This is a genomic window from Roseobacter sp. TSBP12, assembly GCF_009129705.1.
Lineage (GTDB): Bacteria > Pseudomonadota > Alphaproteobacteria > Rhodobacterales > Rhodobacteraceae > Celeribacter > Celeribacter baekdonensis_A.
The window spans coordinates 1-57,671 of record NZ_PYIB01000026.1 but is presented as its reverse complement, the minus strand read 5'-3'; the positions used below and the strand labels follow the sequence as shown (position 1 = coordinate 57,671).

Genomic DNA, 57,671 nt, shown 5'->3' with positions numbered 1-57,671 from the left:
TGTCATCTGCGCGAAAGCCGGGGCTGCGAGCAAAGTCAGTGCGCCAAAAGTCAAAGCGATACGTGTCATGTCATGTGTCCTTTCAGTGTATGGCACCCGCGTCACTTTTGCGGGCAAATTGAAACGGTTTTGAACCGCTGCCCTGAGAGATACGTCTGTGTGGAAAGGACGCAAGAGCTTCAAAATATTGAAATATTTTGCGCACAAGCTCGCCATAACCGCGCAACATCTTGCGCATTTTTCGGCAGCTTTTAGCGAATAGGCGGCGTTTGAAGCCGAAAATCGGCGAGATGACGCCAGCATGAGGACGGGGGCAAAAGCCCCCCTTGATAAAATCAATCGATCCTCCAGTCGGCCTTCAACAGCCTACATGCATTTCCGGCACATCTGCGGCGTGAATGAGTCTGGCCTCTGTCATCGCAAGGATCATCTCAAGCGTCACGTTTGGCGCGCGTTCAATCAAATGCAGGCCGTCGTCTTCGGGTTTGAACACGCCAAGCTCGGTGACGATCAAATCGACCCGACGTTGCGAGGTCAGCGGCAGGGTGCATTCACGCAGGATTTTGGCCTCGCCTTTGGCCCGGTGCTGCATCGCAATAATCACCTTTTTCGCGCCCGTCACCAAATCCATCGCCCCGCCCATTCCGGGCGTGTACTGGCCGGGAATGGTCCAGTTGGCGAGATGCCCGGCCTCATCGACCTGAAGCGCGCCAAGCACGGTCAGATCAAGATGCCCACCCCGGATCAAACCAAAGGAAAAAGCGGAATCAATCGTCGATGCGCCCGGCACGAACGACACAAACCTGCCACCCGCATCGGTCAAGTGGCGGTCGCTCATGCCTTCGGGCGGGCGATGGCCCATCCCGACCGCGCCATTTTCGGCCTGAAAGAACACCCCCATGTCTTCGTCAAGATAATCAGACACAAGCGTGGGAATGCCGATGCCGAGGTTCACCAATGTGTTGGGCTCAATCTCCTGCGCCACGCGGCGGGCGATAAGGGCTTTGGGGTCCATGATGTGCCTCCTTACGTCGTGGATCGGATGACATGATCGACGAGAACGCCGGGGGTTTTGACCGCATCGGGCGGGATCACCCCGACGGGCACGATTTCTTCGGGTTCGCAAATCACGGTACGACCTGCGAGCGCCATGATCGGGTTAAAATTGGTGGCGGTGAGCATATAGGACAGGTTACCAACATAGTCGCAGGAGCGCGCAGCGATCAGGGCAAAATCGGCGGAGAGCGGCAGTTCGAGCAAATACTCTTTGCCATCAACCTCGATGATCTGCTTGCCCTCGGCCACCAATGTACCCACACCCGTCGGTGTCAAAATACCGCCAAGCCCCACACCCGCCGCGCGAATGCGTTCGACCAATGTGCCCTGCGGCACCAATTCCACCTCCAACTCACCCGAAGCATATTGCGCCTGAACGATGGTGTTCAGCCCCATATGGCTACAGATCAGTTTCTTGACGCAATGCGCGGCAAACAGCGGCCCCGGCCCGGAGGTGTCCCGCGCCGTGTCATTTGAAATCAGGGTCAGGTCTTTTTTGCCAGCCTCTGCCAGCGCATGAACGATCCCGTCGGGGACGCCCACGCCCATAAATCCAGACAGCATCACAGAGGCCCCATCCGGGATCAGATCGACCGCGTCATGGAGCGATATGGCAAGATGCATGGTTTCCTCCCTCTCTTTCCATTTTCAACGTGATCAAATCACGGATCGGTGATCATTTCCATGCGCTCGGTCAACATGGTGCAAAAGGCCAAGGGCGGTGAAACGATGACTGAGCAGGCACACAGCATATTGTGGAGGCTTCGCTTACCCCCCATAGGCTCGCGAAAAATGATGTAAAATCGCACCGCTTTGTTCACGAAACGGCCCCAATTGCCCCATTAACCTTAACCATTCCTTGCTGGAGCAGATGAAAGAAGGCAAAAGTTGGGCAAGATTGAGGCAGTTGGCCATATTTGGCGGGATCAAAATGGGAAAAGAGAGCGGCATCGTATCGCACTCGACCAGTTTGAAGGGAAATGGGCAGTGATATATCGCATCCTGGGAGCGATTGTGCGTGCGGTGTTGGTGGTCATGCTGATCACAACGCCGTCGATCTTGCTGCCGAATGTATCCGCTGATGGCGCGCAGATCGTTGCCCTCGTGGCGCTGTTCGGCGCGGCTCTGACCTTTTTCGAATATGTCTCCGCCTATCCGGGTCTTGTCGAATTTCGCGATGCACCGCCGTTCAATCGTGTGCGGTTTGGGGCGCTGTTTCTCACCGTCCTGTTGCTCACATTGATTTTTCGTGGAACCGCCGAACCCACGATCGCCACCGATTTCGTGACCTCAGTGGGGGCTTTGATCGGCTATGTGCTCGATTTCCCCTACTCTCCGGTGCGGCTCATGTTGCTTGCCCTGCCTGAAGGCGCGTCTTTGAGCGAGGTTGAGATGATGCGCGAAGCCGCTGGCCTCAGCTATCTCATCTCCTTGGTCGCCTTGTCAGTCTTTGTGATCATTTTGCGGCTTGGCCATTGGCCCTCCAAATCCGGCTCGTTTAATGTCTGGATCAACCTGCCCACCTTCGATCCCACCGCCGGTGGCGACGTGATTGCACGTCTCAAACGCGATGCGCGGATCAACATTGTGATTGGCTTCCTGTTGCCTTTCCTGATCCCAGCCGTGATACAATCGGCCTCGAACCTGTTCGGTGGTTTGAGTGTCACCAACGACCAATCCTTGATCTGGACCGTGGCCGCATGGGCGTTTTTGCCATCCTCTTTGTTCATGCGCGGCATCGCCATGGAGCGTGTGGCCTCGATGATCGCCGAAAAGCGGCGTCAGACCTACGCGCGGGCCGATTTCGACCACCAACTGGTGTGAGCTGCCGCCTTTTCCTTGCCCTCTGCCTTGTCGTGTGGCCCTTTGTGGGACAGGCACAAGATCGGCTGCGCGTGGCAACATGGACCGTTGAACTGACGCGCAAGGGGCCGGGGGTTTTGCTGCGTGATATTCTCAAAGGCGACGACGCTCAAATCCTCGCCGCTCAATCCCATATCAAAACGCTGTCCCCCGATATTCTGCTGCTCGTCGGATTTGACACCGACCTTGATGGTCACGCCTTGGCGCAATTTGCCCGCGAACTCGACTATCCGCATCTTTTCACCCGTTCGGGCAATTCCGGTCGATCAACGGGCATCGACATGGACAAAGACGGGCGATTTGGTGAGCCGGAGGATGCGCAGTCTTACGGTGAATTCACCGGGCAAGGCGGTATCGCGTTTTTGTCGCGCTTGCCGATTGATGTCGATGGCATCCGCGATTTTTCTGAAATGCTGTGGCGGGATTTACCGCGCGCGCGCCTCCCTGAGGGCTATTTTGAGTCCAAAGATTTGGACGTTTTGCGGCTCTCCTCTCATGCTCATTGGGACATTCCCGTGGTTTGGAATGACACGCCGTTGCATCTGTTTACTTATGCCGCCACCTCGCCGGTGTTTGATGGCGACGAGGATCGCAATGGCCGGCGCAATGCCGACGAAACCCGATTTTGGCAATTGTACCTCGATGGCGCGCTGGCTCTGCCGCCACCCGATGCGCCTTTTGTGATCCTTGGCGACAGCAACCTTGATCCCTCAGATGGCGATGGGTTGCGGGTGGATATGGTGGCGCTGCTGTCCGATCCGCGCCTGCAAGACCCAAAACCGCGCTCTGATTTTGGCGCTACGATCGCCACCCCCGATCATCTGGGTGATCCGACCTTGGACACCGCCGATTGGAGTGACCCTGTGCCCGGCAATTTGCGGGTCGATTATGTGCTGCCGTCCAAGGCGCTTCATGTCATCGACGCAGGGGTGGCTTGGGCTCCTGCGGACGGTTTGGAAACCCCGTTTCGGCATGGGCTTGTCTGGGTCGATCTCGCGCGGATTCCTTGACGTCCGCGCAGCGGTCCGTTACGCCGGGTCGACCCTAAAAATAAGGACTCGATGCGATATGAGCACGCCCTCTCTCCTCATTCTGCCCGGCGATGGTATTGGCCCCGAAGTGATGGCCGAAGTCATCAAAATCATTGACTGGTACGGCGACAAGCGCGGCCTGAACTTTGATGTCTCAACGGACCTCGTGGGGGGCGCGGCCTATGACAAACATGGCGTGCCTTTGGCCGATGAAACCATGGCAAAGGCGCATGAGGTCGATGCCGTTTTGTTGGGTGCCGTGGGGGGACCGAAATACGATGTGCTTGATTTCTCGGTGAAACCCGAGCGCGGGCTGTTGCGCCTGCGCAAGGAATTGGACCTGTTTGCCAACCTGCGCCCGGCACAATGTTTTGATGCGCTGGCCGATTTCTCTTCGCTGAAAAAAGACATTGTTGCTGGTCTCGACATCATGATCGTGCGCGAATTGACCTCGGGCATCTATTTCGGTGAGCCGCGTGGTATCATCACAGAGGGCAACGAGCGTGTTGGCATCAACACCCAGCGCTACACCGAATCCGAAATCCGCCGCGTGGCGATTGCGGCTTTTGAATTGGCGATGAAGCGGAGCAAGAAATTGTGCTCGATGGAAAAAGCCAATGTGATGGAATCTGGCATTCTGTGGCGTGAAGTCGTCGAAGAGGTGGCCAAAGATTACCCTGAGGTTGCTGTCAGCCACATGTACGCTGACAATGGTGCCATGCAATTGGTGCGTGCGCCGAAACAGTTTGACGTCATCGTGACGGATAACCTGTTTGGTGACATCCTGTCCGATTGTGCGGCGATGCTCACCGGCTCGCTTGGCATGTTGCCCTCCGCCTCCTTGGGGGCTCCGATGGCCAATGGCCGCCCGCGCGCCATGTACGAACCGGTACACGGCTCCGCACCCGACATCGCCGGTCAAGGCAAAGCCAACCCGATCGCTTGTATCCTCTCCTTCGCCATGGCGCTGCGCTATTCCTTTGACGAGGGCGCTGAGGCCACGCGTTTGGAAACCGCGATTGAAAAAGTACTGGCCGATGGTGTGCGCACCGCGGATCTTTTGGGGGAAGAGGGCGCAACGCCTGTGACCACCTCCGAGATGGGCGACAAGATCATCGAGGCGCTGAACGCGTCGCTTTGAACATTCGGCACGGCAATTGACCTACACGAAAGGGCATCCTCACGGGTGCCCTTTAAAGTCTTTTGCATCTGATCTTAATCAGATGCAAAACGCTTTAATCAAACAGATCAAACACATCCTCAGCCGCATCAAACAGCCGATGGGCGATGGATTTTTGTTTTTTCTTTCCCTTCTTTTTGCGCGCCTGCTCAGGAGAGGGCCGTTTTTTCCCACTGACAATAAACGGGTCTTTGACATGATCTGTGTGCAGCGCCTTGAGCCGCGACAAAGGCGCGCCGCAGGCTTTACATTGTAATTCATGCCGGGCACCCTGTCCGAAAGACAGCACGGTTTTAGAGCCGCAGTAACAACAGGTTGCCGATTTATGTGTGCGATACATCTGCCTCATGTGGGGCTGATGTATGCGCGTGACAAGGGTTGCGCCCTTGTGTGTTTTGAAATCTGGCCTATTGATAGCGCAAACAGCAAGTGGGATGATCTTATGAATATCACAGGCGCAATTTACGCCCTTGCGGCTTTTGCCATTTTTTCAACCCATGACGTGGTGATCAAATTCCTAGGCGGTGTTTATGCGCCGTTTCAGATCATCTTTTTCTCAACACTGTTCTCTTTCCCGCTGGTGATGTTCATGCTGATCCGCGACCGCACGGAGGGGCATTTGCGCCCGGTGTACCCGTTGTGGACCCTACTTCGGACCATGGCGGCCATGATCAACACCGTCGCTGCCTTTTATGCCTTTTCCGTTTTGCCCCTGGCGCAGGTTTACGCCCTGATCTTTGCCACCCCCCTCGTCATCACCATCCTGTCCATTCCGATCTTGGGTGAAAAAGTGGGATTTCACCGTTGGGCCGCTGTCGTTGCCGGGCTGATCGGGGTGCTGGTCGTGTTGCGCCCCGGAGGAACAGCGTTCACGCTAGGCCATATGGCGGCGCTGTCCTGTGCCTTTTTTGGCGCGTTTGCCTCCATCGTGGTGCGCAAAGTCGGCCGCGAAGAACGTACCGCTGTCTTGATGCTCTACCCCCTGATTGCCAATTTCGTCGTCATGGGGGCGATGATGATCTTTTTCTACAAACCCCTACCGCTTTTGGACCTCGGCGGTGTCGGCATGGTGTCGCTATTGGGCTTCACCGGCGGGGTGATTTTGATCTTGGCGTACCGCGCCTCAGAGGCTGCGGTCGTGGCACCGATGCAGTACTCCCAGATCATCTGGGCAACGATTTTTGGCTATTTTATCTTCGGCGAAACCGTCGATATGCCCACGGTGATCGGCGCCGGGATCATCATCCTGTCTGGTCTTTACATCGTGTTCCGGGAATCGCGGGGCGGGCATTCGGAAAATACGCCCGTGCTCAGAACCCGCTCGCGGGCCTCCTCCGCCGCCTCCTTTCGAATCTCGCCCTTTATTCGCCGTGTAAAACAGCGCTAATTGGCCCTTGCAAATCCGCGCAAGTCGCTATATCCCGCCCGTCACGGTCGGGCTGTAGCGCAGCCTGGTAGCGCACCTGCTTCGGGAGCAGGGGGTCGGAGGTTCGAATCCTCTCAGCCCGACCAATGTAACCTTGGGGTACGCCCCATAGTTTTGCCACTTTGCACCCCATAGTTCTGCCTCTGGCTCATAAAATAGGCACCTTTCCTCGTCAGATGATTTCGGGGTTCAAGCATCTTATAAGCTTAATCCCTTGTGAAGCTTTTTTGTAAGTCTGCGCGAAGAGCGGTCGTGCGCTGCATGTACGTGGGCATTCTTGGTCTTGGCAACCTCCTGTCTGACGATTGAGAAGGCCCCAAACAGGTCAGAAAGATCGCAAACGTACTCCGTTTGCGGAGTTGCACACCGCTCACCAAGAGCGCCAATGCCCCGAAGCGGTTTAGGCCATCCCTATGCGGACATAAACGATCGGCAGAGTTCGCGTTCTTTGATCTCTATTTTTCCCTTCATAACATACCAACTGTATGGTATGTAACGGGTCATGACGAGACCAACCAAAACCTCCCCCGAGCGCGGCGATGCGCGCACCCGCCTTTTGGAGGCTGCCCGCGACGTGATCCGCCAAAAGGGGTTCGCCGCAACTTCCGTTGATGACCTGTGCCAATCGGCTGAGGTCACAAAGGGCGCGTTTTTCCATCATTTCAAGACCAAGGATGCGCTTGGCGTGGCGGCGGCAAACTATTGGGCCGAGACGACCAGTGCCATGTTCGCTGAAGCGCCCTATCACGAGCTGGACGATCCGCTGGACCGCGTGCTGGCCTACCTTGATTTCCGCCGTTCTATCATTGGCGGAGAGACTTTCGAATATACCTGCCTTGTCGGCACCATGACGCAGGAGGTCCACGACTCCGCCCCTACGATCCGGGATGCCTGCGCGAAAAGCATCTTTGGTCACGCCGCCACATTGGAGGCAGATATCAAGGCGGCCAGAGAACAGCGCGGGATCGACGCGGACTGGACCGTCGAAAGCCTCGCCCGACACACTCAGGCTGTTCTTCAGGGTGGCTTTATTCTCGCCAAGGCGACGGGAAACCCGGACCTCGCCCGCGAGAGCGTCGATCACCTGATCCGCTATGTCCGCACGCTTTTTCACCTCGACCCCGACCCTCCAGTCACGACAGAAAGGGAGAATTGAAAATGGAACATGCAGCCAAGGTTCGGACCTGCCTTTGGTTCGACAAGGGGGGCGTTGAAGCAGCCCGTGAATACGTGTCTCTTGTCCCGAACAGCCGGATTGAAACGGTGCGCGAGAATGGCCAGCCTGATGATCCGATGGTTGTCGAGTTTACTTTGGCTGGTGCGCCGATGATGATCCTGACGGCTGGGCCGCACTACAAATTGACCCCTGCCGCATCGATCAGCATCCTGACCGAGGATCAGGACGAAACGGACCGGCTTTGGGATGCGTTGACCAAGAACGGAGGGGAGCCGGGGCATTGCGGTTGGGTGGTGGATCGCTTTGGCGTCTCTTGGCAAATCGTGCCGAAGCGGTTGCCGGACCTCTTGGCCAGTGACGATCCCGCGGTTGTGGGGCGTGTGAGCGCGGCCATGATGCAGATGGGCAAGATCGACATCGCGGCGCTGGACGCAGCGGCCGCGCAGGAGGTCCGCATGGGTGAGACAACCGAGATCGCCTGTTCCTGCGGGCGGACCCGACTTGAGGTGCGCGGCGATCCCATCGACAGCGTCGAATGCTGCTGCGCATCATGCCGCGAGGCGGCAAAGCGAATGCAGCGGCTGGACCGCGCGCCGCAGGTCCTGACGGAACATGGCACCACGCCGTTCGTCATCTGTCGCAAGGACCGCGTGCGCTTTCTCGCCGGCGCTGACGGGCTGAAGACCTTCCGCCTGTCCCCCCAACACGCGACCAAGCGCGCCATCGCCACCTGCTGCAACACGCCGGTCTATCTGGAGTTCAAGGGCGGGCACTGGCTGAGCCTTTATGGTGGGCTATGGCCTGACGGCACGATGCCAGCGCCGACGATGCGCACGATGGCCTCCGACCTGCCTGAGGGGGCTGTGCTGCCCGACGACATCCCGAATGCGAAGACACAGAACTTGCGCTTTTTCGCGAAGCTCTTCGGCGCCTGGGTCGCCATGGGGTTCCGCAATCCGAAGACGCCAGCTACAGGAGAGATCAATGTCTGACGCCGATGAGAAGATCGAGATCGAGAGCATCACCTCGCCGGGGCGAGTTGTGCGGGTGAACCGGGCGAAATACCTGGCCATGCGTGAAGCGCTCCTGCCGGTGCTACCGATGGAGGCCCCCGGGCTAACGGTCGCCGAGGCAAAGGCCGCTCTGTTGCCGGCCCTGTCGCAGGACCTGTTTCCGAAGGGTGAAAAAGCGGGTTGGTGGCTGAAGGCCGTGCAGCTTGATCTGGAAGCCAAAGGCGTGATCACGCGTGGTAGCCCGGGGCCGGTTCGGCTGTTTAAGACAGGGAAATCGGCGTAGCACCTCTGGAGTAGTGAAGCAGGGGCGATTGGGATTGGCAGCTATACCAGCTCCCCATGAAATTCGGACACTGACATAGGCTACCATTTGCAGCCTGCCGACCTTCTACACGAAAAAGAGGGGGATACCGATACACATCAGTTTGACCGGATATTTTTATGTCGACTTGCGCGTGTTTGCCCTTTTCGAGAGAAAGCATTGGACAAACGACCCGGCCGAGGTCACCAAATGAACCCCAAGCTCTGCTCGCCCGCGGGCGGCCTTTGGGTTTTGCCACCTTCGCCTCTCACACGGACCCCGCCATGCCCCTGTTTGTCACCGATAAAATCGAAATTGCCGATTGGGAGATCACCGAGCAATTCGTGCGCGCCTCGGGTCCCGGCGGGCAAAATGTGAACAAGGTCTCAACAGCCGTGGAACTACGGTTCGAAGCGGCGCGCTCGCCGTCCTTGCCGGAGCCAGTGAAAAACCGATTGCGGCGCTTGGCGGGGCGGCGCTGGACCAAAGACGGCGCTCTGGTGATGTTCTGCGACGAAACCCGCCACCAAGCCCGCAACCGCGAGATCGTGCGGGAGCGATTGGTGGAGCTGATCAAACAGGCGGCGGAAAAACCGAAGTTCCGGGTCAAGACCAAGCCCACCCGCGGCAGTGTCGAACGACGAATTAAGGCGAAGAAGGTCCGGGGGGAAGTTAAGGCGCTTAGGGGGCGGGTGGAGTGACAATCAACCGAAAAATATTTTTAAAACCAAACCACCCTAAGTGAGTACTTTAATTATTTAATAAAATTATGAACTTACAATGACATTTCAAATTTACGCCAGTTGAAATGTTGCAAAATTGACTCTACCATTTGTTAGGATTTTTCCTATATACTCAGATGAGGAGCAGAATTGTTCCTGAATAGAAAAATAGACTCCGTATCATTCGCCGATTATCAAAGTTTACAGGATACTGTAACGCGAATGGACGGAGTCGAATTTTTATGAATCATCGTTTTGCGATTTTGATCGACGGCGGATTTTTTACTAGAAAATTATATTCAAAATTAAAAAGAAACCCCTCCGTTGACGATGTCATGACGGAGATTGAGCTTTTGCGTAGCAACACGATGTTTGACGCATATGAGTTGCTTAGAATTTACTATTATGATGCACTTCCTGCGACTGGAAAAGTGAGGCATCCGATCACAGGCCAATCTCTTAACCTTGCGGAAACGCCTGTTTTTACTCGAAATAAGGCATTTTTTCAAAGTTTGGAACTTCAACCGAATGTCTCGCTGCGCGCGGGCGAACTATCGCCCCGGGGCTATAAGTTGAAAAAATCCACCATGGACGATAAGGCGCTCCCAACTCGCGCTCTAGTGGAAAATGACTTTGTCCTCGACATTGAACAAAAGGGTGTTGATTTGAGGATCGGATTGGACATTGCGAGGCTTTCATTGACTCGGATGGTTCAGACAATTGTTGTGGTAACAGGCGACAGTGATTTTATCCCCGCATTTAAGTTCGCCAGAAGGGAAGGAGTCCGAGTGGTTTTGGCGCATATGGGACACGGAGTAAAATCTGAGCTCAAAGCACATACAGACGGAATTGTTTAGCTTTATCCTAAGAAAACAAATTCCTAAACCACAACCTCCACCGCGTCCTGCTCCCCAACCCCAAACACCCGTTTATACCGCTCAACCTCGGCCTTCGGCCCCATCGCCTTGTTCGGATTGTCGGACAGTTTCACCGTTGGCTGGCCGTTGGCACTGATGGCTTTGCAGACCAAGCTGAACGGCGCGAGTGCATCGCCTGTGGTCAGGCCTCGGAAGTCGTTGGTCAGCAAAGTGCCCCAACCAAAAGACGTGCGCACGCGGCCCGCGAACTGGGTGTGGAGTTCGATGATTTTATCGGTGTCCAAGCCATCAGAAAAGATCACCAGTTTCTTGGTCGGGTCTTCGCCGCGTGCGCGCCACCAGTCAATCGCCACCTCCGCCGCCGTCGCGGGGTCGCCGCTGTCGATGCGGATGCCGGTCCAGCCCGCAAGCCAATCGGGCGCGCCATTCAAGAAGCCGCGTGTGCCGTAGGTGTCGGGCAGAATGATGCGCAGGTTGCCATCGTGTTCTTCATGCCAATCGGCCAGCACCTCATAGGGGGCCTGGCGCAGCTCGGCGTCGGATTGGGCCAGCGCGGAATAGACCATGGGAAGCTCATGGGCATTGGTGCCAACCGCTTCGAGGTCGCGTTTCATCGCGATGTGGCAATTCGAGGTGCCGGTGAATTTGGAGCCGAGACCTTCGAGCATGGCTTGGACGCACCAATCCTGCCAGAGGTAGGAATGACGGCGACGGGTGCCGAAATCGGCGATTTTGAGCCCCTCAAGTGGTTTCAGCCGTTCGATTTTTTCCCACAGTTTGGTCATGCCACGAGCGTAGAGCACCAGAAGTTCAAATTTTTTCATCGGCCCAAGCACAGCCCGCGACCGCAGCTCCATCAGGATTGAGAGCGCCGGAATTTCCCAAAGCATGACCTCGGGCCAGGAGCCTTCAAAGGTCAGCTCATATTGGCCGTCCTTTTTCTCAAGCTGATAAGGCGGAAGGCGCAGGTTCTCGAACCATTCCATGAAATCCGGGCGGAACATCTGGCGTTTGCCATAAAACGTATTGCCGCGCATCCATGTGCTTTCCCCGCGGGACAGGGAGAGGGAGCGAACATGATCCAACTGTTCGCGCAGTTCGCCCTCATCGACCATCTCCGCCAAGCGGATGGATTTGGAACGGTTGATCAGCGAAAACGTGACCTGGGTGTCGGGTTTGTTGCGAAACACCGACTGACACATCAGGAGTTTGTAAAAATCGGTGTCGATCAGGGAGCGGACAATCGGGTCGATTTTCCATTTGTGATTGTAGACGCGGGTGGCGATATCGACCATGAGCAGGCCCCTTCTTATGACAAAACGGTTAAAGCAGGGCAGAGAGGGGTTTGGCAAGCAGACCCATGGTTTTGTTCGTCATTTGAAAAGATTTGCGTGTTAGGCAGGATTTGAATTGTGACAAAGAGGCAGATGATGAAAGCGATTTTAGCTGGGGTATTTTGGATCTTGGCGGCGGGGTCGGCCATGGCGCAGGGCGATTGGGACTATGGGTCGTGGCGGGTGTCTACATTCGCCGAAAACGTGGGAACGGCAGGGATCGTCGAGGATGTCTACCACTATTGTATCGCCAGCAGTGGCGGCGATGGCGACGCGCGCATTTCGATTGAGTTCATGAGCCATGATGCCGGCCCGCCGACGGTGTATCCTTCCGTGGTGATCGAAGAATACGCCCCACGCGGCTATGACACGCAAATGCAGGACGGCATGACCGGCTACATCATCTTCGACAGCTATGAAACCGCCGCCGCGACGCCTGTTACAAGCTATGATCCTGATGGCTATAAACGCGCGCGGGTGAGCTATGATCAACCCTACAGCCAGTGGATGCTACAAAAGATGCAGGCCAACGGGCGGCTGGATTTGGTGGTTCAGGGGCGACCTGTTGCGGCGTTTCAACTCAACGGGTTTTCGGCAGCCTACCTGAAGGCGGCAGATGTTTGCGGGTTCTCCGGCGTCGGCGTGATCCCGTGATTATCGGTCGCGCGGCGTCCAATCTTCGTCCGTATCGGCCTGTTTGTCACCACGGCGCCTGAGTTTCATCGCCAGCCCAAGCGCGATACCCACACCAATAGCAAGGGTGAGATCGGTGAGCACCGTGAGCAAAAGTGTGATCACCAAAAGCACCTGATCCGAACGAGCCGCGCGCAGATAACTGCCCCAACGATGCGGCTCAGACATGTTCCACGCGGTCAAAAGCAGCAAACCGGACAGGGCGGGCATGGCAAGAAAGCCTGCCAGCGGGGCCGCCAGCATCAAAATCGCGAGAATGGTCAGCGCATGAATGATCCCGGCTACCGGCGTTTTACCCCCCGCGCGCACATTGGTCGCGGTGCGGGCAATGGCCCCTGTCGCAGGTAAACCGCCAAACAGGGAGGAGCCCAGATTGGCCACGCCCTGCGCGAGAAGCTCCGCATTGGACCGGTGTTTGCCAGAAATCATGCGATCCGCAACCATGGCGGACAAAAGCGATTCAACACCTGCCAAAAAGGCGATGATCACCGCCGAGGACAAAAGTTCGCGGATGCGATCAAAGCTGAGATCCGGCAACTGAGGCATCGGCAGACTGCGTGGCAAATCGCCAAACCGCGTTTGAATCGTCGCGACAGGCAGATCGAAGATCGCAACAACGGCAGAGGTGATCGCCACCGCCACGATCAACCCCGGCAATCGCGGCGCAGCGCGGCGGAACAAAACGATCAACACCATCGTGGCCAATCCGATGGCAAAGGCCGCCGGGGTCATGGCGGGCAAAGCGCGCCAGATCGCGGGGATTTTTTCGATAAAATCGGCAGGCATCGCGCCGCTGAGACCCAAAAGATCGGGGATTTGGCTCGTGGCGATGATCACGGCGATGCCGATGGTAAAGCCGTTGATCACCGCTTCGGGCACGTGGCGCACCAGACCGCCCGCATGGAACGCCCCCGCAACCAAAAGGATAATTCCGGCCATGAAGGTCGCGGTGACCAATCCATCATACCCATACGTCGCCACCACCCCGGCAACCACCACGATAAACGCCCCGGTCGGCCCGCCGATCTGAACACGACTACCGCCCAGCGCGGAAATCAAAAAACCCGCGACGATGGCGGTGACGATACCCTCCGCAGGCCCCGCACCTGAGGCGATAGCAATGGCGATGGACAGAGGCAGTGCCACCAAAGCCACGGTGATGCCAGCAAAGACATCGGCTCTAAACTGATCTTTTGTATAGGTTTTGAGAGTGGTGAAAAGTTTCGGGGTCATGGCTCAAACAACCTCAACCCCGGCGGTTTTCATCCCGTCGATTGCGGTTTTCTTTGATCCCTCCATGTCAATCGCGCGACATAAATCCGCACGAACAGCGACTTTAAACCCAAGGCGCGCGGCATCGACGGCGGAGAAATTCACACAGAAATCAAACGCCAGACCGACCAGCGTGAGCGTATCTATTCCACGGGTTTTGAGATAGCCCTCAAGCCCGGTCGGGGTCACATGATCGTTTTCGAAAAAGGCGGAATAGCTGTCAATCGCGGGATTGTACCCCTTGCGAATGATCAGGTCGCCATCAAGTCGCAGCCCCGGATGAAAGGCGGCACCGCCCGTGCCCTGAATACAGTGATCCGGCCAGAGCACTTGGGTGCCATAAGGCATCTCAGTGGTGCTAAAGGGCGCTGCCGCATGGGTGCTGGCAAAGGACGAATGCCCGGCGGGATGCCAGTCTTGCGTCAGGACCACGGCAGCGAACTCATCCATCAAAGCATTGACGCCGGGTACGATCTCGTCGCCGCCGGTCACAGCCAGCGCACCACCGGGGCAAAAGTCGTTTTGGATGTCGATGACGATCAAGGCTTCGTTGGCTGGACGCATGGGAGGTCTCCTTTGGCATAGGCCTAGCGCGCGCTGACCGGGCTTGGCAAGCGTCATGGCGAGGTGAATGGGGGTCGGTTTTGCCCAAGTGACCGAGGGATTCGTAAATTAGGATCTTTTGGGCTGGATGAGAGACTGATTTCTAGGTGGCAGACGCAATTCTTGCCCCGCGCGCTCAAATGTAATCCGCGACATCCCCGGCTTGGTTTACGCCACGGCGGATAAGGTATCTTTGTCAGAGAGTACCACGTCGGCGAACACCACAGTGCCTTTATAGTCGCGCCGATCGCACCGGAGCCGAGAAACCTTTGGACGCGCTGGCGGACGGGGCCGTAGCGGGATATGTATAAATGATGCGCGCTTTTACCGCTGTGCAAGGTCTTGCCTGCGCCCACAGGCGGGAGTATCGAGCATATTATGTTTACAGTTTGCGCTCTCTATCACTTCGCCCGCTTCGATGACCCCTCCGCTTTGCGGGGGCCGCTTTTGGAGCTATGCCTCTCGGACGGCATCACCGGGTCGCTTTTGCTGGCCCGCGAAGGCATCAATGGCACAGTGGCCGGGCCCACGCCCGCCGCGATTGACCGTTTGGTGGCGCATATCCGCGCCCTGCCCGGCTGTGCCGATTTTGAGTACAAACTCTCGACAGCGGCGGCGCAGCCATTTGGCCGGATGAAGGTCCGGTTGAAAAAAGAGATCGTGACCATGGGGCAACCGGATGTCGATCCGCGCGCGCGGGTTGGGCACTATTGCAACCCGAAAGAGTGGAACGAACTGATCTCAGCCGATGATGTGGCAGTGATCGACACGCGCAATGATTACGAATTTGGGATTGGCACGTTCAAGAACGCGATTGATCCGCAGACCAAGAGCTTTCGCGACTTTCCGCAATGGTGGGAAGAGAACAAAGACCGGTTTCACAACAAACGCATCGCGATGTTTTGCACCGGTGGCATTCGCTGTGAGAAATCGACCAATTTCCTGTTAGGTCAGGGGATTGAGGAGGTCTATCACCTCAAGGGCGGGATTTTGAAATATCTCGAAGAGATGCCCAAAGAGGAAAGCCTTTGGGAGGGCGAATGTTTCGTCTTCGATGGTCGCGTGTCGATTGGACATGGGTTGACCGAGGGACCACATGAGCTTTGCCACGCCTGTCGCCGTCCGATTTTACCCGAAGACAAAGCGCGGCCAGAGTATGAAGAGGGTGTGTCCTGTCATCAATGTGTCGATGAAACGGATGAGGCGCGCAAAGAACGGTTCCGCGAAAGGCAGCACCAAATTGCTTTGGCGAAAGCGCGCGGCGAGCGGCATTTTTCGCGTCAAGCGTAAGTGGCCCAGTACGCGTTTATCTGAGCATCATCCGATGAACGCGGATGGCGCGGTCGACATCCTCATACCATGTCAGCTTGCCATCTTCTATAATTGCCGCGGCATTGCAAAGCGATGCGATGAGACCCAGAGAATGGGACACCATGACGGCACCGGAATTTTTCAAACGATCCCGGATCACCGCCTCACTTTTTCGGCGAAAAGAGGCATCCCCAACAGAGGTCACTTCGTCGATCAAATAGTGATCGAAATGGATACCCATAGAGGCGCCAAAGGCCAAACGCGCCCGCATACCGGAAGAGTAGCTACGGATCGGTTGATAAAAATGGGCACCGAGTTCGGAGAAGTCTTCTACAAAATCAATAAGTTGCTTTGTATCGACTCCATAAACCCGTGCAATGAACCGCACATTTTGCGCGCCCGTCAGATCGGCATGAAAAGACCCCGCAAAACCGACAGGCCAAGATACCGTTCCGTCAATGTCAATCTGACCGCTGTGAGGCAGGATCGCACCGGCGATCATCCGCAAAAGGGTCGATTTCCCCGCCCCATTGCGCCCTAAAAGCGCGACACAGCGATCTTGGGGGAATTCGACCGTCAGATTGTCGGCCACGACTTTTCTGGCATGCCCCAAGGGAAAAGACATCGAGACGTTTTTCAAACGGATCATGTTTAGCGTCGATCTTTTATGGAATAAAAAATCATCGCCCCAAGCGACCAAACCCCGACAAGCAAAAGCGTGGTGAGTGCAAAGATCAGGATGCGCCTTGGATGGGTTGGAGTTTCGGCCAGTGTCGGCGGACTATAGACCACAAGGTATCGACTTTTCCGATCCGCTTCCGTCACAGCCGCATCGTAATTGGCACGGGCCGCAAGGTATCGTGCTTCGGCAAATTCCCGGTCCACCACAAGACCTTCATATTCCGAAACAATCTCCGAATAGGGCGGTCCGCTGCCTTCTACTCCCGCGCCAAGAGAGCTGCGCTCATCCTCAATGCGATTGCGGATGATGCTGATACGCCGATCCGACTGTTCAATCCGAGGGTCCGTGTCGCGCGTTGTCGATTGGCGGATGAGGTCATTGGTGATGATTTCCTCGGCCAATTGCGCATTCAGCGAGTTCAAAAGCCCCATTTGGCCCTGGATTGCCGCTTGCGGATCAATCATCTGATTTTCGACACGAAAGGCCGTCAGCCGGGTGCGTGCACTTCGCAGCTGTTCCGTGGTCACATCAAGGGTTTCGCGGGCAAAACGAATGCTGTCTTCACGGGCGATATTGGACAATTCGTTGATTTTCTGAGAGGACAATTCGAGCACGGCGCGGGCGATATTGAGGCTATCCTCGGCACGGAAACTGCGGATTTCGGCCTCAATCAAACCGGCATTGCCATCAAAGGACACGAGCGTCATCTTGGACCAATAGTCCGCGAGATCCTCGATGGTTGCACCATCATGAAGGCTGAAAACAGGGTCGCGATTGGGCAGAGAATAGATTTCCTTGAGATCCAGTCTCTGATCAATCAAAGAGACAATTTCATGACCTCGCATATATTCATACAGGATATCGCTGTCGCGCGCCCCATTGGAGGACGATCCAATAAGCGAGCCAACAAGGTCAGACACCGGAAGCGACGTCTCCGCGCGCACCGAAAAGCCGACAGTTGTGGAATATTGATCAGACGCGAACACTGCAAGGTAGATGGCGGTCAGAACGGACGGCACAATAACAAAGGCCCCAAAGGTGGCGGCGAGGATATAGTGGCGCGGTCGTAAAAAAGCAGGCTCCGCTTTTGGTAAAGTCTCTACAAGAACGATGGATTCCTTGATATTTGGCTCAGGCGCCGTGTTAGCCTCCGCTGCGGCATTCGCCTGATTTGCTCGCCGTCTGCGCCTTGCTCGTGCCGCCAAATTCACGTGTATTCTCCTTTGAAAGGCTTGCTATACTGCTGTCCCGAAGATAGCTGTGAAGCATGCTTAACCTAGCCAATGCATGGCTTTAAGACCAGCCTGTAAACTTAGTTCGCTACAAAGTAGAGTAAGAATGAGCCAGCTCCCTCCCGAAAGGCTTGCCAGTGGCATCGTGCCACCACAGCGACCCAAAGGGCGAAAGTACAAATTTGGGCGGAGCGTCATCGCCCTTATTCTCAGGGAGGTTGAGACCCGCTATTCGCGTGCGCTGGGTGGGTATCTTTGGGCGTTCTTCGAACCTGTCGCCGGGATTACATTCCTCAGTTTTATCTTTTCGCTGATTGCACACAAACCTGCCTTGGGGTCGAGTTTTCCTCTGTATTATGCATCAGGTTTTTTACCATTTGGCATGTTCATGGCAATTTCAAATGATCTGTCACGCGCGGTACGATTTTCCAAACCGCTGCTGCAATACCCCGCGATTGCGTTTATCGACGCCCTGATCGCGCGGTTGGTGTTGAACCTTGTCACGCAGGGCTTGGTGATGACCTTGGTGTTCATTCTGATCGTGAACATGTTCGATCTTTCGCTGATCGTGAACTGGTCACGGATTTTCTTAGGGGTCGCGATGCTGATCGCCTTAAGCGTGGCGATTGGCGTATTGAATTGCTACATTATCTTGGTCGTGCCTTTGTGGGAACAGATTTGGTCCATCTTGACACGACCTTTGCTGATCATTTCAGGCGTTTTGTTCTTACCGGAAAGTTTTTCTCAACCCACACTTGGCGTTTTGATGCTCAATCCCATTTGTCACTTCGTCGGCGTTTTGAGGTCAGGAATTTATTCAACATATGATGCTTCGGCGTCGTCCCCGTTATACGTTTTTGCCTTGGCTCTTTTTATCGGAACCATCGGCATGATATTGCTCAGCCGCAATTACAAAGCCTTGTTGCTCAAGTGACGAGAGAGCAAACAGAGCGCAGCCAAGTGAGCGGGCAGACAAAAAAAGACCTAGGAGCGAACCGAGTATGAGTGCCACAAGTAGGGCAAAAAATGCCCTAAGATTTTTATTGGCGACCCCAAAAGAACGCCGCTACGCCCGTAAAATCAAAGCCAGCGGGCAGTTTGACAGGGATTTTTACCGCGGCATGGTACCTGGGCTACATTGGCTCTATAAACAAAACCCGGAACGTCACTATGTGATCTTTGGCGAAGCTTTGGATATCCAGCCAAGCGGATCTTTTTCTCCAAGAGCCTATCTCAGACATAACCCCGACGTTGCCGCAGCCGGAATGCGACCGCTGGAACATTATGTCACCCTTGGCATACAAGAAGGGCGCGTGACGCGCGACCTTCCGGGGTTTGATCTTGTAGACGGCGTGGCATTTCCAATTCTACGCGCAGATCCAACACGCAAAAAGGCTCGGTTCGCCATCGTGGTGCATGTCTTTTACGCCGAGCTTTGGGGGGAAATCGCCGCACGGATCAAAGCGCAATCCTTCGAATACGACCTGTATGTCTCTTATATAAAATCCAAGTCCCACAAAACGGACATCAAAGACTTGGTTCTCGGGGATTTCCCGGAGGCCAAAGTCTATGCGATGCCAAACCACGGGCGCGACATCTATCCGTTTTTGCATTTTGTGGCGGCTGGTTTTCTGGATGGTTATGAGGCCGTGTGCAAACTGCACACCAAGAAAAGCCCCCATCGCACAGATGGCGACGTCTGGCGCCAAGCCTTGATCCAAGGCATTTTGGGAGATCCCGACGCCACGATGACACGGCTTGAAACCTTTTTGACCGCTTGGGACGCCGGGTTTTGGGTGGCCGATGGGCAGCATTACAGCGGCACCGAATGGTGGGGCTCGAATGTGGACACGACCCGCCAACTCCTTGATCGGATCGAAGTGCCTTTGGATGTCTCCTCCCTCGATTTCCCGGCCGGTCGATCTATTGGCTCAAACCAACGATCCTTGCGATGCTGAAATCCATGCAGCTCACGCAGGATCATTTCCAAATTGAAGATCAACAGCTTGACGGAACGACGGCGCATGCAGTGGAGCGCGCTCTTGGCTATATCTGCAAGGCCGCAGGATTGAAAACCTATCAGACGACCGAGATCGACAGCCTGACGCCGAAAGCCAAACCCAAGGCTCCTCAATACGTTACAGCATTTTACCTGCCACAGTTTCACCCGATTGCGGAAAATGACAGATGGTGGGGCAAAGGCTATACCGAATGGACCAGTGTCGTGGCCGCCGAGCCGAATTTTTCCGGCCATGCCCATCCGGTTCTTCCTGCCGATCTTGGGTTTTATGACCTGCGTGTGCCTGAGACGCTAGCGGAACAGGCCAAGATGGCCAAAGCCGCAGGCATCGACGCCTTTTGCGCCTATTATTACTGGTTTGACGGGCAACGGCTTTTGGAAAAGCCGATTGATTTAGTGTTAGATCGGCCTGACGTCGAGTTCCCATTTTACCTGTGTTGGGCGAACGAAAGTTGGCGGCGCAATTGGGATGGGTTGAGCGGTGAAATCCTCATGCCACAGACCTATTTTCCGGGGTTTGCCGGTGATTTGGCCCGCGACATTGCGCGTTACATGCGCGATCCGCGCTACCAGCGCCCTGACGGCATACGCCCGCGATTTGTGATTTACCGACCCGAAGACATGCCCGATCCAGCCGCAGCCGTAGAGCAGATGCGGCAGGTTTGGCGTGACGAAGGCATTGGCGAAGTCGAACTTGGGGCGGTGCTGTTTCACGTAGATGGCGACAGCCCGGTCAAAGACAATCTGTTCGATTTCTGGGTCGAAATGCCACCGCATGGTCTGGTCAAAAGCAATGCCTATCTGTTTGGCGGCCCCGATGGCAACAAGATGCAAACCTCTGTCATGCAGGGATTTAGCGGGCTGATCTACGACTACGCAAAGGCCGCAGCCTATGCGACCTCATCGGCTTACACCAAGCGCCTCCCGAAAACGACGATTGCCGGCATTATGCCGTCCTGGGACAACACCGCCCGGCGTGGAGATAAGGCGCATATCGCCTATGGTGCCAATGTGGGCACGTTCAGGCGTTGGTTGCACAGCCTGCTCGAAAAGCGGATTGCGGGGTCGTACCGCGAGGAGCTTTGGATCAATGCGTGGAATGAATGGGCGGAGAAAGCGGTGCTTGAACCCACAAAACAAAATGGCGACGCCTATTTGAAGGTTCTGGCCGAATTTTGCGGCGATAAAACCCAAAAAGAGACGTAAGCCATGCCCAAACTCGTGATCCATATGGGCACACATAAGACGGCCACAACCCACATTCAGGATACACTTTACAAAAACCGCAGGCTGCTTCGCGCACACGGTTTGGTCTATCCAACGCTGGGTCATGAACGCGGGCATCACGGCCTGGCCTCGGGCTGGATTCCGTTGGGTCCGCGTTATTCTTACAAAAACCCCGAACGTCGGCTGCAAACGCTGAACCGGGGGATTTTGCGGCGGATGAAAGCCAGCGACACTGTTTTTATCAGCTCCGAAGAGTTTTCGCGTTGGAACCCGCGCCATGTCGAGATGGCGCAATTGCGCGGCTTGGTTTCGGATTTTGATGAGATCAAAGTGATCTGTGCATTGCGCACGCAAAGCGGATTTATTCAATCGGTGTATCAACAGGTTTCCGACGACCGCAATCCCGGCAACATTGATGCCTATGTTGACACCGTGGTCGAGCGCGATTTGGTCGAAGGCTTGTTTACAAATTACCATCGGCTTGTGCGCCATATTTCCAACGGCTTTGACCTCAACGAAATCCGTTTGATCAACTATGAACGCGCCTCTGCGCAGGAGGGAGGGATTGTCGGCGCCGTGCTGCAAGAAGCCGGCATCCAAATCGACCCCAAGGCTCTACAACCCTTTGACGCACAGCGGCATTCAAATGTATCGCCTGAACCTTTGGCGACATTTGCGGCCAATTTCGTTGCCCAGACCCACAAAGCTCCGCAATGGCTTGTGCGGGCTGCGGGAAAAACGGTCATTGAGACATTCGGGGCAGAGACACGCACCACGTTGTTTTCCAAGGCTCAGATTGACACTTTGATTGTGACATATGAACCGAAGAACCGCGCGCTCGAACGATTGATTGCCGCAACCCAACCCAAGTTTCGCATGACCCCGATTGACGCGCCTTTGCAAGGGCGCGCGACGCGCAACCAGATCGGCGCAGCGTTTTTTCAGGCCCTGTCCCGCAAGATGATTAAGATAAAACAAGAGGCGCGCGGATAATGGCCAAGGTCGTTTTGCATATCGGCCCGCATAAAACCGGCACGAGCTATATTCAGCGTCGGTTGTTTGCCAACCGGGCTCGTCTCGAACAGGCGGGCCTGTATTACCCCGACATCGGCCCCAATCCGGCCCATCACATTTTGACCGCAAAATGGATTCCGAATCCGGATTTTGACCGCTCTTTGAAAAGCCACGGCGGCATAGACGCGCTTTGGACGAAAATCATCGATACATATGCGCCGAAGGACGGGACGCTTATCCTGTCTGGCGAACCTTTCACGCGGCTTGAACCCGCGCGGGTCGATTTCAAAGAATTGGCGGGGCTTTTGAGTCCGTTCGATGAGGTCCGCATCGTGTACTACGCGCGCGACCCGATCGCATTGACCCAGTCGATTTGGCAGGAAGTGGCCAAAAGCGGACGTTTGCCGGCGATACAGGGCTTTGTTCAGCGGGCCATTGCGACGGGCTTGGCCTCTGGCGTCCCTGTCGATCACAATCTGGTTTTGGACACTCTGGAAGAGGGTTTTTGCCCCGATCAGATCACCATTTTTGACTATGAGACGGTCAAAACCCTGCCCGGCGGCATTTTGCAGGCCTTGTTGAATGTGACTGGGTCAAATTTGGTGGCAGAGGGCACTTTGAAAGAGACCAAACAGGCCAACACCTCACCTGATCCTTTGGCACAGTTGCTTGCGACAGAATTAACCACCCCTGCCCGGCCGCCACATGCCATCTATGACGCTGCGCGCCAGGCTTTGCTCGATCGGTTTGACAAAGCCCCGACGACGATTTTCACACCCGCGCAGATTGCCACATTGAAGGCAAGTTTTGTCGAAAAAAATCAAAGGTTTGAAAAAAGGGTACAGCAACATAGCCCGGCGTTTTCAATGTCACCAAATCGCATTGATCCGCAAACCCATGTGACCCCAAGACAGGTCGGCCCCGGCGTGACCGCCGCCATCGCGCGTCAGATTTACCAACTTGAACGGATCTTATAACCGCTTTGGTGAACAGGGTATATGCGAGTTGATTCAATTCTGAAACTCTTGCCGTTTTTACGCCCGATTTAAAAAAGGCCGCCTTAAGCACTTCGCCCGCATTCTGCCCTTGGTGGTAGACGGAGGTGGGCATGGGGTCCCTGTCAATTTTAGAAACGCTCTGGGCTGACGACGCATTTTTCCTTTCACAGGTGACAACGGGCCTGTTGAACGCCAATGGCACGTTCGTATTTTACGACACAGCCTCGGGCACAAAAGCCTCGACACAGATCATTGGCGGAACCGATCTTAGTTTCTCAACAGAGTCCATAAATTCGGAAGGCTTTGCCTCGATTTCGATTGAAGGCACCGATTTCATCATCCCAAAGGCGGAGCTTTTGGCACTTGCTCAACTCGGTGAGGGCGGTTCACATTGTGTCCAGCTGAACCAATCCACCAGCCACTCAAATCGTGCGGAGATTGCCACGATCGAGATCAACGGCGTGACCCATGTGCTCGCAGCGCTCTCCGAAGGCACTGGCCTCTCTGTCTTTTCAATCAACGCCTCTGCTGTCGCAGGCGACGCACAAACCCTTTACGATGACGACACGACCCATCTGAGTGACATCAGCGCGCTCTGCACCATGACGGTCAATGGCACGGCCTATGTTTTGGCAGCCTCTGCCACCGAACATGGTCTGACTTTGCTTGAGATCGGCGCAGGCGGGGGGCTGACAGAGGTGGACAGCTACAGTGCGAATGAAGGCCTGCCGGTGACAACGCCCACGGATCTTCAGAGCCTGGACTATGGCGGGAAAACGCTGGTGTTTATGACCGCTGCTGACAGCGGATCTATCACCGTCCTGGAAGTGACAGATACGGGGCAATTGGCGGCCATTGACCAGGTCATCGACACACTGGGCACGCGCTTTGACGGGGCGTCCGCGCTTGATGTCATAGACTATAATGGCACCGCCTATTTGGCTGTTGCTGGCAATGACGGCGGTCTGTCGCTCTTTAAGGTTTTGCCAGACGGGACCCTGGTCCTTTGGAGCAGCATCATTGACACCTTTGACACGGCCCTTTTGAACGTGTCTTCACTGACTTTTGTCACCACGAACAACGGCTTGGAATTGATCGCCACATCCACCGGCGACACCGGCCTGACCCGGATCGCGGTCGATGTTTCCAATCAAGGCGCGGTTTTGTCGGCGAGCACAGGCACCGCAGATGACGACATCATCATCGCCACAGACACCGGCAGTACCCTATCGGGAAACGGCGGCGCAGATATTCTTGTCGATGGCGCGGGAAGCGATACGATGACCGGGGGAAACGGCGCCGATATTTTTCAGTTTCGGCCCGATGGGGTTACGGATTACGTCACCGATTTCAATTACGCATCCGATACCATTGATCTGTCCCATTTCCCTTTGTCAGGCTCGGCAAACAGTGTCGAAATTGAAATGACAACGACCGGCTTTGTGCTGACATTCGGTGGTGAGCGTATTGTCGTGACCACCTATGACGGGATGCCTGTCCCACTCGCCGCATTTGTGGATACGATTTTGTTTAACGCCGATCACGTCATCATCGGAGAACGGATCGACAATTCTGCCGCGGCGACAATCGAGGGGACAGACGGCAACGACATCATTTCGGGCACCTCCTCCAACGACATTTTGCTTGGCCTTGGGGGCGCGGATGTTTTTGTGGCCTCCAGCGGCGGAGACACCATCAACGGTGGCGATGGCATCGACACGGTTGACTACAGCTTGTCCGCAATCGCGGCCAATATTGATTTGCAATTCAGCGCGCTCAACTCAGGAGCTGCGGCGTCTGACACTCTGGTGTCGATCGAAAATGTGATCGGGACACAGTATGATGACGTGATCAAGGGGGACACCGAGAACAACACACTCTCAGGCTTCGATGGCAATGACAGGCTTGTGGGCCAGGATGGTGATGACATTTTGGTCGGCGGACTGGGCACGGATATTCTGGATGGCGGCGGTGGCTTTGATACGGCCAGCTACAGCGAGTTCGTCACCGACCTGACGCTGAGCCTTTTGAATCCAGACGACAATGTCGGATTGGGCGCTGAAGGGGACAGCTATATTGGCATTGAGAACCTGATCAGCGGGGATGGCAACGACATTGTTTATGGCGATGATGGCGACAATCACCTCTATACACGGCTTGGTCATGACTATGTCGAAGCAGGGGGTGGGGATGACATCGTTATCGCGAGCCATGGCAATGACACTGTCTATGGTGGGGCCGGGAATGACATTATAAACGGCGGCAACGGGAAGGACCGATTGGTCGGCGACAGCGGCAATGATCGTCTTGTTGGTGAGGACGGGGATGACACGCTCCTGAATTTAGAAGGTGTGGGGTGGTTGATTGCCGGGAATGGCGATGACTTTTTGCTGGATGGGTCAGGGAACAGTGTTTTGGCCGGGAACGCAGGACATGACCGCATGAATGGAGGCGGGGGCAATGATCGTATGCTCGGCGATGCGGGCGATGACATCATGTCTGGCGGCAACGGTATTGATCGGATGACGGGCGGCTCAGGGAACGACAGTCTCACCGGGGGAAACGGCGCGGATATTTTTGTGTTCCGTGACGGCAGTGAAATGGACACGATTACGGACTTCGAGATCGGAATTGACCGTCTCTTCATCGACGCCGTTCTGACCGATGGAAATTACGATGCCAACCATACCATCGCGACCTATTGTACGCTCAGCGGCACCGATGCGATTTTCGACTTTGGCGGGGGAGATATCATTGTTTTGAACAATATCAACGATTTGTCATCTTTGGCGGACTCCATTCTCATCACATAAAATCGCGTTAAAATTCATAAATAATGTCTTAATTCAGTTCGTTTTTTATGAAATAACCAAGTGAGCTTGTCTTATTATGAGTAGGGGACCAGATGGTACCGACAGACCCGAAATACAACCTGCAATGGCACTTTGACCTTATTGGCGACATCGAAAAGATTTGGAGCGAATTCAATGGCTCCGGCGTCAACGTGGCCGTGTATGACGATGGCATGGACGTCGATCACCCCGATCTGGTGGGCAATTACGACGCGACACTCGAGTCAAACGTCGCTGGTGTCGATGGCGACTACAACACCAACACGGACTCACATGGCACCGCCGTTGGCGGGATTATTGCCGGTGCAGAAAACGGTTCCTACGGTGTTGGCGTGGCCTTTGGGAGCGAACTGACAAGCGTCGATTTTCTCAATGATGGCCAGGACCTGTTGCTCAATGGGATGTCCGGGATCACTGCGTTCAAAAACCTGATGAACGAAATGGCGAAGTTCGACATCATCAACAACTCATGGGGGTCTACCCCCATGTATGATTCAGTTTATAATTCCATTTCCAGCACCTCAAGCGGCAACGCCTCCATCTATCAAGACGGGGTGGTCTATGCGACGACAAACGGGCGTGACGGGCTTGGCTCGATCATCGTCAAAGCTGCCGGGAACGAGGCAAACAACTCTTATTATCAGGACTACGGTGTCTACGGCAACGCACAGGGTGACGAACTCAATTCCGCGTTTGAGATCATTTTGGTCGCGGCAACGGATAAAAATGGCGATGCCGCATCTTATTCAAACTTTGGCGCGAACGTTTTGGTGACGGCACCCGCTGCATCCGAGACCACGGACATCGTCGGCACGGGCGGCTATTCCGACACAGCATGGGCCACCAATTTTGGCGGAACCTCCGCGGCAACTCCTGTGGTAAGCGGCGTGACCGCGCTGATGTTGGATGCCAATGAAAACCTCGGCTGGCGCGATGTCCGCATGATCCTTGCCATGTCCGCCTCCTTGACTGGCAGCAATATTGGCTCAAGCGCGACCGGGTATGAGGTTGCGCAGTGGGGCATCAATGACGCGACCAATTGGAACGGCGGCGGCAACAGCTTTCACCTGAATTATGGCTACGGGATGGTGGACGCTTACGCCGCCGTGCGTATGGCCGAAGTTTGGCTCGACCTCTACGACACAGCCAAGACAACGGCCAATATCGACTCTGTCACCCTGACCAACAACACCAACCAGCGGATTAGTAACTCAACTGGTGCCATATCCACGGTGACCTGCAACACCGATATCGCGCTGGAACATGTCAATGTGACGATCAGCACGGATCACTATTACATGGAGGATCTCACCATCTATCTGGTGGGACCGGATGGCACCTATATTCCCCTTTTGGACCAAGAGGGCGGGTCGGCAGATTTGGGCACTTGGACCTTTGGCGTGGCTGCCGTCATGGGCATGTCGTCGGTTGGAACATGGTCCGTCGTGGTGGCAGACAATTTCTCCGGTGACAGTGATTATTACTACATCGACTATATCACGATTGAATTCCAGGGCGCTGAGGCCACGGCAAATTCTGTCTACACCTACACAGACGACTTTTTAACGATGCTGGCGCTGGAAAGCACCCGCGGCACCTTGGCCGACACGGACGGGGGCACAGACTGGATCAACATGGCGGCAATCACCGGCGATGTTCTGGCCAATCTCACCTCCTCTGTGCAAGTCGACAATGCCACTTGGGTGACACTCAACGGCTCGGTCGAGAACATCGTGACTGGCGATGGCGATGATGTTTTGTACGGCAACAGCGGCGCAAATATTCTTCAGGGGATGCGCGGAAACGACGTTTTGGTTGGTGGCGACGGGGCCGACACTTTGCGGGGCGGGGCTGGCACCGATTCAGCCTCATATTCCAACGCGTCCGGGATCGTGATCGCTGACCTCATCAATGGCGGTTCCGGCACCGGCGATTCCGCGGGGGATACCTATTCTTCCATCGAAAACCTCACCGGCTCCGGATACAACGATGACCTGCGTGGCACCCATGGCAACAACATCCTCTCTGGCGGGGCTGGCAATGACTTTATGATGGGCCGAAACGGCGACGATATTTTGATCGGCGGCGGTGGCAATGACACCCTGACCGGGGGTGACAATTTTGACGTGCTCAACGGCGGCATTGGCAATGATCGCCTCAATGGCGAGGCTGGTGGTGACCGGATGTTGGGAGACGCTGGTGACGACGTGCTCTATGACATTTATGGCAACAACCAAATGTTTGGTGGCTCCGGCAATGACACCTTGCTTGATGGCAGCGGCAGCGGCGTCCTCTTTGGCAACACGGGTGCTGACCGGTTGATTGGCAACAGCGGCAATGATCGTATGTATGGCGATCAGGGCAATGACACTCTGAGCGCCGGGAACGGCAATGATACCGTTGTTGGTGGCGCTGGGAACGACTACATGCTCGGCGGCAATGGCGCGGATAAGTTCGTGTTTTATGAAAACGACGGCGCTGACCGCATTGCGGATTACGAAATCGGCGTGGACCGCCTTTTCATCGACGGCACCATTGCAGGCACCGACATCAACGCTCTTGTGAGCAATTATGCTGATGTGGTGGATGGCAATATCGTCTTTGACTTCGGTGGCGGCAATACGATCTCTCTGTTGGGCGTCACAGATATTGGCAGCATCGCCAACGACATCCTGATCATCACCTAAGCGGGCGATTTAGAATATCACGCACCATTTGGCGGGCCTGTTGGGTCCACAACTCCGGGCTAAAGCTGGACCGCCAAGTGGTGTGCGATGTCACACGGTAGTCCGGCGCTCGAATGAGGCGGGTATAAAGCTGATCCAGTCTGAGAGCCGCCTCTGACGGCTGACCCAAAGGCAAAGCTGCGGCAAAGGGATGTGCCTTGAGAAACACTTGGTTTGCGGGAATGTCGCTCAGGGCCAGAGCAAGACCGCATTCAAACGCCTCATGTACGCCGATCGACATGCCCTCATAGCGCGATGTCAAAAGATACAGATCCGCATCACTCAAAGCGGACGCGACATCGTGGGTCGGGCCATGAAAGCGAACTCGATCTATCAGTGGGCCCAGAACGGCACGAAATTTTTTGATCAGAGCTTCGGATTGTGTGCCTGCGCCCCAAAGATCAAGCCGCCAAGGGATTGTGACACGCGCAAGAATATGCGCGGCTTCGATCAGATTTTTTTGATAGCTCGCGCGCGTGGTCATCACGATGCGCAGCGGCCCGGTGAGTGCCTGGCTGGGCGCTGTGTGAACCAACCCCGTATGCGACCCCATATGCGACACTGTGCCAAGGGTCTGAAAATCATGGCGCCCAACCATGGATGGCGGCAAAGCGGCGCAGTAGAACTGTACGTCTTCTTGGGTCAGCAGGTGAATATGATGCGGGCGCGTATGGCGCAGGTGGCGCATCTCGATGAATTTTGACATGGCTTTCAGGGGCGGTCGGTGACCGGGGCCAAAGGGCAGCCCATGCAAACTGACGGCGAGGCGTGAAAAACTTGGCGTGGTTTCCGAAAAAAGATCACGGCACAGATGAACGGCCATGCGCGCATGAGCCCAGACCAAGGATGGCTTTTCGCTCAAAATAACCTGTTCAAGACGACTGCGGGCACGACGTTGATGAAAAGGATTGAGGGTGGTCGCCAAACCATCCACAGCGATGTGACGCACCCCCGTCGCCAACCGACCATAGCCCCCCTGATCCGGTTCGGACACAATAACACTCTCGATGTCATCGCCTGCGGCTTCGGTTACCGCCTTGATAAAGGTTGGAACACCGGAGGGCACACCAGAGCCACCGACGAACAGGATTTTCGGACGATCACGCATAGTCACAGACCACAGCCGTGAGGAATGTCAGATGCGACAGCGTACCTTGGCGCCGCACGGGCAGACGCCGCATCGCACGCAGGCGCGAAAGCGGCCCTTTCGCCCGGCGCGCCGCACAAAAGCGATCCAAGAGGGTTTGGTTTTCTGGCGTCAGCCGATCATAAACCGCGCGCAATGCCACCACATGGCAATCAATACGCGCCCGATAAAGCCCTTTGGTTACGGCCAGTTTGTTGGTCAGCCACGTCAGACCATGTTCCCCCGCACCAAGAATGTTTTGGCTGTGCTGGCGATACTGCACAACGGGTTCGGGATCATAAATCACGATGCCGCCAACCCCGCTGATCAATTGATACAGCCACCAATCATGCGCAAAAACGCCCGATGCAAGCGGCGCTGTGCGGCGGGCGAGATCAAGGGCGGCTCGGTTCAAAACGATGGTATTCCCCGGCGCGATGTTTTCGATCAGGGCATTGGCGAAAGACGGCGGGCGCGTATAGAGCAATGTGTCGCCCACAATGCCCCTTTCCGTCAAAACATGCCGCCGCGCGCAATACAGCGCGGGCTGGTCGCCAAAGTCACGCAGCGCATCAACGGCGCGGGCCAATTTGTCACGGTTCCAGATGTCATCTTGATCTGAAAACGCCCCGGCCTCGCAGTCAGCCGGGAGCTCGCGCAGGCCCATTAGAAAATTAGCCACAAACCCCGCAGGCTCGGCACAGCGATAGGAGATGCGCGGATCGCGCTGAGTTGACGATTGCGCCAACGCACTCGTTGCGGTTTGCGGGCCATCGTCGCGGATCACCATCACCCAATCTGTGTGGCTTTGATCCTGAATCGAGCGGATTTGATCCGTGATCCAAAGGGGGCTGTCATGCAGTCCAAGAACGATCCCGACTTTCACCCCAGCCTCCCTCCTCTCGCATGCCGCGTAGAATGTTTGGGCCACGCAATCGCTTGCGGGGCCCAAAGGTTACGCGTCGAGGTTTTCGACGTTGAGCGCATTGTCTTGAATGAACTCGCGACGCGGCTCGACAACATCGCCCATCAGCTTGGTAAAGATGTCATCGGCTTCGGCGAGGTCTTCGATTTTGACCTGCAACAAGGTGCGAGCCTCAGGATCAAGCGTGGTTTCCCAAAGCTGATCCGGGTTCATCTCACCCAGACCTTTGTAGCGCTGAAGCGACAGGCCCTTTTCGCCTTCTTCAAGGATGGCGTTCAACAACTCGATCGGACCGTGAATCAACGTTTCGCGATCCTTGCGCGCGAGGCGCGAGGGGTCTTTGAACACGCCGTTGGTCGCCGCGACCTCTTGGTTGATCCGGCGGGCTTCGCCCCCGCGCAGGATCGCGCCATCCAGGGTGCGCACCTCTTCGACACCACGCAAAACGCGGGTCAAACGGATGCCGACATCCTGAGTCGGGCGACCGGTCCAGCCGCGTTCAAACTCACGCGCGATCATATCCAAACGCCGTGCCACCATATCGGCGGTGCCCGACAGATCGGCGTCTACACGCCCCGGCTCAAACGCCCCGGCAAGGGCGGCTTGTTCGATGATGTGGCGTGGGTAATGCGTTGGGAAGGCTTCCAAAATCCGCTTGAACGTACGCGCGCCTTCGACCACGCGGGCCAAATCCGCCCCGGCAATCTCTTCGCCGGACTTGAGCCGCAACACCGCCCCATCGACACCTTGCTGGATCAGATATTCTTCCATCGCCGCTTGGTCTTTGAGGTACACCTCGGACTTGCCGCGCGCGACCTTGTAGAGCGGTGGCTGGGCGATAAACAGGTGCCCGGCCTCGATCAGCTGCGGCATTTGGCGGAAGAAGAAGGTCAACAACAGCGTCCGAATGTGGGCGCCATCAACGTCCGCATCGGTCATGATGACGATTTTGTGGTAACGCAGTTTTTCGAGTTTGAACTCATCGCGCCCGATGCCCGTCCCCAGCGCCATAACAAGGTTACCAATCTCTTGGCTGCCCAGCATCCGGTCAAACCGCGCACGCTCGACGTTGAGGATTTTACCTTTGAGCGGCAGGATCGCCTGTGTCCGACGGTCCCGGCCCGTTTGGGCGGACCCCCCAGCGGAATCCCCCTCGACGAGGAAGACTTCGGTCTGGGACGGGTCCTTTTCCGAGCAATCCTTGAGTTTGCCGGCCAAAAAGTTCACATCAAGCGCCGATTTGCGCCGGGTGAGATCACGCGCCTTACGCGCCGCCTCGCGGGCCTGTGCGGCCTCGACGATCTTGCTGACGATGACCTTGGCCTCGCGCGGGTTTTCATCCAGCCACTCGGTGAGTTTTTCGCTTACAAGGTTTTCAACCGCAGGACGGACTTCGGAAGACACCAACTTGTCTTTGGTCTGCGACGAGAATTTCGGATCCGGCACTTTCACCGACAAAACACAGGTTAAGCCTTCGCGCGCGTCATCGCCGGTAAAAGTGATCTTTTCGCGTTTGGCGATGCCGGAATCAGCGGCGTATTTGGTCAACGTCCGGGTCAGTGCGCCGCGAAAGCCCGCCAAATGGGTGCCGCCGTCGCGTTGCGGGATGTTGTTGGTAAAGGGTAGCACGTTTTCATGGTAGCTGTCGTTCCACCACATCGCGACCTCAACGCCAATGTCATCCCGTTCGCCGGTGACGAAAATCGGTTCCGGCATCATCCCGGTTTTGTGACGGTCAAGATATTTGACGAACTCTTTGACGCCGCCCTCATAGAACAGCTCGGTTTTGAGCGGATCGGCGGGACGGTGATCTTCGAGAATGATCCGCACACCGGAGTTCAAAAACGCCAATTCGCGCAGACGTTTTTCCAGCGTCTCAAAGGAGTAATCGAGGTTGGAGAATGTGCCAACCTCGGGATCGAGCGTTTTGGCCGAGGCCATGAACCGCACTTCGGTGCCGGTTTCATCGCCCGCATCGCCGATCACCTTGAGGTGCTCAACGGTATCGCCACGCTCAAACCGCGCTTGGTGGATTTTACCATTGCGCCAGACTTTGAGTTCAAGCCAGTCGGACAATGCGTTTACAACCGACACGCCCACGCCGTGCAGACCGCCGGAGACCTTGTAGGAGTTGCTGTCGAATTTGCCGCCCGCGTGCAGTTGGGTCATGATGACCTCGGCGGCCGAGACGCCCTCTTCGTGGTGCATGTCGGTGGGAATGCCACGACCGTTGTCACGCACCGAAACCGAGCTGTCTTTGTGGATGATGACGGTCACATAATCGGCATGACCGGCCAGAGCCTCGTCAATCCCGTTGTCCACCACCTCATAGACCATGTGATGCAGACCGGAGCCATCGTCTGTGTCGCCGATATACATACCGGGACGTTTGCGAACGGCTTCTAAGCCCCTGAGAACCTTGATGGAATCTGCACCATATTCGGAGGGATCGTGTGGCGTATCGGACATGCGGAGTACCTTGTTATTTCTTGCGCTTTTTATACGCGACCGCAGGCGGGATGTCACGCAAATGACACGAGAAAAGGACGGTTTGCGGATCAGACGAAAGGGATCACCAATGCGACGAAAATCAACAGGCTTCCAGCGCCGATATTCATCCGCCTAAGCGCGCGCGGAGAGGTCATAATCCTGCGCACAGCACCGACAGAAGCCCCCAAAATCAGGTTGCCAACCAGCGGGATCAGTGCCGAGACCGCACAGATCGCCACGATGTCGGGCATTGTCAAAGTGGACAGGTCAAAAAAGCCCGGCAGAAAGCCCATGTAGAACAAGATCGCTTTGGGGTTGCCGATAATGCAAATCAGCCCCGCGACAAATCCGGCCCACATGCCGGGGCGCGTGAGGCGGCTGTCGGCGGCGATTTTTTTGTCGGCATGGCGGATCAACATCGCCCCCATGAACAGGAACATCGCCACCGCGACCCATCTGAGCACGGTCAAAAAGTCGCTAAATTCAGATACGATCCAGGACACACCAAGGATCGCCAAAAGCGACCACAACACATCGCCAATCACCACGCCCAACGCCAAGGGCCATGCCGCGTTAAACCCGCCCGACAGCGCGCGCGCCAACATCGCCAACCACACCGGGCCGGGGGTCAAAAACAACACCAAAAGGGCAAAGGCATAGAGGCCAAGATCGCCAAATGCGATGGTCATAGGATTTCTTTCAAAAGGGACGATCCGCCCTCCTCAGAGACCTCATAGCGGGCGGCACGCCCGTCGAGTCTGCGAAAAGTTCGGGACCGGTTCCGGTCATAAATGCCTGAGCGCCCAGCGCGCAGATTTCATGATAGAGCGCGGCGCGGCGGTTGGCGTCAAGATGGGCGGCGACCTCGTCGAGCAGAAAGATCGGCGCGGCGCCAAAGTCCTCGGCCAAGGCACGGCCATTGGCGAGGATCAGTGAGATCAACAGCGCCTTTTGCTCCCCGGTCGAACATTGATCGGCGGCCACATCTTTGGCCGTATAGACCGCCGCCAAATCGGCGCGGTGCGGCCCGATCAGCGTGCGCCCGACGTGCATGTCACGGGGGCGAGCGTCGGCATAAGCGGCGAGCAAATCATCCCGTTCCACCGGCAAAGGCAGATCATCGGAGGCCTTCAGCGTCAAATGCGCTGCAGGAAAGGCGGTTTCGGCCCCGTCTTGCGCCCGCGCCAAACGTTCAAGCGCGTTCAGGCGATTGGTCATGATCACCGCGCCTGATCGGCCATTTGCGCCTCAAGCGCGTCATACCAATGGGCATCGCGCACCATGTCTTTGAGCAGACGATTGCGATCCCGCATCGCCTTTTCATAGGCCAAAACCGCCTCTGCATGGCGTGGTTCAAACGACATCACCATCCGGTCCAAAAACCGCCGCCGCCCCTCAGGCGCTTCGATCCAAAGCCGGTCCATCGCTGGGATCAGCCAGACCACACGGGCGATCCGGCCCAACGCCACCTGTGGTGCTGATTTGCCGTCGACCCGCACGGTGCGCGCAGAGCCCGGTTCGGCCCATGTTTCCAGCTCATGCATTTGATGCAGAGAGACAAGATCGGCGCGGATTTTCCAACCCACCCCGACCGATTTGTGCCCGATCTCATCAGGCGCGGCGCGGCGCAGGCCCCGTCCCGGCGAAAGCAAAGACACCGCCTCAAGAATGTTGGTTTTGCCTGCGCCATTGGCACCGTAAATCGCAACAGGCCGCCCGTCCAATTCAAGACGTGCGGCCCGGTGGGAGCGAAAATGCGACAGGCTCAGCTCTTCGATGTAGAGACGGCCCATTGCTGCTCACTTGTCTTTCAGGTGGTTGAACGGCTCAAACCCGCATCGGCATGACGACATAGACGGCGGAGGTATCATTGCCTTCGCGCATCAGGGTCGGGTCGCCCGAGGAGTTGAACAAAAACACGGCATTCTCGCGGTCCACTTGCGAGGCGATTTCGAGCAAGTATTTGGCATTAAATCCAATTTCCAGACGCTCATCATTGTAGGCCACGGCCAATTCTTCCTCGGCGGCACCCGAATCTGGGGCGTTCACAGAAAGGATCAGCTTGTCTTCTTCGAGGGTCAATTTGACCGCGCGCGAGCGCTCAGAGGACACGGTGGCCACACGGTCGACCGCCTTGGCAAAATCCGCTGCATCGACTTCGAGTTTGCGAGTGTTTCCAACCGGGATCACACGGGTGTAATCCGGGAAGGTGCCGTCGATCACCTTGGAGGTCAGGGTGATTTCCGGGGTGGCAAAACGTACTTTCGCCTCGGACACGGAGACCGCGATGGTCATATCGTCGTCATCCAACAGCTTGCGCAATTCGCCGACGGTTTTGCGCGGCACAATCACGCCGGGCATCTCGGCGGCCCCATCAGGGAGCACCGCGTCGATGCGCGCCAAACGGTGACCGTCCGTCGCCACACAGCGCAGCGATTTGCCATTTTCACTATCCGCAATATGCATGAACACGCCGTTCAGGTAATAGCGGGTTTCTTCGGTCGAGATGGCGAATTTCGATTTATCAAACAGGCGGCGCAACACCGGGGCCGGGATCGCGAAATTGCTGTCATATTCCGAAGAGGCCATCATCGGGAAATCTTCTTTGGGCAAGGTGGCCAAAGAGAAATTCGACCGACCCGCTTCAACCGTCAAACGGCCATTTGTGCCATCATCGGTGAGCTGAACCATTGCACCATCGGGCAATTTGCGCACGATCTCGTGGAGCATGACGGCGGAGACCGTCGTGGCCCCGGCGCGTTCAACCATGGCGGTGCATTTGTCCACCACCTCGATGTCAAGATCGGTGGCACGGAAGGACACCATGTCGCCCTCAGCCTCAATCAATACGTTGGCGAGGATCGGAATGGTGTTCCGACGCTCAACGACGGATTGCGCTTGGCCGACGGCTTTCAAAAGTGTGCCGCGTTCGATGCTGATTTTCATGCCACCCTCGTAGAATTCATAAGCCGGGGAGTTGAGCCTAAACCATTCATCCCCGGGCGCAAGATATTGTTTAACGGGACTGTGTTGTTTTGGGACCAGAGCGTCAAGGGCCGCACGCATCGCCAGAGACATTTGTCACGGCGATGCAGCGGATTGGGCTCAGTTTTTGTCCAATTATGCCTTCAAGCGCCCCCGCACTTAGGCTTCAAGAGCGCGGCGCAGCATTTCGACGTCATCGGCGATTTGGCTGTCGGTGCCTTTGAGTTCCTCAATCCGACGCACGCCATGCATTACCGTGGTGTGATCTCGCCCGCCAAAACGACGACCAATTTCCGGCAAGGACCGCGAGGTCAGTTGTTTGGCCAGATACATCGCCACCTGACGTGGACGCGCGATGGAGCGGACCCGTTTGGGGCCGATCATGTCAGACAGGCGAATGGCGTAATGCTCGGAGACTTTGCGCTGAATTTCCTCAACCGTGACCTTGCGATCCGATTGTTTGAGAATGTCGGCGAGGCATTCTTGGGTCAAATCAAGGGTGATCTCGCGGCCCACCAAGGAAGCGAAAGCAAAGAGGCGCATCAAAGCCCCCTCCAACACGCGCACGTTGGTCGAAATGCGATGGGCCAAAAATTCCAACACACCATCAGAGAACTGAAGCCCCGGATATTGGGCGCGGTAGGCTTCGGCTTTGGTTTGAAGAATGCCGAGACGCAGTTCGTAATCGGTCGGGTGCAGATCGACCACAAGGCCGCATTGCAGACGCGATTTGATCCGGTCTTCGAGGTTCTTGATCTCCCCCGGTGCGCGGTCGGCGGAGATGATGATTTGCTTGCCCTGATCTACCAACGCATTGAAGGTATGGAAGAATTCTTCTTGGGTGCTGTCTTTTCCGGCGATGAATTGAACATCATCGACCATCAACACATCCACCGAGCGAAAGATTTGTTTGAAGTCGATCATCTGACGATCACGCAGGGCCTGAACGAACCGATACATGAATTGTTCGGCAGAGAGATACAGAACGCGCAGCTCCGGGTTGCGGGTGCGGGTCTCGTGAGCGATGGCGTGCATCAAGTGGGTCTTGCCGAGGCCAACACCGCCGTAAAGGAACAATGGGTTAAAGGTCACGGGGCCACCTTCGGCGACACGCTTTGCGGCGGCATGGGCCAATTCGTTGGGTTTACCCACGACGAAATTGTCAAAAGTGAACCGTGCATCAAGCGGCGCACCGGGCAATTCGGCGGGCTCGACCGGGGCCACAACGGGTGCGGCGGCGGGCTTTGGCTCTGATGTTGCAGGCTGCGGCTGATGCGCCGCAACTTTAAATTCAACACGGGACGCGGGGGCATTTGCGGCCTTGAGATGTGTCAGAATGGTATCGGCAAAATTGCGGGACACCCAGTTGGCCATAAAGCTGGTCGGCACGGAAAAGACCGCAACACCGTTGTCCACTTTTGTCAGTTCGAGCGGCTCGATCCAGTTTGCAAAATTGTTCCGCCCTACGGACTCGAGCAATTGTTGTTTAACACGTCCCCACGTATCGTTTTTCATTTTTATGTTCGACCCATTATCGTTGTTTATGCAATGCCGGATTTTCCGACATCGGGCGCAGGCAGCAGACTGCCTGAACCGTGGCTCTTGCGCCTCGGATCGTCTCGATATTCATGGGACCAGCATACAAAGGCCGTTCATACGACTCCCTCACAAAGTCGCATGTTTCCGGCACCAGTGCCCATGTTTGTCGCGCCTAACCTGTACAAACCCATAGAAAACAGGGGCCTCACACCCTGCTAAACAGAATTTGCACACGACAGGCGCGGGTTGTTTGGACACATCAAAACCGACAAACGCCAAAGCGTTATCGGCCTAGATAGCCTTTGGCCTGAGTACCCCTACCCAGACGAAAAGCCTCAACGGCGTGCAAGCGGATCAAATTCTAATCCCGGACGGGCAAATGTAGCTGTCCGTTTGCCTTGCACGATTCCTGAATGTCCCCCAAGACGACGTGAATCGCAGGGGCAAGCTAGCAACCTGTGGAGCACCCGCGCAATCGAACTTCGCGCTTGACTCTGTCTTTCCTCAAACCGAATCCAAAAAGGCCTTTTGTCACCACAGCCTGCGTGATGAAATTGTCTCAGGTTTGCGTATTTGACGACCGGATACAGTTTGTCCCGTTGCGCCCTGTAAGCGAGATTTGGCAGACGCTGCGGCTGCGAAAGATTCGCTGCACGGCAAAAATGTTTCGGCAAAAAATATGCTGTTAAAATACGCAGATCACGCGACCGTGGCGATGGTCGAATACAATATGGCCGCACCTGAAGGCCGGAGTCAAAATGTCCGGACGCGCGGTATGCGCATCCGGTCTTTTGCAGAAACGATCTGGGGCACCAAGGTGGCCCGAACCGTTACAAATCCGGCGAAACCTTCCAGTCACGCAAGCGATAGACGGTGCCCGGACGCGGGAACGGCGTATCCGATTTCTCACGCAGGCGGCGTTTGAACGAATGGATCGGGGTTGCCCGATCATCAATGCGCACCTCGACCACCGAAGGTCCGTCATGGGCAAAAGCACGATCCAAAGCCGGGCCGATCTCGTCAGGTTTTTCAACATAGATGCCCAAAAGCCCAAGCGCCGCCGCTGCGCCCGCATAGCCCGGAACCGAGCTTTGACTTTCCAGATCAACCGACTGGACGTTGTTGAAATACAGCTCCTGCCAGAGTTGAATCCAGCCCAATTTACCGTTGTTGATCACCACGTTGACAACCTTTTGGTCATATTGGCACATGGTCGCCAATTCGCCGATCGTGTAGGAAAACGCGCCATCGCCCGCGACGGTCACGATCCGCGCATTTGGCCGCACGGCTGCCGCGCCAATCGCCCCCGGCACGGCATAGCCCAAGCCCCCCTGTCCGCGCGCAAACAGGAACTGACGCCCCGGTTTTTTCGCCGGAATATAGCCGGAAATCCAACCCGCCGAAAACGAGGCGTCGGAGACCACGATGTCATCTTCCTCAAGCCGTTTGGCGATCTCATTCATAATACGCGGCGGTTGGATCGGCAGCATATCGGAGGCAATTTCGACGGCTTTGTCAGCGTCACAGGCCGCTTTGACCTCGGAAATGCGGGCGAGCCACTCGTTGTGCTCTGGCACATCGCCCAAAGCGGTGCCAAGCGCCAAAACGGTCTCGCGCACATCGCCCATCAGCGCCACGGTCGGTCGGAACGTCCGGCCATGTTCGAGCGGATCGAAATCAATGGTGATGGTCGCTTGTTCCGGCAGCGGCAAAGACCAGTTCATGCCCGTGTTTTGGCTGACTTTCGAACCACACCAAACCACCAGATCGGCCTCTTTGATCAGATCAATGGCCGCTTTTGACCCCAGAGGATTGAGCACCCCCGCCGCATAATCGCGCGTTTCCGGCACCGATCCTTTGCCCGAGAGGCTTGTCACCACAAGGCCATTAAACGTGTCGGCAAACTCGGTGACAATCTCGGCGGCATCCGAACCATGCACACCGCCGCCACAGACCAGAGCCGGACGTTTGGCTCGTTTGATCAGCGCGGCTGCGGCGGCAATCTCGCCTGCGGGCGCACAGCTGCGCATGTAAGGCATCTGAACCGAACGATCATCGACCTTGATTTTCAACAGGTCTTCGTCCCAGTCCGCATCGAAAATATCATGCGGAATAATCAACGCCACGGGACCGGGGCGCGGCGAGGTGGCCACCCGAAATGCGGTACGGATCAATTCCGGCAGGGCCGCAACCGAGGGCACCAAATAAGCCTCTTTCGAGCAGCTTTTGAAAAAGCTGAGCTGATCAAAGCCTTGGCTGGCAATGCCTTTTTCTTTCAGCGGCAACCAATCGAGCGGCAGCTCGCCAATGATCCCGATCATCGGGATCGAGGCATTGAGCGCCTCCAAGAAACCTGCGGGAAGCAGGTTCGCCCCCGGCCCCACCGTCACGTCACAAATGCCGGGCTTGCCGGTCAGACGCGCATAGGCGTCAGCGGCATAGGCGGCATTGCGTTCGTCGCGCATCAGGATATGGCGGATACGATCGGTGCGGCGCGAAATGCCATCATGGAGCGCAGTGGTCTGTCCGCCGGGCATCCCGTAGACATATTCGACCCCGTATTGTGCAAGCATTTCAGCGATGAGGTCTCCGATATGAGCCATGATTTTTCCTTTCATTGGCAGTAGGATTCCGGGCCACAGCCGAGGGCTGCAACCGAAAGTCGATAAAAATGAGATGTTTAGGCGTTAATGCGCGGGTGGGCTGGCCCGGCTTCGCGCGGCTTGGCGATGCATCAAGGGACGCAGTGCCGCATGGGTTTCAAGATAGATCTCCATCTGTGAACTGAGCTGCGCATGGCGCGTGGGCTCAGGATGAATTTCGGATCGAATGCGCACCATCGCATCGGCGGCCTGTTCCAGCGACGGATACAGCCCCGCGCCGACCGCCGCCGTGATCGCGGCGCCAAAAGCGGTGGCTTCGCCCACTTCGGGAATGCGCAGAGTGACGCCCGTGGCATCGGCGTGCATCTGCGCCCAAAACGGCGAGCGCAACACCCCCCCGGCCAACGTCATGGTTTTGACCTCCAGCCCTCGTGCCTGCAAACGACCCAAAATATTGGCGGTGCCAAGCGCCACAGATTCCATCAGCGCACGGGTGATGTCGGCGCGGCCATGTTTGAGCGTCAGCCCCCAGATCGCGCCTTGCAGATCGTAATCGGTGAAAGGGTTGCGATTGCCTTGCCAGAAATCGAGCACGACCAAACCATTGGCGCCGGGCGGGGCGGCTTCGGCTTGGGCCAACATCTCCTCATAGCCATTGTCGCCCTCATGCAGCAGATCATGCCACCACCGCAGAATCCCGCCCGAGGACACTTGCCCGCCCTCCATGACGAACGTACCTTGGCTGACGCAATCGGGATGCGGGCCAAACAGGCCTTCGATCTCGACATCCTCGGCCACCACGGGCAGCACCAGATGCGAAGTGCCGGTGATCAGCGCGGTTTCGCCGGGGCGCAGGGTGTTCAGCCCGACCATGGCGACATAGGCATCGGTGCCCCCGGCCACGACCAGTGTTTTGGGTGACAGTCCCATCTGCTCGGCCGCCTGCGCTGTGATCGGACCGATCGGATCGCCCAAGGCGGGCATGTCTTTGGGAAAGCGTTCAGTGATGCCCGCAAGCCCAATCGCGTCGAGAAAATCAACCGGCCAGCCCCCCGCGCGCGGATTGTAAAACCAGCGATTGATGGTGTGGTTCTGACCCAGGGTCAGCGTCCCCGACAGGCAAAGCGCCATGTAATCCGTCATTTCGACGAACCAGCGGGTGGCGGTATAGGCCTCTGGCTCATTGTCTTTGAGCCACATGATTTTCGGCAAAGCGGTTTCGGCGGAAACGCCTGCGCGTGACCGACGCAGGGCCGGGTGTCCGGTGTGCTCGATCCGGCGGGCTTGCGGCGAGGCGCGGTTGTCCATCCACAAGATCGCATCGGACACAGGCGTCAAATCGGCATCCAAAGACACCAAAGTGCTTGAGGTGCCATCAGCACAGATCGCCGCAATGCGCGCGGGATCAATGCTGGCCTCAACGATCACGCCACGAACCGCCTCACAGGCCGCGCGCCACCACGCATCCGGGCTTTGCGTCGCCCAGCCCGCATGGGGATAGTGAGTGGGATAGGGGCTGTCGACGATGGCAAGCACATCCCCCGCCACCGTTGAGATCAGCGCCCGCGCCCCGCCAGTGCCACAGTCGAGTCCGAGGATCAGATCTTGGGTCACATTGGTCATATCAGTGGTCATATCACTGCCCTGCCGTCCGCGCGCCGTGATGGCTTACGGCAATTGTGGCCACGATCAACCCGATCAAAAGCAGGACACCTTGGATGATCTGACGTTGGAAATCCGGCAATCCCAGCAAGGTCGCACCACTGAACAACACGCCGATAAACAGCGTGGCGGTGAGCGTGCCAAGGATATTGGGCTTGCCCACCCGCACCATCATGCCACCCAACAGAACCACGGTCAGCCCGTTGATCAGGAAAGGTCCGCCAATCATCGGTTGGCCCGAAGACAGGCTTGAGGCGAGCAAAACACCCGCGAGGGCAGAGCTTACACCAGAGAGCGCAAAGAGGATGATGGTGAGTTTCACCACTGGCACACCAACGGCGCGCACGGCCGCTTCGTTTTGCCCCAAAGCGTAAATATAGCGACCAAAGCTCAGCCGTTCTTGCACGAACCACGCCACGGCGGCGATCAAAAGCACCGGCACCACGATCATCGGCACAGCCCCGCCCAATGCAGGTTGCAACAGCGGTTCAAGCGGACCCGGATCGGCGATGCGGATCACCGTGCCCTTGCCCAGAGCCGCCGCGATGGAGGCGCATATTCCGGCGGTTGAAATGGTCACGATCAGTGCGGGCAAACGCATCGAGGCCACCAACCAGCCATTGATCAGCCCGACCAAAGCCCCCGCCATAAGCGCCACCACGATGGCCCCGCCCCAGCTCCAACCCTGCGCCAAAGCATAGGCACAGATCATGTTCGAAAGGGCTGCAACCTGCATGAAACTGACGTCGATCTTGCCCGAGGCGATGACCCATGTCAGCCCCAGCACCATTACCACCATGATGGAAAAGGATTTGAGCACGGTGGCGATATTGACCGCATCCAAAAGCTGAGGACGTTGACTGGCGATCCCCAAGGTGACGACGATCACCGCCACGACCAGCCACAGATCGGTGGTAAGCCGCGCGATCTTACGCCCACGCGGACGGCTTTGTGCGAATTTTACTGTTGAGGTCATGGTCATGCGTCGCTCCCTTTTGCGGTGGGTTTTGTGGGTTTTTGCGGCCAAAAGAGGAACCGAAGCGCCTCCAATGTGCCACGCGCACCGTCGGAAAAGGCAAGCACACCGATCAACAGGATCAAGCTGACCACACCGTCGCTGTAGTAGTAAGGCAGACCCATCAATGCGAAACCGTCGAGCAGCATGGTGATCAACAAGATCCCGCCAAAGCTCGCGATCACGGAGGTGCCGCCCATGATGGCCGCGCCCAAAAACACCCCGGCATAGGCAGGCATCATCAGATTGGCGCCTTTGTTGGTTTCGGCTGTGCCGGATTCGGCGAGGATCAGAAGGACCGCCAGCACGGTACACATGGCGCAAAGCACATAGGCCAAGGCGACAAAGCGGCGCGTGGCGATGCCGGAAAAATGCGCCGCCATCGGATTTTCACCCGTCGCGTAAAACGCAAGCCCGGTGCGGGTGCGGCTGAGCACAAACCACGCCAGCGCATAGATCGCCACCAAGAGCCACATCGACACCCCCAGCCCCATGAGCTTGGCATCATTGAGATCGGTAATGCCACTGGTGAAGAAGTTTTGAAAAATCGAGCGCCCGCCGGTGTAGATAAAGGCAAGCCCAGTGCCGATCGAGCCCACCGCAATGGTAGTCACAATATCGGGTAGACCAAAGCGACTGATCGCGATACCGGAAATGCCCCCGATCACAGCGCCCAGCGCCAGCCCGGCGAGGATCACCGACCAGAGCGGCCAGCCAGCGGCGATGAGCGCGCCCATCGACATGGCACAAAAGGCCGCGACACCCGCAATCGACAGATCAAATTTGCGCACGATCACCACGAAGGTCAGCCCAAGAGCGGCCAAGCCATTGGCGGCCATATGCCGGGCGATACCATTCAGGCTGACATAGCTGAGAAAGCGCGGTTCAAGCGCGCCAAAGATGGCGGCCACGATCAGGACCAGCGCAACAAACCCCAGCCCTCGCGTCGAATGACGCATACGGTCTTTCCAAGTTCTCATAGCGATCCCTCCCCCATGATCCCGGCCATCAACAAATCATCGCGCGAAAACACGCCGCTCTCGGGTTCGACTTGGCGGCCTTTGTGCAAAGCGATGGTCCGGTCCGCGACGCCATGCACCTCGTCACAATCGCTCGACACAACAATCACTGCCGCGCGTTCTGACAGTTCGCGCATCAGCCCATAAATTTTGGCGCGCGCGCTGATGTCGACGCCAACAGTGGGTTCAACGAAAATGTAGATATCCGCCTCGCTATAAAGCCCCTTGGCGAGTACGATCTTTTGTTGATTGCCGCCGGAAAAGCCCGACGCGGGCGTGTTCAAATGCGGCGGATGCAGCGCGACCTGATCGGTCAAACGTTGAATATCATTGCGCAATTGGCGGCTCTTCAGGCCCCAACGCCCGCCCGCCGCACGGCGCAGATTAGCCATCGGCACGTTGAACAGCGAATGCCGGCTCAACGCCAAGCCTTCGGTCCTGCGATCCCCCGGCACAAGGAAAATTCCGGCATCCAACGCCTCGCGCGGTTTGCGCAGGCTGACAGGCTTGCCGTGAATGCGGATCTCGCCCTGATCCGGGGGATCGACGCCAAAAATCGACTTGGCCAATTCGTCACAACCGGACCCGACCAGACCGAAAAGCCCCAAAATCTCGCCGCGATGGGCCGTGAAAGACACGTTTTCAAAGCCATGCGTCAGGCTCAGATCCCGCACCTCCAAAAAGACATCACCACGGGCATCTGGATCGGCTTTGGGCGGGAAAATATCGCCCACCGCCTCGCCCAGCATCAAATCGGCCAAGGACACGCCAGAGCTGCGCGCCTCTTCCACGCTCATCCGCGCGATACAGGCACCGCCGCGAAAGACCGAGAAACTGTCGGCGATGGCAAAGACCTCTTCGAGCTGATGGGTGATGTAGATGATCGCGATGCCCTGTGCGCGCAACTGATTCATCAGGGCAAACAGGTCCTCGCGCTCGACATCGGTCAGCGTCGAGGTCGGTTCGTCCAAAATAAGCACGCGGATGCCATCGACGGCGATCGCTTGCAGGATCGCGACGGCTTCGCGTTCAACGGCAGACATCTGGCCCACCTCTTGGCTCAGATCAATCGGCACGGCAAAGCGCGCCAAAAGCGCATCGGCGCGCGCCTCAAGTGCTTCGCGATCAATCCGGCCCATCAAACTGCGGGAGGCAGTTTCACGGCCAAGGAAAATATTGTCGAGGCCACTCATATCCGGCACCAGTTCCGGGTGCTGTTGAACGGTGGCAATTCCGGCACGGATCGCATCTTCGGGGGCGCGAAAATGAACATCCTCACCGCCGATGCGGATCGTGCCGCTGTCCTTCTGGAGCGCGCCAGACAAGATTTTGATAAAGGTCGATTTCCCCGCGCCGTTGATGCCCAAAAGCGCGTGCACTTCTCCGGGTTCAAGGCGAAAATCGACGTTGCGCAGGGCCTGAACAGGGCCAAAACGCTTACAGACATCCGAGGCGGTCAGAACGGGCGCACCCATGATCTCAACTCCTGTGATAAGCGGAAATGTGAGGGGAGGACAAAACCATCCACCCTCCCCCCGAATGGAAAGGGTCTTAGAGCGCGCGGCTCCAACCCATTTTTTCCGCTTCGCCCGGCACGTCAAAATTGTCCGGGATACCGTCTTGCAGCATGTCTTTGGTGACCGCGTAGGTCGGGGTCGAGATCAGGCGCGGCGTGTTGCGCCCGGCCAAAAGTTCATGCGCGTAGAACACATCGAGATAGGCCATCTCATAAAAGCTCTGCGCCATGGACAGTTTCAAAGGCGTGTCGGCTGCGATGTAGTTGAACGCCTGAGAGCCGCCATCAATCCCGGTCAGGATCAGATCATTGCGCCCAGCCGCGCGCGCGGCCAAAGTGCCCTCAACGGCCGCGCCATCCCAAGCACACCAGATCGCATCGACATCCGGGTGGGAGGTGAGGATGTTATCAACGGCCTGACGCGGCGAGACATTGCCCGCCAAGGCAAAGGCCCATTCGGTGACGATTTCGACCTCTGGGTAACGGCGCAAGGTCCATTCCATCCCCAAGGTGCGCTGATCCCAGCTTTCGTTTTGCGGCAGCATGACGCGGGCAATTTTGCCTTTTCCGTTCAGGGCCTTACAGATGTATTCACAAGAATACTGGCCCATGCCAAAGTTGTTCGACATGGCGGTTGTGGTGACGATGGCACCGGGCACGGCGCTGTCGGCACAAAACACCGGAATGCCAGCGGCAATGGCGCGCTCAACCGCGGGGGCGATGGCGACAGCATCGGCGGGGGTGATAAACAAGGCCTCGGGCTTTGTCGCCACAAGCGAATCGATCTGATCGGACTGGACGCGCGCATCAAAGCCCGCATCGGTCATGGTCAGCTCGCCGCCGAGTTCCGCCACGGCCGCGTTAAAACCGTCTTGCAGGTGACGACCGGAATCGTAGGTCGTCCAGCCAAGCGATGCCGCGAATTTCCGGCCGGCGGCCTGAGCGCGCATCTCTTTCGGCCAAAGGGCGACACTGGCCGCGACCGCTGCGGTCCCGGCCATGAACATCCGGCGGTTCAATCCGCCTTGGGTCATTTCCTCAGTCATTGTTCTTTCCTCCACTGTTTTACCGCCCTGTTTGGGTCGGCTTTTGTTGCCCCATGGCCCCCTCCTCAGGGTGCATGGGCCAGATTTCAGCAGCTCGCGACCGCGCCCTTCCAGCGATCAAAAGCCTCTGTATAACTGTCCAGACATGCGGGTTCTGGTCCGATGGAACCCTTCAGTTCGGGGCGACGCAGCACCGAGGCCGGGACCGCATTGGTCGCCGCGATCATGCCCAACCGGGCCGCGCCATATGCCGCGCCAAGCGCGCTGCCACGCGGGATGTCCAATTCAAGGTCAAGCGTATTGGCCAGCATCGACAGCCACAGGTCCGATTGCGACCCGCCGCCAATGGCCAGCAACCGACGCAATTCGGTCCCACTGGCGCGAAACGCATCGGCACATTCGCGGATGGCAAAGGCCACGCCCTGCATCACCGCCTGTGTCATCGCCGCATCATCATGTTGATGCGCCAGTCCAAAGAACCCGCCACGGATTTTGGCATCAGAGCGCGGCGACCAGCAGCCATCGAGAAAGGGCACAAAGGTCAGATCCGTGGCCGGACGTGGCGTATGGCCCAAGGCCTGGACCAATTCCGCCGGGCTGGCTTTGAGCCGGGCGGACAGCCAGGTCAGGCAAGAGGTGGCCGAAAGCACCACCGACATTTGATGCCAACGATCAGGCACGGCATGGCACAGCGATTCAATGGCGTGATCTCCGGCCAATCTGGGCGTGTCATTGGCAACGAACAGCACGCCGGATGTGCCCAAGGACACAGTGCCATCGCCATCTTCGATCACACCAGTGCCACAGGCACCACAGGCATTATCACCACCGCCACCCGCCACAACCGGGCAACGCACCATGCCCCAACGCGCCGCAAGTTCTGAGCGCAACCGCCCGGACACGGCGGTGCCTTCGACCAGTCGCGGCATCTGGCGTTGATCCAAACCGCAGGCCACCAGCATCGTATCGGACCAATCGCGTGTGTGCAGATCGACCCACATCGTGCCGCTCGCATCGGCCAGATCGCTGACCTTTTCACCGGTCAGCAACAGCCGCACATAATCTTTCGGCAATAACACGGTACGGATGGCTTTATAGGTTTCCGGCTCATGACGGCGCAGCCACAGGAGTTTGGTCGCGGTCACACCCGGCGTCGGCTTGCGTCCGACATGATGCATCAGCTCCGGCACCGCCTCGGACAGCTCCTCACATTCAGGGGTGCTGCGCGTGTCGTTCCAAAGGATCGCCGGGCGCAGCGGTTTGTCCGCGTCATCCAGAACGGTGGCCCCATACATCTGACCCGACAGGCCGATGCCTTCGACCGCCGCCATGGCTGTGCCATGATTGGCGCGCAAGGTATCAAGTGCTTCGCCCACCGCATCCCACCATAAGGCGGGGTCTTGTTCGGACCATCCAGGGCGTGCGCGCGTCACCTCAAGTGGCCGCGAGGACGCCTCGGCAACCAATTGTTGGTCCGCATCCATCAGGATACACTTTACCCCGGACGTTCCGAGATCTATGCCCAGAAACATCGGCTTCTCCTCCCTAATTTCACCGCCTCCTCAAGCGGCTATGCGTGCGACGCCTGCGCCACGGGTTCCTCTTCCCGTGTGAGCTTGTGCTCAGGCGCTTTGCCGTGTCGTCGTCTGCGCCCCTTCCATGTAGTGTGCGATGGCGTCAATTTGCGACGGGCTTAACCGCAGCCCTAACTTGCTACGATGAAACAGAATATCCTGCGCCGTATGGGCCCATTCGTGGTGGCGCATGTAGTCGATTTCGCACGCCGTCAAACCGGCGCCAAAATCAGTCCCCAGATCGGATCGTTTTTTTGCCAGACCCAGCATATTCGGCGCGCGGGTGCCGTAAAACCGAACCAACCGCCGCGCTTCGTTTATTGAGAGAAAGCCATAGCGAGACTGTAGTTTTCGAACCTCCGCCTCAAACGCCGGGGGATCGAACTCCCCGCCCGGCAGTGATGTTGTTCCAGTCCAGCCGGGCGCAAGTTTTGCACCGTTTTGCGGGGCCTTCAAACAGGAGTCGATCCTTTCCATGGCTGATTCTGCAAGCCGTCTATAAGTCGTGATTTTCCCGCCAAAGACCGACAGAATCGGGGCTTTTTCGCTGGTGTCGACTTCCAGAACATAGTCCCGCGTTGCCTTTTGCGCGTCTGAACTGCCGTCATCATAAAGCGGGCGCACGCCGCTATAGGTCCAGACCACATCGCTGACCGAGACCGGACGTTTGAAATACCCGGACACAAGTTTGCACAGATACGAAATCTCTTCCGATGAGGCGGCCACATCGGCGGGATCACCGGGATAGTCGCGATCCGTGGTGCCGATCAGCGTGAATTTTTCCTCATAGGGGATGGTGAACACGATCCGGCCATCATCATTTTGAAAGATGAAACAGCGGTCGTGATCATAGAGTTTCGGAACCACGATATGCGAACCCTGGACCTGACGCACCCGGCCTTTGGGCGGGCGCTGCGCAACGGTGCGAGCCACGTCATTGGCCCAAGGTCCGGCGGCATTGATCACCATGCGCGCGCGGATCACCTCGTCTCGCCCCGTGTCCAGATCGCGGGTGGTCACGGTCCAGCCACCTTCGGGATGGGGTTTGGCGCTTGTGCAGCGATGGCGGGCACGAATGGTGGCACCGCGTTCCTCGGCATCAATCGCATTGAGAATGACCAAGCGATTGTCCTCGACCCAGCAATCGGAATACTCGAACCCGAGTTTCAAATCCGCCCGCAGGCCCGCGCCAATCGGTCCGGTTTTCAAATTGACCCGCGCGGTGCCCGGCAAGAGTTTGCGCCCGCCCAAATGATCATAAATGAACAGGCCAAGGCGCAAGAGCCACGCCGGACGCATGCCTTTGGAATGCGGCAAGACAAAGCGCAGCGGGCGCACGATATGGGGTGCGATGTTCCACAAGACTTCGCGTTCGATCAACGCCTCACGTACCAGTCGGAATTCGTAATGCTCCAAATAGCGCAAGCCGCCGTGCAACAGCTTGGTTGAGGAGGACGAGGTGGCCCCGCCCATATCGCCCTGTTCGCACAGATAGGTGGAGTAGCCCCGCCCAACCGCATCGCGCGCAATGCCACAGCCGTTGATGCCGCCGCCGATGATGGCAAGATCGTAAAGGTGATCAGACGCGCGATCAGACATGAGCCGCCTCCCGCGCCGGGACGGGGCGCGCGCTCAGGATGCGTTCGGCAATCTCGACAAAGCCCGCGCCGCCCTCGGACGGGGCGACAAAGGCCGGGGGGGCAAAGCTGCCCGGTTCAAAATCACGCACATTGGCGACACCGCAGGAATTTGGGAAAAACTCAAACATCGGGCCGTCATTCGGACTGTCACCCGCAAAAATGATGCGCGCACGGTCCGCGTCCAGATCCATCCCAAGGATGTCCTTGGCAAAGAGGCGGCTCATTGACAGTTTATCGTAATTGCCAAACCAGCCGTTCACATGGATCGAGGACAGTTTGGCAACCGCCCCGGCCTCTTTGAACATGTCGAGGATCAGTTGCACCTGATCGTCCGGCAATGCGGGCACATCTTCGCAGAAATCAATCGCCAGATCGGCTTCGCGATAGAGTTGGTCCGAGGCGATCCCAGCACCGGGCACTTTGGCCAAAATATCCTGACGCAACACATCAAGGCGGAATCGGTTTTTACGTCGCTCTTCTGCCGTGGCAAAAAACTTTTGCCGCATCACCCGTTTTTCGCGGTCATAGGAAAAATAGAACGCACCGTTTTCGCCCACGATCCCGGCCACGGGCCAAAGCCGCGCGATCATATCGCACCACCCGGCGGGGCGTCCGGTGATCGGCACCACGGCAAGCCCCGCATCGGCCAACCGTTCCAAAGCGGCATAGGCGGCGGCGGGCAATTGGCCGTCCGTCGTCAGCGTGTCGTCAATGTCGGTCAAAACCGCCACACAATTGGCCAGTTGGCCGTCGTCAAGTTCACTCAGCGGACGCATCAGACCCACTCCTCAATAAAACTGTCCAGAATGCCCATGTCATCGGCGAGATCGAGCATGGAGTAGCGGTCGCGCATCTCGCGGCAATGGCGCAGGGCGTCGATATAAAGGCCGCGTTCAAGGCCGATTTCGTCATAGGTGGCCCCGCCGCCAGAGGCGCGCAGATGTCGCGCCATGTCGTCCGGGGCCAGCATCATCGCGCGCAATGTTGTGCGCAGCTCAGGCCAGATTTCGGCCAATTGACGGTTGAAGGTCTCTGTGGCCTGCACATCCATCGCTTTGGCGCGGGAGGCCTTGAGACAATCCTCGACCGCCGCCGCCGGATAGCGCGCGCGGATCGCGGCCTCATCGGGTTGCCAGCCGCGAATGCGCGGGGCCTCCTCCAGTGAGAGGATGTGATCTTGCAGCCGTGCCATGGTGATGGAGGCCACGCCGACCTGTTGGCCATGAACGGTGCCGGGGTGGCGGTCACCGGCAAAACTGTCGATCCAATGGGAAATCTGATGTTCGCCCATCGAACCGGGATGGCTCATGCCAACCACGGCGATGCCAAGCCCACCAAGGGTCAAAAGCCGTTGCAGATAGCCAATCGCATCATGCTCGCCCAGCCCCAAATCGGCGGAACGGCGCAGCACTTCGGCCTCATCGTCTTCTTGCAAAAGATAGGGCGCGGTCGCGTAGCGCGTGCCCAGCATCACATGGGAAAAATACCAATCGACCTGCGCCGTGGGCCGACACAAGGAGTCGCCCAAGCCCGCGCCGATCAAATATTGCGGCGCCTTTGAGGACACGTCGATGTCGATAAAAACGCCCTTGGCCGCATGCGCTTTTTGGGTGGTTTTGAGACCGGAATCGAGGGTGATCGACGCGGTCGATGAGGTGTAGCCATTCATCGAAGGTGCCGTGCCGAACACACTATAGGCGCGCCCATCGAGATAGGTGGCGTATTTGCACAGATCGTTGATCGTACCAGACCCGACCGCAATCAACGCGTCATGATTGCGGGTCAGTTTTTGCAGATCGCGCACCTGCCCTTCGTCGGCATGTGGATGATCTAAAACGATGATCTCTGCCTTGCCCTGCATGTTGCGCACAATGTCTGCGCCCATCACTTGGGCCGTGTCCGCATCACACACCACCGCATAGCTTTGCGCCGGCATCACCGCGTTCACCATGTCGCGGGCGGCGTCGGCAAAGCCGTCTCCGATCTCGATGTGGTTGAAAGGAACATCAACGGCCAGCCCCGTGTCGGGATCGCACCACCTGCCCTGAGTGACCTCGGTGATGAGGGCATTCCAGTCAGATGTCGCGCGCTCTTTGATTGAAAGCGGCATGGTCATTTGCTCCTCCCTCGCAAGTTTTCACTTGATTTGAAAATTGCCAGATAGTTGTGTCATATGTCAATAACATTATTCAGATCGATGTGACATATGTCAAAGCGCTTGATTTCCAGTGGTTTCAGGTTGATTGTCAGGCTGAATTTCGTAAAAGCACTATTTTAAGGAGAGCACATGCCGGGCAAACGCGACAAAGCCGACGACGACTCACGCCACGCCACACGGCGCGCCGTGCCATCGCGGTTTGGCATGGATGAAGTGCTTTGGGCGGCGTGGCTCTATTATGAAGAAGGTCAAAAGCAGGACAAAATCGCCGACCAGTTGGGGATTTCACGCGCCTCTGTGTTTAACCTGCTGCAAAAGGCGCGCGATGAGGGAATCGTCAATATCTCCATCGACCCCTCGCGCATCGCGCGGGCGGATGTAGCGCTTGAACTCTGTGAATTGAGCGGCTTGTCGGAATGCTATGTGCTACCCACGCCGCAAGACCCCGCCACATTGGCCAATGAAATAAGCCATCTGGGAGCGCGGGTCCTAGAAGCGCGACTGCATGCCGATGATACGATTGGCGTCGCTTGGGGTCGCACCGTGCTGTCGCTGTCAGAACATCTGACGAGTGTGCGCCACCCCAACATCACAGTCGCACAAATCACCGGCAGTGCCGTCGCGACCTTTGATTTTTCACCCGTCCTGTGCACCACAAATATTGCAGATCGCCTATCTGCACGCTGTGTGAACCTTCACGCACCGGGGGTTGTGTCCACAGCTCAGGTCAAAGACATTTTGTTAAACGAGCCCGAAATCCGCAATCACTTTACGCTGTTGCAACAATGCACAAAGATCATCTTTGGCGTGACGCAACTGGTTGGCGAAACGCTCTTGGAGCAAAGCGGTTTCATGTCCGACGCTGCCTTACAGGTCTACCGCGACCTTGGCGCTGTGGGCTTTGCTGCCGGGTATTTCTTTGATGCTGAGGGCCAAATTGTGCGTAGTGAATTCGACGAGCGCCATATCACGATGGCGCTGGATGATTTGCTCAACGTACCCGAACGGATTTGCATTGGCGGCGCGCCGCAAAAAGTTGGCGCGATTTATGGGATGTTGCAGGCACGAATAGCCAATGTACTGGTCACGGATGAGACCACAGCGCAAAGCCTGATTGACCACTATAAGCAGCGCACCTGAGATCAGGAACGGCGTTCGTTACCTTGGGACCGCGCGCAAGGCGAGAGTGCCAACCGTTTCACTGATCCATTGGCGCGATTGGACGAGGTTTCGGCTGCCTCGTTCGACCCAGAACAGATTGCGGAAGCGGATTTGGCCATTGCGGCAGGTTTCGTAAAAAAGATCCGTGTCGGCAGTATAGGGTCCCAGATCGACATCGGCCTGCCTTTGACGTTCAACTTCGCAGCGGAAGGCCAGAGTTTCGGCCTGGCTCTCGCCATTGAGCAATGTGACAAAACGTTCGGTGACCCCGCTACGCCCGGCTTTCAGCGCAGCAAGGGTCTGTGAGGGATCGCCCGCAAGCTGATCCCCCCCCATGCCGCGGGTGGCAATGATCATGCCATTCTTCATGCCAAGCGATAGCTTATCGAGGGAAATCCAGGTTTCCTCACCTTTGGCATTCGTGGTTTGACGCACAAAGATCGTATAGGCCTGTTTTTTGGCTTCGAGCGACACAAGGTAAGTGGGCGCGCCAGCTTGTTCGTAGGCGAGAAAGGTCGGATCAGGCACGACTTCGCCCTGCCCGCTCACGAGTTCTTTCAAAAGGTTGGATTTTTCGGCATCCGACGAACAGGCGCTCAAACTAGCAACGAGCGCGAACATGAAACCAAGTGGGCGCAAGACAGTCATACAGGTCATCTCCAGAATTTCCCCCAACGGTCTTCCAACTCACTTGTATGGCTGTTTCTCACAACATCATAAAGCCGGTTGCGCACATCAAGCCGCGCGCCACCATCACGGACGACAGGACGAATGGTCGTTCCATAGCCGCCTTGGGTCGCGGCCCCGGTCAGCCAATCAACAGGAACGGAGAAGCGGATGCCCTTGTCAAAGGAGCCTTCACCGAAGTCGTCAAAGGACACATCGGTGAGCGTAAAAAACGCCCCTACACGGAAACCATTGTCAAATTCGCGATCCACAGAGAAGGTCGCGCCATAGTCACCCGCAAGATAGCGCCCGACATCCAACTGACCGAGATAGCCACGGCCAAAATCGTAATAGGCAGAGGCGTGACCTGTCACGATGTCATAGTCTTGAAAGCCAAACATTTGGTCGAAATCACGTTTTTTAACGTAGTTGAGTTCGGCACCAAGGGCCAGCGGACCATTGACGGGTTTCCAAAGCACTTCGCCGGAGACACCCCCGTACATTGTCTCAAGATACCCAACCGTGGCACGGCCATAAAGATTTTTACCGGGACGAAAGAAATACTCAGCCGTCAGATATTTGATCTCCAAATCCGATTGCTTGGCATATTCCGCACTGTCGGTGCGAACATGTGGCAAAACGGAATTTGAGGGGCGTGTGCTGGTATCAAGGTTTCCAGCGACCGGCTGACGTACCGCCGCCGAAAAGACAAGCCCGCGCGCGGGTTCTAACGAGGCCGCAGCTTGGACGCCAAAATCGGCGCGCACGGGGTTGTCCGGGTCAAAAAGGGAGGGATCAAGATAGGGCGTGATCCGCCAGTTGAATTTGGGGTAAATGCCCGCAATTGGGGCCGCTTCGCTGTGGGCGGCATCTTCAAAATCCGCGCGGGCAAAGCTGCGCCAGCTGCCGTCCAGATCGTATTCAAGTGATTCGAGGTCGCTGCGGCGCAGGGTTGTGCGTGAGGTTGTGACCCCATTTGCCATCGCTTCCAAACGGAACGTGGTGATGTCAGCCGGCAATTGGTTTGCCAAAACACGCGCGGCCCGGCCAAGCGCCTGTGCTTCTGCCGGGTAGCGACCATTGACGAAACGCACCGTGGCTGTGTCGCCCTCTATTGTGATGCCTTCGAGCGTGAGGCCCTGATCTTTGAGAGCCATGGACAGAGAGCTGTCTTTTTGGCGGACACTGTTCGCATCCCATGACAACGCCGCTTGGGTTTGACGTGGCATAAGAGTTGGCGGGGCCTCTTCGATGCCGCTCGGAAACTTGGGCTTTTGCGGGGTGATCGGAATAGACCCCATGATACCGATTTCTGAGCCGTGAAGGGCATAGACGGACACTTCAGCCCCATTTTTAAACCCGTAGGAGAGGGCAGCATTGAACGGGGTTTTGTGGTCAAACCCAATCCGGTCTGACTCAGCCTCGTAAGCGTCGGAGGAATATTCGGCTTTGAGCGTTAAGCGATCGTTGACCTGATATGCTACGCCGCCGAACAAAGCCGCATCACCACGAAACCACTGATCCGTTTCCAGCCTGCCAACTTCAGAAATGTTTGTTGGCCCGTCTCCGCGTGTTTCAAATGCATCGCTTAAAATGGACAAGGGGTTTGTAAAGCCGCCATAACTTCCAAGGCGGCCCCACCCTATACCACCCGTCAGTGCAAGACGGTCATCCATGAAGTGCTTGGTTGCTGCGACATACTCTGACCCGTAAAGGCCCGTCCCGCCAAAGTCGCGCAAACCGACAACAACCGATGGGCGCAGATTGGATTCTTCCATAAGCAAGTAGCCGAAATCAAAACTACGATCATAGCGATTGCGGCTGCCCGCATCAAATTTATCAAGTATTGAGTAGCGAAAGCTTCCGAACATCCGCGGTGAGATTTGAAAGGACAGCGTGTATTTTTGCGCATCATTAAAGTAAGAGGTCGTAACGCTCAATTGTCCGTCGGGAAAAACCTCGCCGGTGGGCATGTCTATCAGCCTGGAGTGCCATATGTGGAGATCGGAAATTTCAGGTCTGCAGCTTCGGCCCCAGAGGCACTCAGAAGAAGACTTGCAATAACCACCTGACGCATGTGTTGGCCCACTATACTCAACCTCTCATCATTTCTATCGGAATATAGCTGACGCTGCCCCGTGTAGAAGGAAGAGATTCTGTATGAGCAAAAAAATAGTTCATTGTGATCTTCGCGCACTCATTTCGAGGTAAAAATGTGCAAACGCCTTTAATCGCGTAGTGCCAACGGGTTTTCTGGGCTTATTCGTGGTAAGTACTTGCAAATGGTTTGGTACCGAAGAAAAGAGTCTGAATAGCTGATCTGGTGTGCATCACCATATTATACATGAGCCGCAGCTCATGTATCACTCACACGCGTTAGAGAGGATGACATCATCTGTCACATTGGTTGACTATTATTGTTGAGATGGCGAGAATCATTAAGCCTTGTGCCACACTAAATTCACTGGAGAAAACTGCGTGATAAAAGCAACTTCCCTCACAGATGTCCTGCGCATTACGCCGCCTCGCTTTGGGGATCACCGCGGATTTTTTTCGGAAAGTTGGAACAAGAAACGCTTGGCCGATGCTGGGTTCAGTCTGCCCGAATTTGTGCAGGACAATCATTCCCTCTCGCGCGAAGTCGGAACCGTGCGCGGCCTGCACTTTCAATCTCCGCCGCATGCGCAAGGCAAATTGGTGCGCTGTGGACGCGGTAAGATTTTTGATGTCGCGGTCGATATCCGCAAAGGCTCGCCGAGCTATGGCCAATGGTATGGCGAGGAATTGTCTTTGGACAATGGCGTTCAGCTTTGGATCCCCTCGGGCTTTCTCCACGGGTTCATGACCTTGGAGCCGGACAGCGAGATCGTTTATAAATGCACCGATTACTACGCGCCCGACTGCGATGGCGCGGTGAAGTGGGACAGCTGTGGGATTTCCTGGCCGATTGAAGAGATCACCCCCGTCATCTCCGAGAAAGATGATCAGGCGCAGAGTTTCGATGGGTTTGAAACGCCATTCGTATATGAGGCCACAGCATGAAAATTTTGATCACAGGCGGCGCCGGGTTCATCGGCTCTGCCGTTGTGCGTTTGGCCATTGCCCGTGGACATGAGGTGGTCAATGTCGATGCGCTGACCTATGCGGCCTGTCTCGACAATGTGGCCTCTGTTTCAGACAGCCCGCTCTATGCGTTTGAGCAAGTCGACATTCGAAATCGGGCTGGATTAGACACTGTTTTTGCCACGCACAAACCTGATGTGGTGATGCATTTGGCCGCCGAAAGCCATGTCGACCGCTCGATCGACGGGCCGGGTGATTTCATCGAAACCAACATCTCAGGCACCTTCAACATGCTTGAGGCGGCGCGCAAATATTGGGTAGAGGCGGGCAAACCGGAGGGCTTTCGGTTCCACCATATCTCCACCGACGAAGTCTTTGGCTCTCTGCCAAACGACCGCTCGGTGATGTTCACCGAAGAAACCCCCTACGACCCGCGTTCGCCCTATTCCGCCTCGAAAGCCAGTTCCGATCATCTGGTGCGCGCATGGCACGAAACCTACGGGCTGCCGGTGGTTTTGACGAATTGCTCAAACAATTATGGCCCATTCCACTTCCCGGAAAAACTGGTCCCGGTGATCATCCTCAACGCCCTCGCTGGCAAAGATCTTCCGATTTATGGCGATGGCTCGAACATCCGCGATTGGCTTTATGTGGAAGACCACGCCGATGCGCTGTTGCTGGTCGTTGAAAAAGGCGCGTTGGGCCGCAGCTACAATATTGGCGGTGAGAATGAGCGCAGCAATCTTGAACTGGTCAAAAGCCTTTGCGCCATTCTGGACGAAAAAAGACCCAAATCCAGCGGAAGCTATGCCGATCAGATCACCTTTGTGACCGACCGTCCCGGCCATGATGCGCGTTATGCGATTGATCCC

The 57,671-nt window shown here is 56.7% G+C and carries 48 protein-coding genes, 1 tRNA gene and 1 pseudogene (1 of these 50 running past the window's edge); 22 read left to right on the top strand and 28 right to left on the bottom strand.

What is annotated here, in order from left to right:
• The 3 genes from C8029_RS07165 to C8029_RS07155 all read right to left on the bottom strand — a co-directional run.
• Positions 1 to 69, bottom strand: partial view of an EF-hand domain-containing protein gene (locus tag C8029_RS07165; protein WP_009570134.1) — the start only. It extends 171 nt beyond the left edge of the window; only the first 69 of its 240 coding nucleotides appear in the window; its start codon is at positions 67 to 69; its stop codon lies off the left edge, out of view.
• 289 nt (positions 70 to 358) lie between these two features.
• Positions 359 to 1,015: a 3-oxoacid CoA-transferase subunit B gene (locus C8029_RS07160; protein WP_152002592.1), complete on the bottom strand. Its 657-nt coding sequence runs from the start codon at positions 1,013 to 1,015 to the stop codon at positions 359 to 361.
• Positions 1,016 to 1,026: 11 nt separating this feature from the next.
• Positions 1,027 to 1,680: a CoA transferase subunit A gene (locus C8029_RS07155; RefSeq protein ID WP_009570136.1), complete on the bottom strand. Its 654-nt coding sequence runs from the start codon at positions 1,678 to 1,680 to the stop codon at positions 1,027 to 1,029.
• Between the two features lie 363 nt (positions 1,681 to 2,043).
• Here C8029_RS07155 and C8029_RS07150 point away from each other — a divergent pair, with 363 nt between their 5' ends.
• From C8029_RS07150 to leuB, 3 genes are read left to right on the top strand one after another with little or no spacing between them, the layout of a single operon-like run.
• On the top strand, positions 2,044 to 2,880 hold the full coding sequence (locus C8029_RS07150; protein WP_152002591.1) for a hypothetical protein: 837 nt from the start codon (positions 2,044 to 2,046) through the stop codon (positions 2,878 to 2,880).
• 44 nt (positions 2,881 to 2,924) lie between these two features.
• Complete coding sequence (locus C8029_RS07145) at positions 2,925 to 3,929, top strand: endonuclease/exonuclease/phosphatase family protein (RefSeq protein WP_193217619.1); 1,005 nt, start codon at positions 2,925 to 2,927, stop codon at positions 3,927 to 3,929.
• Positions 3,930 to 3,987: 58 nt separating this feature from the next.
• A complete protein-coding gene (gene leuB / locus C8029_RS07140) occupies positions 3,988 to 5,091 on the top strand; it encodes a 3-isopropylmalate dehydrogenase (RefSeq protein WP_152002589.1) in 1,104 nt (367 codons plus the stop codon).
• Between the two features lie 94 nt (positions 5,092 to 5,185).
• Here leuB and C8029_RS07135 read toward each other — a convergent pair whose 3' ends face one another.
• Positions 5,186 to 5,470 carry a hypothetical protein gene (locus tag C8029_RS07135; RefSeq protein WP_009570141.1) on the bottom strand — a complete coding sequence of 95 codons (285 nt, stop codon included), beginning with the start codon at positions 5,468 to 5,470 and terminating at the stop codon, positions 5,186 to 5,188.
• A gap of 102 nt (positions 5,471 to 5,572) precedes the next feature.
• Here C8029_RS07135 and C8029_RS07130 point away from each other — a divergent pair, with 102 nt between their 5' ends.
• The 7 genes from C8029_RS07130 to C8029_RS07100 all read left to right on the top strand — a co-directional run bounded on the left by C8029_RS07130 (position 5,573) and on the right by C8029_RS07100 (position 10,626).
• Positions 5,573 to 6,517 carry a DMT family transporter gene (locus C8029_RS07130; protein WP_040401790.1) on the top strand — a complete coding sequence of 315 codons (945 nt, stop codon included), beginning with the start codon at positions 5,573 to 5,575 and terminating at the stop codon, positions 6,515 to 6,517.
• Positions 6,518 to 6,565: 48 nt separating this feature from the next.
• Positions 6,566 to 6,642: transfer RNA gene (locus C8029_RS07125), tRNA-Pro, on the top strand.
• Between the two features lie 416 nt (positions 6,643 to 7,058).
• On the top strand, positions 7,059 to 7,712 hold the full coding sequence (locus C8029_RS07120; RefSeq protein WP_152002587.1) for a TetR/AcrR family transcriptional regulator: 654 nt from the start codon (positions 7,059 to 7,061) through the stop codon (positions 7,710 to 7,712).
• Positions 7,713 to 7,714: 2 nt separating this feature from the next.
• The gene (locus C8029_RS22335; protein WP_152002586.1) at positions 7,715 to 8,725 is read left to right on the top strand and encodes a VOC family protein; all 1,011 of its coding nucleotides are present in this window, start codon (positions 7,715 to 7,717) and stop codon (positions 8,723 to 8,725) included.
• A complete protein-coding gene (locus C8029_RS07110; RefSeq protein ID WP_152002585.1) occupies positions 8,718 to 9,029 on the top strand; it encodes a DUF6958 family protein in 312 nt (103 codons plus the stop codon). Before C8029_RS22335 ends, C8029_RS07110 begins: the two co-directional genes overlap by 8 nt.
• Positions 9,030 to 9,331: 302 nt before the next feature.
• Positions 9,332 to 9,748, top strand: a complete 417-nt coding sequence (gene arfB, locus C8029_RS07105) for an alternative ribosome rescue aminoacyl-tRNA hydrolase ArfB (protein ID WP_152002584.1) — start codon at positions 9,332 to 9,334, stop codon at positions 9,746 to 9,748.
• Positions 9,749 to 10,011: 263 nt separating this feature from the next.
• A complete protein-coding gene (locus C8029_RS07100; protein WP_152002583.1) occupies positions 10,012 to 10,626 on the top strand; it encodes an NYN domain-containing protein in 615 nt (204 codons plus the stop codon).
• Positions 10,627 to 10,649: 23 nt separating this feature from the next.
• Here the strand turns inward: C8029_RS07100 and pncB are convergent, their stop codons facing one another.
• The gene (pncB, locus tag C8029_RS07095) at positions 10,650 to 11,942 is read right to left on the bottom strand and encodes a nicotinate phosphoribosyltransferase (RefSeq protein WP_152002582.1); all 1,293 of its coding nucleotides are present in this window, start codon (positions 11,940 to 11,942) and stop codon (positions 10,650 to 10,652) included.
• 135 nt (positions 11,943 to 12,077) lie between these two features.
• On the opposite strand from pncB, the gene C8029_RS07090 reads away from it, so the two are divergent.
• Positions 12,078 to 12,635 carry a hypothetical protein gene (locus C8029_RS07090; RefSeq protein WP_009570146.1) on the top strand — a complete coding sequence of 186 codons (558 nt, stop codon included), beginning with the start codon at positions 12,078 to 12,080 and terminating at the stop codon, positions 12,633 to 12,635.
• On the opposite strand, the gene C8029_RS07085 is transcribed toward C8029_RS07090, so the two are convergent.
• Together C8029_RS07085 and pncA are read right to left on the bottom strand one after the other, a co-directional pair.
• Complete coding sequence (locus tag C8029_RS07085; protein ID WP_152002581.1) at positions 12,636 to 13,907, bottom strand: SulP family inorganic anion transporter; 1,272 nt, start codon at positions 13,905 to 13,907, stop codon at positions 12,636 to 12,638.
• Positions 13,908 to 13,910: 3 nt separating this feature from the next.
• Entirely contained in the window at positions 13,911 to 14,510 is a 600-nt protein-coding gene (gene pncA / locus C8029_RS07080; RefSeq protein WP_009570148.1) for a bifunctional nicotinamidase/pyrazinamidase, read from the bottom strand.
• A gap of 417 nt (positions 14,511 to 14,927) precedes the next feature.
• Here pncA and trhO point away from each other — a divergent pair, with 417 nt between their 5' ends.
• On the top strand, positions 14,928 to 15,839 hold the full coding sequence (gene trhO / locus C8029_RS07075) for an oxygen-dependent tRNA uridine(34) hydroxylase TrhO (protein WP_009570149.1): 912 nt from the start codon (positions 14,928 to 14,930) through the stop codon (positions 15,837 to 15,839).
• A gap of 16 nt (positions 15,840 to 15,855) precedes the next feature.
• Here the strand turns inward: trhO and C8029_RS07070 are convergent, their stop codons facing one another.
• Both C8029_RS07070 and C8029_RS07065 read right to left on the bottom strand, forming a co-directional pair.
• On the bottom strand, positions 15,856 to 16,509 hold the full coding sequence (locus tag C8029_RS07070; RefSeq protein ID WP_152002580.1) for an ABC transporter ATP-binding protein: 654 nt from the start codon (positions 16,507 to 16,509) through the stop codon (positions 15,856 to 15,858).
• A gap of 2 nt (positions 16,510 to 16,511) precedes the next feature.
• Positions 16,512 to 17,561 (bottom strand): KpsE/RkpR family capsule polysaccharide export protein, encoded by a 1,050-nt coding sequence (locus tag C8029_RS07065; RefSeq protein ID WP_152002579.1) that lies wholly within the window; start codon positions 17,559 to 17,561, stop codon positions 16,512 to 16,514.
• A gap of 319 nt (positions 17,562 to 17,880) precedes the next feature.
• Between C8029_RS07065 and C8029_RS07060 the strand changes: the two genes are divergently transcribed.
• The 7 genes from C8029_RS07060 (at position 17,881) to C8029_RS07035 (ending at position 28,572) form a co-directional block, all read left to right on the top strand.
• Positions 17,881 to 18,708, top strand: a complete 828-nt coding sequence (locus tag C8029_RS07060) for an ABC transporter permease (RefSeq protein WP_009570152.1) — start codon at positions 17,881 to 17,883, stop codon at positions 18,706 to 18,708.
• Between the two features lie 109 nt (positions 18,709 to 18,817).
• Positions 18,818 to 19,732 carry a rhamnan synthesis F family protein gene (locus tag C8029_RS22925; RefSeq protein ID WP_353617590.1) on the top strand — a complete coding sequence of 305 codons (915 nt, stop codon included), beginning with the start codon at positions 18,818 to 18,820 and terminating at the stop codon, positions 19,730 to 19,732.
• Positions 19,726 to 21,000: a glycosyltransferase WbsX family protein gene (locus tag C8029_RS22920; RefSeq protein ID WP_353617589.1), complete on the top strand. Its 1,275-nt coding sequence runs from the start codon at positions 19,726 to 19,728 to the stop codon at positions 20,998 to 21,000. Before C8029_RS22925 ends, C8029_RS22920 begins: the two co-directional genes overlap by 7 nt.
• A 3-nt stretch (positions 21,001 to 21,003) precedes the next feature.
• Complete coding sequence (locus C8029_RS07050; protein ID WP_152002578.1) at positions 21,004 to 22,014, top strand: hypothetical protein; 1,011 nt, start codon at positions 21,004 to 21,006, stop codon at positions 22,012 to 22,014.
• Positions 22,014 to 23,012, top strand: coding sequence for a hypothetical protein (locus C8029_RS07045; RefSeq protein ID WP_152002577.1), 999 nt, complete (start codon positions 22,014 to 22,016; stop codon positions 23,010 to 23,012). The genes C8029_RS07050 and C8029_RS07045 overlap by 1 nt, the downstream gene beginning before the upstream one ends.
• Positions 23,013 to 23,143: 131 nt before the next feature.
• On the top strand, positions 23,144 to 25,846 hold the full coding sequence (locus tag C8029_RS07040) for a calcium-binding protein (protein WP_152002576.1): 2,703 nt from the start codon (positions 23,144 to 23,146) through the stop codon (positions 25,844 to 25,846).
• Positions 25,847 to 25,938: 92 nt separating this feature from the next.
• The gene (locus C8029_RS07035; RefSeq protein ID WP_152002575.1) at positions 25,939 to 28,572 is read left to right on the top strand and encodes a S8 family serine peptidase; all 2,634 of its coding nucleotides are present in this window, start codon (positions 25,939 to 25,941) and stop codon (positions 28,570 to 28,572) included.
• On the opposite strand, the gene C8029_RS07030 is transcribed toward C8029_RS07035, so the two are convergent.
• The 17 genes and pseudogenes from C8029_RS07030 to C8029_RS06950 all read right to left on the bottom strand — a co-directional run bounded on the left by C8029_RS07030 (position 28,565) and on the right by C8029_RS06950 (position 51,867).
• Entirely contained in the window at positions 28,565 to 29,719 is a 1,155-nt protein-coding gene (locus tag C8029_RS07030) for a glycosyltransferase (RefSeq protein ID WP_152002574.1), read from the bottom strand. The two genes, C8029_RS07035 and C8029_RS07030, sit on opposite strands and share 8 nt — an antisense overlap.
• The gene (locus C8029_RS07025; protein WP_193217607.1) at positions 29,712 to 30,623 is read right to left on the bottom strand and encodes a glycosyltransferase; all 912 of its coding nucleotides are present in this window, start codon (positions 30,621 to 30,623) and stop codon (positions 29,712 to 29,714) included. Before C8029_RS07025 ends, C8029_RS07030 begins: the two co-directional genes overlap by 8 nt.
• Before the next feature lie 69 nt (positions 30,624 to 30,692).
• Positions 30,693 to 33,131, bottom strand: a complete 2,439-nt coding sequence (gene gyrB, locus C8029_RS07020) for a DNA topoisomerase (ATP-hydrolyzing) subunit B (RefSeq protein ID WP_152002572.1) — start codon at positions 33,129 to 33,131, stop codon at positions 30,693 to 30,695.
• Positions 33,132 to 33,220: 89 nt separating this feature from the next.
• Positions 33,221 to 33,841, bottom strand: coding sequence for a LysE family translocator (locus C8029_RS07015; RefSeq protein WP_152002571.1), 621 nt, complete (start codon positions 33,839 to 33,841; stop codon positions 33,221 to 33,223).
• Positions 33,838 to 34,945 (bottom strand): annotated as a pseudogene (gene recF / locus C8029_RS07010) (DNA replication/repair protein RecF). The gene C8029_RS07015 and the pseudogene recF overlap by 4 nt, the downstream one beginning before the upstream one ends.
• Positions 34,946 to 34,979: 34 nt before the next feature.
• On the bottom strand, positions 34,980 to 36,098 hold the full coding sequence (gene dnaN, locus C8029_RS07005) for a DNA polymerase III subunit beta (RefSeq protein ID WP_152002570.1): 1,119 nt from the start codon (positions 36,096 to 36,098) through the stop codon (positions 34,980 to 34,982).
• A gap of 198 nt (positions 36,099 to 36,296) precedes the next feature.
• Complete coding sequence (dnaA, locus tag C8029_RS07000; RefSeq protein WP_152002569.1) at positions 36,297 to 37,652, bottom strand: chromosomal replication initiator protein DnaA; 1,356 nt, start codon at positions 37,650 to 37,652, stop codon at positions 36,297 to 36,299.
• Positions 37,653 to 38,506: 854 nt separating this feature from the next.
• Complete coding sequence (locus C8029_RS06995; protein WP_152002568.1) at positions 38,507 to 40,279, bottom strand: thiamine pyrophosphate-binding protein; 1,773 nt, start codon at positions 40,277 to 40,279, stop codon at positions 38,507 to 38,509.
• Positions 40,280 to 40,363: 84 nt separating this feature from the next.
• A complete protein-coding gene (locus C8029_RS06990; protein WP_152002567.1) occupies positions 40,364 to 41,914 on the bottom strand; it encodes an FGGY-family carbohydrate kinase in 1,551 nt (516 codons plus the stop codon).
• Position 41,915: 1 nt separating this feature from the next.
• Complete coding sequence (locus C8029_RS06985; RefSeq protein WP_152002566.1) at positions 41,916 to 42,923, bottom strand: ABC transporter permease; 1,008 nt, start codon at positions 42,921 to 42,923, stop codon at positions 41,916 to 41,918.
• Positions 42,920 to 43,936 carry an ABC transporter permease gene (locus C8029_RS06980; RefSeq protein ID WP_081583646.1) on the bottom strand — a complete coding sequence of 339 codons (1,017 nt, stop codon included), beginning with the start codon at positions 43,934 to 43,936 and terminating at the stop codon, positions 42,920 to 42,922. Before C8029_RS06980 ends, C8029_RS06985 begins: the two co-directional genes overlap by 4 nt.
• Entirely contained in the window at positions 43,933 to 45,450 is a 1,518-nt protein-coding gene (locus C8029_RS06975) for a sugar ABC transporter ATP-binding protein (protein ID WP_152002565.1), read from the bottom strand. Before C8029_RS06975 ends, C8029_RS06980 begins: the two co-directional genes overlap by 4 nt.
• A gap of 76 nt (positions 45,451 to 45,526) precedes the next feature.
• Positions 45,527 to 46,537 (bottom strand): sugar ABC transporter substrate-binding protein, encoded by a 1,011-nt coding sequence (locus C8029_RS06970; RefSeq protein ID WP_009570170.1) that lies wholly within the window; start codon positions 46,535 to 46,537, stop codon positions 45,527 to 45,529.
• Between the two features lie 86 nt (positions 46,538 to 46,623).
• On the bottom strand, positions 46,624 to 48,069 hold the full coding sequence (gene xylB / locus C8029_RS06965; RefSeq protein WP_152002564.1) for a xylulokinase: 1,446 nt from the start codon (positions 48,067 to 48,069) through the stop codon (positions 46,624 to 46,626).
• Positions 48,070 to 48,159: 90 nt separating this feature from the next.
• On the bottom strand, positions 48,160 to 49,710 hold the full coding sequence (glpD, locus tag C8029_RS06960) for a glycerol-3-phosphate dehydrogenase (RefSeq protein ID WP_152002563.1): 1,551 nt from the start codon (positions 49,708 to 49,710) through the stop codon (positions 48,160 to 48,162).
• A complete protein-coding gene (locus tag C8029_RS06955) occupies positions 49,703 to 50,527 on the bottom strand; it encodes an HAD-IIB family hydrolase (RefSeq protein WP_152002562.1) in 825 nt (274 codons plus the stop codon). The genes glpD and C8029_RS06955 overlap by 8 nt, the downstream gene beginning before the upstream one ends.
• Positions 50,527 to 51,867 carry a sn-glycerol-1-phosphate dehydrogenase gene (locus tag C8029_RS06950; RefSeq protein WP_152002561.1) on the bottom strand — a complete coding sequence of 447 codons (1,341 nt, stop codon included), beginning with the start codon at positions 51,865 to 51,867 and terminating at the stop codon, positions 50,527 to 50,529. Before C8029_RS06950 ends, C8029_RS06955 begins: the two co-directional genes overlap by 1 nt.
• Before the next feature lie 171 nt (positions 51,868 to 52,038).
• On the opposite strand from C8029_RS06950, the gene C8029_RS06945 reads away from it, so the two are divergent.
• Positions 52,039 to 53,049: a sugar-binding transcriptional regulator gene (locus C8029_RS06945; protein WP_152002560.1), complete on the top strand. Its 1,011-nt coding sequence runs from the start codon at positions 52,039 to 52,041 to the stop codon at positions 53,047 to 53,049.
• 18 nt (positions 53,050 to 53,067) lie between these two features.
• Here the strand turns inward: C8029_RS06945 and C8029_RS06940 are convergent, their stop codons facing one another.
• Both C8029_RS06940 and C8029_RS06935 read right to left on the bottom strand, forming a co-directional pair.
• Positions 53,068 to 53,718, bottom strand: a complete 651-nt coding sequence (locus tag C8029_RS06940; protein ID WP_193217606.1) for a YjbF family lipoprotein — start codon at positions 53,716 to 53,718, stop codon at positions 53,068 to 53,070.
• A gap of 5 nt (positions 53,719 to 53,723) precedes the next feature.
• Positions 53,724 to 55,709, bottom strand: coding sequence for a YjbH domain-containing protein (locus C8029_RS06935; protein ID WP_152002558.1), 1,986 nt, complete (start codon positions 55,707 to 55,709; stop codon positions 53,724 to 53,726).
• A 505-nt stretch (positions 55,710 to 56,214) separates the two neighbouring features.
• Here C8029_RS06935 and rfbC point away from each other — a divergent pair.
• Both rfbC and rfbB read left to right on the top strand, forming a co-directional pair.
• Positions 56,215 to 56,778 (top strand): dTDP-4-dehydrorhamnose 3,5-epimerase, encoded by a 564-nt coding sequence (gene rfbC, locus C8029_RS06930; protein ID WP_152002557.1) that lies wholly within the window; start codon positions 56,215 to 56,217, stop codon positions 56,776 to 56,778.
• Positions 56,775 to 57,671 (top strand): dTDP-glucose 4,6-dehydratase (gene rfbB / locus C8029_RS06925; RefSeq protein WP_152002556.1); only part of this gene is annotated, 897 nt, incomplete at its 3' end. The genes rfbC and rfbB, both read left to right, overlap by 4 nt.

Bases quoted from the DNA above. Each gene is read 5' to 3' on its own strand.
- C8029_RS07045 (WP_152002577.1), top strand. From the start codon at position 22,014: ATGGCCAAGGTCGTTTTGCATATCGGCCCGCATAAAACCGGCACGAGC.
- C8029_RS07100 (WP_152002583.1), top strand. From the start codon at position 10,012: ATGAATCATCGTTTTGCGATTTTGATCGACGGCGGATTTTTTACTAGA.
- C8029_RS07110 (WP_152002585.1), top strand. From the start codon at position 8,718: ATGTCTGACGCCGATGAGAAGATCGAGATCGAGAGCATCACCTCGCCG.
- C8029_RS07060 (WP_009570152.1), top strand. From the start codon at position 17,881: ATGAGCCAGCTCCCTCCCGAAAGGCTTGCCAGTGGCATCGTGCCACCA.
- C8029_RS07015 (WP_152002571.1), bottom strand. From the start codon at position 33,841: ATGACCATCGCATTTGGCGATCTTGGCCTCTATGCCTTTGCCCTTTTG.
- C8029_RS07040 (WP_152002576.1), top strand. From the start codon at position 23,144: ATGGGGTCCCTGTCAATTTTAGAAACGCTCTGGGCTGACGACGCATTT.
- C8029_RS06980 (WP_081583646.1), bottom strand. From the start codon at position 43,936: ATGAGAACTTGGAAAGACCGTATGCGTCATTCGACGCGAGGGCTGGGG.
- C8029_RS07090 (WP_009570146.1), top strand. From the start codon at position 12,078: ATGAAAGCGATTTTAGCTGGGGTATTTTGGATCTTGGCGGCGGGGTCG.
- glpD (WP_152002563.1), bottom strand. From the start codon at position 49,710: ATGTCTGATCGCGCGTCTGATCACCTTTACGATCTTGCCATCATCGGC.
- C8029_RS06970 (WP_009570170.1), bottom strand. From the start codon at position 46,537: ATGACTGAGGAAATGACCCAAGGCGGATTGAACCGCCGGATGTTCATG.
- pncB (WP_152002582.1), bottom strand. From the start codon at position 11,942: ATGGTCGATATCGCCACCCGCGTCTACAATCACAAATGGAAAATCGAC.
- C8029_RS06940 (WP_193217606.1), bottom strand. From the start codon at position 53,718: ATGACTGTCTTGCGCCCACTTGGTTTCATGTTCGCGCTCGTTGCTAGT.
- C8029_RS07030 (WP_152002574.1), bottom strand. From the start codon at position 29,719: ATGCGTGATCGTCCGAAAATCCTGTTCGTCGGTGGCTCTGGTGTGCCC.
- pncA (WP_009570148.1), bottom strand. From the start codon at position 14,510: ATGCGTCCAGCCAACGAAGCCTTGATCGTCATCGACATCCAAAACGAC.
- C8029_RS07160 (WP_152002592.1), bottom strand. From the start codon at position 1,015: ATGGACCCCAAAGCCCTTATCGCCCGCCGCGTGGCGCAGGAGATTGAG.
- C8029_RS06935 (WP_152002558.1), bottom strand. From the start codon at position 55,709: ATGCCCACCGGCGAGGTTTTTCCCGACGGACAATTGAGCGTTACGACC.
- C8029_RS06995 (WP_152002568.1), bottom strand. From the start codon at position 40,279: ATGGCTCATATCGGAGACCTCATCGCTGAAATGCTTGCACAATACGGG.
- C8029_RS07135 (WP_009570141.1), bottom strand. From the start codon at position 5,470: ATGTATCGCACACATAAATCGGCAACCTGTTGTTACTGCGGCTCTAAA.
- C8029_RS07050 (WP_152002578.1), top strand. From the start codon at position 21,004: ATGCCCAAACTCGTGATCCATATGGGCACACATAAGACGGCCACAACC.
- C8029_RS06945 (WP_152002560.1), top strand. From the start codon at position 52,039: ATGCCGGGCAAACGCGACAAAGCCGACGACGACTCACGCCACGCCACA.
- C8029_RS06985 (WP_152002566.1), bottom strand. From the start codon at position 42,923: ATGACCATGACCTCAACAGTAAAATTCGCACAAAGCCGTCCGCGTGGG.
- C8029_RS06955 (WP_152002562.1), bottom strand. From the start codon at position 50,527: ATGCGTCCGCTGAGTGAACTTGACGACGGCCAACTGGCCAATTGTGTG.
- C8029_RS07085 (WP_152002581.1), bottom strand. From the start codon at position 13,907: ATGACCCCGAAACTTTTCACCACTCTCAAAACCTATACAAAAGATCAG.
- C8029_RS07035 (WP_152002575.1), top strand. From the start codon at position 25,939: ATGGTACCGACAGACCCGAAATACAACCTGCAATGGCACTTTGACCTT.
- arfB (WP_152002584.1), top strand. From the start codon at position 9,332: ATGCCCCTGTTTGTCACCGATAAAATCGAAATTGCCGATTGGGAGATC.
- C8029_RS06990 (WP_152002567.1), bottom strand. From the start codon at position 41,914: ATGACCACTGATATGACCAATGTGACCCAAGATCTGATCCTCGGACTC.
- dnaA (WP_152002569.1), bottom strand. From the start codon at position 37,652: ATGAAAAACGATACGTGGGGACGTGTTAAACAACAATTGCTCGAGTCC.
- C8029_RS07130 (WP_040401790.1), top strand. From the start codon at position 5,573: ATGAATATCACAGGCGCAATTTACGCCCTTGCGGCTTTTGCCATTTTT.
- trhO (WP_009570149.1), top strand. From the start codon at position 14,928: ATGTTTACAGTTTGCGCTCTCTATCACTTCGCCCGCTTCGATGACCCC.
- C8029_RS22335 (WP_152002586.1), top strand. From the start codon at position 7,715: ATGGAACATGCAGCCAAGGTTCGGACCTGCCTTTGGTTCGACAAGGGG.
- xylB (WP_152002564.1), bottom strand. From the start codon at position 48,069: ATGTTTCTGGGCATAGATCTCGGAACGTCCGGGGTAAAGTGTATCCTG.
- leuB (WP_152002589.1), top strand. From the start codon at position 3,988: ATGAGCACGCCCTCTCTCCTCATTCTGCCCGGCGATGGTATTGGCCCC.
- C8029_RS07120 (WP_152002587.1), top strand. From the start codon at position 7,059: ATGACGAGACCAACCAAAACCTCCCCCGAGCGCGGCGATGCGCGCACC.
- C8029_RS06950 (WP_152002561.1), bottom strand. From the start codon at position 51,867: ATGACCATGCCGCTTTCAATCAAAGAGCGCGCGACATCTGACTGGAAT.
- C8029_RS06975 (WP_152002565.1), bottom strand. From the start codon at position 45,450: ATGGGTGCGCCCGTTCTGACCGCCTCGGATGTCTGTAAGCGTTTTGGC.
- C8029_RS07155 (WP_009570136.1), bottom strand. From the start codon at position 1,680: ATGCATCTTGCCATATCGCTCCATGACGCGGTCGATCTGATCCCGGAT.
- C8029_RS22920 (WP_353617589.1), top strand. From the start codon at position 19,726: ATGCTGAAATCCATGCAGCTCACGCAGGATCATTTCCAAATTGAAGAT.
- dnaN (WP_152002570.1), bottom strand. From the start codon at position 36,098: ATGAAAATCAGCATCGAACGCGGCACACTTTTGAAAGCCGTCGGCCAA.
- C8029_RS07070 (WP_152002580.1), bottom strand. From the start codon at position 16,509: ATGATCCGTTTGAAAAACGTCTCGATGTCTTTTCCCTTGGGGCATGCC.
- gyrB (WP_152002572.1), bottom strand. From the start codon at position 33,131: ATGTCCGATACGCCACACGATCCCTCCGAATATGGTGCAGATTCCATC.